41 protein-coding genes and 1 pseudogene (2 of these 42 cut by a window edge) are annotated in these 57,671 nt (G+C 62.9%); 23 read left to right on the top strand and 19 right to left on the bottom strand.

The genetic code is table 11. From position 1 onward, the window contains the following. The 3 genes in view from exbD to O3298_RS02875 are tightly spaced (at most 38 nt apart) and all read left to right on the top strand, a layout consistent with a single transcriptional unit that may run on beyond the window. A protein-coding gene (gene exbD, locus O3298_RS02885; protein ID WP_305058478.1) for a TonB system transport protein ExbD crosses the window boundary here: on the top strand, positions 1–306 show its 3' portion. 120 nt of this gene lie to the left of the window's left edge; the window shows 306 of its 426 coding nt (coding positions 121–426); the start codon falls outside the window, past its left edge; the stop codon is at positions 304–306. Then, complete coding sequence (locus tag O3298_RS02880; protein WP_305058477.1) at positions 303–1,082, top strand: energy transducer TonB; 780 nt, start codon at positions 303–305, stop codon at positions 1,080–1,082. The genes exbD and O3298_RS02880 overlap by 4 nt, the downstream gene beginning before the upstream one ends. Positions 1,083–1,120: 38 nt before the next feature. Next, positions 1,121–3,379 (top strand): TonB-dependent receptor domain-containing protein, encoded by a 2,259-nt coding sequence (locus O3298_RS02875; protein WP_305058476.1) that lies wholly within the window; start codon positions 1,121–1,123, stop codon positions 3,377–3,379. Between the two features lie 30 nt (positions 3,380–3,409). On the opposite strand, the gene O3298_RS02870 is transcribed toward O3298_RS02875, so the two are convergent. Next, entirely contained in the window at positions 3,410–3,817 is a 408-nt protein-coding gene (locus tag O3298_RS02870) for a PRC-barrel domain-containing protein (protein WP_251350379.1), read from the bottom strand. 247 nt (positions 3,818–4,064) lie between these two features. Here O3298_RS02870 and O3298_RS02865 point away from each other — a divergent pair, with 247 nt between their 5' ends. The 3 genes from O3298_RS02865 to ftsB all read left to right on the top strand — a co-directional run bounded on the left by O3298_RS02865 (position 4,065) and on the right by ftsB (position 7,528). Beyond that, entirely contained in the window at positions 4,065–5,717 is a 1,653-nt protein-coding gene (locus tag O3298_RS02865) for a CTP synthase (protein WP_099666940.1), read from the top strand. Between the two features lie 141 nt (positions 5,718–5,858). Next, the gene (gene eno / locus O3298_RS02860; protein ID WP_034750709.1) at positions 5,859–7,142 is read left to right on the top strand and encodes a phosphopyruvate hydratase; all 1,284 of its coding nucleotides are present in this window, start codon (positions 5,859–5,861) and stop codon (positions 7,140–7,142) included. A gap of 62 nt (positions 7,143–7,204) precedes the next feature. After that, on the top strand, positions 7,205–7,528 hold the full coding sequence (gene ftsB / locus O3298_RS02855; protein ID WP_035821182.1) for a cell division protein FtsB: 324 nt from the start codon (positions 7,205–7,207) through the stop codon (positions 7,526–7,528). A 331-nt stretch (positions 7,529–7,859) separates the two neighbouring features. Here the strand turns inward: ftsB and O3298_RS02850 are convergent, their stop codons facing one another. The 5 genes from O3298_RS02850 to O3298_RS02830 all read right to left on the bottom strand — a co-directional run bounded on the left by O3298_RS02850 (position 7,860) and on the right by O3298_RS02830 (position 13,479). Then, positions 7,860–8,138 carry a hypothetical protein gene (locus O3298_RS02850; RefSeq protein WP_099666941.1) on the bottom strand — a complete coding sequence of 93 codons (279 nt, stop codon included), beginning with the start codon at positions 8,136–8,138 and terminating at the stop codon, positions 7,860–7,862. Between the two features lie 152 nt (positions 8,139–8,290). Further along, complete coding sequence (locus tag O3298_RS02845) at positions 8,291–9,421, bottom strand: glycerophosphodiester phosphodiesterase (RefSeq protein WP_305058475.1); 1,131 nt, start codon at positions 9,419–9,421, stop codon at positions 8,291–8,293. Further along, positions 9,421–11,829 carry a TonB-dependent receptor gene (locus O3298_RS02840; protein WP_305058474.1) on the bottom strand — a complete coding sequence of 803 codons (2,409 nt, stop codon included), beginning with the start codon at positions 11,827–11,829 and terminating at the stop codon, positions 9,421–9,423. Before O3298_RS02840 ends, O3298_RS02845 begins: the two co-directional genes overlap by 1 nt. A gap of 140 nt (positions 11,830–11,969) precedes the next feature. Then, on the bottom strand, positions 11,970–12,950 hold the full coding sequence (hslO, locus tag O3298_RS02835; protein ID WP_099666943.1) for an Hsp33 family molecular chaperone HslO: 981 nt from the start codon (positions 12,948–12,950) through the stop codon (positions 11,970–11,972). A 4-nt stretch (positions 12,951–12,954) separates the two neighbouring features. Further along, positions 12,955–13,479, bottom strand: coding sequence for a gamma carbonic anhydrase family protein (locus tag O3298_RS02830; protein WP_070260363.1), 525 nt, complete (start codon positions 13,477–13,479; stop codon positions 12,955–12,957). A gap of 206 nt (positions 13,480–13,685) precedes the next feature. Between O3298_RS02830 and O3298_RS02825 the strand changes: the two genes are divergently transcribed. The 8 genes from O3298_RS02825 (at position 13,686) to bamC (ending at position 20,869) form a co-directional block, all read left to right on the top strand. After that, entirely contained in the window at positions 13,686–14,561 is an 876-nt protein-coding gene (locus tag O3298_RS02825) for an alpha/beta fold hydrolase (RefSeq protein ID WP_251350382.1), read from the top strand. A 90-nt stretch (positions 14,562–14,651) separates the two neighbouring features. Then, positions 14,652–15,485 (top strand): 3',5'-nucleoside bisphosphate phosphatase, encoded by an 834-nt coding sequence (locus tag O3298_RS02820; RefSeq protein ID WP_305058473.1) that lies wholly within the window; start codon positions 14,652–14,654, stop codon positions 15,483–15,485. Positions 15,486–15,698: 213 nt separating this feature from the next. Next, complete coding sequence (htpX, locus tag O3298_RS02815) at positions 15,699–16,583, top strand: protease HtpX (protein ID WP_099666947.1); 885 nt, start codon at positions 15,699–15,701, stop codon at positions 16,581–16,583. A 38-nt stretch (positions 16,584–16,621) separates the two neighbouring features. Continuing rightward, positions 16,622–17,245: an L-threonylcarbamoyladenylate synthase gene (locus O3298_RS02810; protein WP_077407642.1), complete on the top strand. Its 624-nt coding sequence runs from the start codon at positions 16,622–16,624 to the stop codon at positions 17,243–17,245. A gap of 94 nt (positions 17,246–17,339) precedes the next feature. Continuing rightward, positions 17,340–18,017: a site-2 protease family protein gene (locus O3298_RS02805; RefSeq protein WP_289911080.1), complete on the top strand. Its 678-nt coding sequence runs from the start codon at positions 17,340–17,342 to the stop codon at positions 18,015–18,017. Positions 18,018–18,059: 42 nt separating this feature from the next. After that, entirely contained in the window at positions 18,060–18,632 is a 573-nt protein-coding gene (locus O3298_RS02800) for a bifunctional 2-polyprenyl-6-hydroxyphenol methylase/3-demethylubiquinol 3-O-methyltransferase UbiG (protein ID WP_099666949.1), read from the top strand. Between the two features lie 84 nt (positions 18,633–18,716). After that, positions 18,717–19,595: a 4-hydroxy-tetrahydrodipicolinate synthase gene (gene dapA / locus O3298_RS02795; RefSeq protein WP_099666950.1), complete on the top strand. Its 879-nt coding sequence runs from the start codon at positions 18,717–18,719 to the stop codon at positions 19,593–19,595. 80 nt (positions 19,596–19,675) lie between these two features. After that, positions 19,676–20,869 (top strand): outer membrane protein assembly factor BamC, encoded by a 1,194-nt coding sequence (bamC, locus tag O3298_RS02790; RefSeq protein ID WP_305058472.1) that lies wholly within the window; start codon positions 19,676–19,678, stop codon positions 20,867–20,869. A gap of 171 nt (positions 20,870–21,040) precedes the next feature. Here the strand turns inward: bamC and O3298_RS02785 are convergent, their stop codons facing one another. Together O3298_RS02785 and O3298_RS02780 are read right to left on the bottom strand one after the other, a co-directional pair. Continuing rightward, positions 21,041–21,295, bottom strand: a complete 255-nt coding sequence (locus O3298_RS02785) for a hypothetical protein (protein WP_034783358.1) — start codon at positions 21,293–21,295, stop codon at positions 21,041–21,043. A gap of 353 nt (positions 21,296–21,648) precedes the next feature. Next, the gene (locus O3298_RS02780) at positions 21,649–22,770 is read right to left on the bottom strand and encodes a cupin domain-containing protein (protein WP_251350385.1); all 1,122 of its coding nucleotides are present in this window, start codon (positions 22,768–22,770) and stop codon (positions 21,649–21,651) included. Positions 22,771–22,863: 93 nt separating this feature from the next. Between O3298_RS02780 and O3298_RS02775 the strand changes: the two genes are divergently transcribed. Beyond that, a complete protein-coding gene (locus O3298_RS02775) occupies positions 22,864–23,421 on the top strand; it encodes a peptidylprolyl isomerase (RefSeq protein ID WP_305058471.1) in 558 nt (185 codons plus the stop codon). 53 nt (positions 23,422–23,474) lie between these two features. Here O3298_RS02775 and O3298_RS02770 read toward each other — a convergent pair whose 3' ends face one another. The 4 genes from O3298_RS02770 to O3298_RS02755 all read right to left on the bottom strand — a co-directional run bounded on the left by O3298_RS02770 (position 23,475) and on the right by O3298_RS02755 (position 30,370). Next, a complete protein-coding gene (locus tag O3298_RS02770) occupies positions 23,475–24,512 on the bottom strand; it encodes a hypothetical protein (RefSeq protein WP_305058470.1) in 1,038 nt (345 codons plus the stop codon). Beyond that, positions 24,509–27,202, bottom strand: a complete 2,694-nt coding sequence (gene mutS / locus O3298_RS02765; RefSeq protein WP_305058469.1) for a DNA mismatch repair protein MutS — start codon at positions 27,200–27,202, stop codon at positions 24,509–24,511. The genes O3298_RS02770 and mutS overlap by 4 nt, the downstream gene beginning before the upstream one ends. A 403-nt stretch (positions 27,203–27,605) precedes the next feature. Beyond that, the gene (locus O3298_RS02760; RefSeq protein ID WP_289916723.1) at positions 27,606–28,163 is read right to left on the bottom strand and encodes a hypothetical protein; all 558 of its coding nucleotides are present in this window, start codon (positions 28,161–28,163) and stop codon (positions 27,606–27,608) included. Beyond that, a complete protein-coding gene (locus O3298_RS02755) occupies positions 28,160–30,370 on the bottom strand; it encodes a serine/threonine-protein kinase (RefSeq protein ID WP_305058468.1) in 2,211 nt (736 codons plus the stop codon). The genes O3298_RS02760 and O3298_RS02755 overlap by 4 nt, the downstream gene beginning before the upstream one ends. Positions 30,371–30,565: 195 nt before the next feature. Here O3298_RS02755 and tssF point away from each other — a divergent pair. The 7 genes and pseudogenes from tssF (at position 30,566) to O3298_RS02720 (ending at position 41,422) form a co-directional block, all read left to right on the top strand. Next, positions 30,566–32,408 (top strand): annotated as a pseudogene (gene tssF / locus O3298_RS02750) (type VI secretion system baseplate subunit TssF). Beyond that, on the top strand, positions 32,369–33,397 hold the full coding sequence (gene tssG, locus O3298_RS02745) for a type VI secretion system baseplate subunit TssG (protein ID WP_251350391.1): 1,029 nt from the start codon (positions 32,369–32,371) through the stop codon (positions 33,395–33,397). Before tssF ends, tssG begins: the two are co-directional and overlap by 40 nt. Before the next feature lie 48 nt (positions 33,398–33,445). Continuing rightward, positions 33,446–36,190, top strand: coding sequence for a type VI secretion system Vgr family protein (locus tag O3298_RS02740; RefSeq protein ID WP_305058467.1), 2,745 nt, complete (start codon positions 33,446–33,448; stop codon positions 36,188–36,190). Positions 36,191–36,212: 22 nt separating this feature from the next. Next, a complete protein-coding gene (locus tag O3298_RS02735) occupies positions 36,213–38,459 on the top strand; it encodes a hypothetical protein (protein ID WP_305058466.1) in 2,247 nt (748 codons plus the stop codon). Positions 38,460–38,491: 32 nt separating this feature from the next. Further along, entirely contained in the window at positions 38,492–39,835 is a 1,344-nt protein-coding gene (locus O3298_RS02730; RefSeq protein WP_305058465.1) for a hypothetical protein, read from the top strand. Continuing rightward, positions 39,832–41,130, top strand: coding sequence for a hypothetical protein (locus O3298_RS02725; RefSeq protein WP_305058464.1), 1,299 nt, complete (start codon positions 39,832–39,834; stop codon positions 41,128–41,130). The genes O3298_RS02730 and O3298_RS02725 overlap by 4 nt, the downstream gene beginning before the upstream one ends. Before the next feature lie 28 nt (positions 41,131–41,158). Continuing rightward, positions 41,159–41,422, top strand: a complete 264-nt coding sequence (locus O3298_RS02720) for a PAAR domain-containing protein (RefSeq protein WP_289904035.1) — start codon at positions 41,159–41,161, stop codon at positions 41,420–41,422. Here O3298_RS02720 and O3298_RS02715 read toward each other — a convergent pair. The 7 genes from O3298_RS02715 to cphA (O3298_RS02685) all read right to left on the bottom strand — a co-directional run bounded on the left by O3298_RS02715 (position 41,419) and on the right by cphA (O3298_RS02685) (position 55,273). Beyond that, entirely contained in the window at positions 41,419–42,741 is a 1,323-nt protein-coding gene (locus O3298_RS02715) for an aspartate aminotransferase family protein (protein ID WP_305058463.1), read from the bottom strand. The two genes, O3298_RS02720 and O3298_RS02715, sit on opposite strands and share 4 nt — an antisense overlap. A gap of 83 nt (positions 42,742–42,824) precedes the next feature. Continuing rightward, the gene (locus tag O3298_RS02710; protein WP_305058462.1) at positions 42,825–43,721 is read right to left on the bottom strand and encodes a MurR/RpiR family transcriptional regulator; all 897 of its coding nucleotides are present in this window, start codon (positions 43,719–43,721) and stop codon (positions 42,825–42,827) included. Positions 43,722–43,765: 44 nt separating this feature from the next. Beyond that, positions 43,766–44,050 carry a hypothetical protein gene (locus tag O3298_RS02705; protein ID WP_077407612.1) on the bottom strand — a complete coding sequence of 95 codons (285 nt, stop codon included), beginning with the start codon at positions 44,048–44,050 and terminating at the stop codon, positions 43,766–43,768. A gap of 170 nt (positions 44,051–44,220) precedes the next feature. Further along, the gene (locus O3298_RS02700; RefSeq protein ID WP_305058461.1) at positions 44,221–46,881 is read right to left on the bottom strand and encodes a TonB-dependent receptor; all 2,661 of its coding nucleotides are present in this window, start codon (positions 46,879–46,881) and stop codon (positions 44,221–44,223) included. A 227-nt stretch (positions 46,882–47,108) separates the two neighbouring features. Next, positions 47,109–50,255 carry an EAL domain-containing protein gene (locus O3298_RS02695; RefSeq protein WP_305058460.1) on the bottom strand — a complete coding sequence of 1,049 codons (3,147 nt, stop codon included), beginning with the start codon at positions 50,253–50,255 and terminating at the stop codon, positions 47,109–47,111. Positions 50,256–50,447: 192 nt separating this feature from the next. After that, positions 50,448–53,018 carry a cyanophycin synthetase gene (cphA, locus tag O3298_RS02690; RefSeq protein WP_099666962.1) on the bottom strand — a complete coding sequence of 857 codons (2,571 nt, stop codon included), beginning with the start codon at positions 53,016–53,018 and terminating at the stop codon, positions 50,448–50,450. Positions 53,019–53,095: 77 nt separating this feature from the next. Further along, positions 53,096–55,273 (bottom strand): cyanophycin synthetase, encoded by a 2,178-nt coding sequence (gene cphA / locus O3298_RS02685; RefSeq protein ID WP_305058459.1) that lies wholly within the window; start codon positions 55,271–55,273, stop codon positions 53,096–53,098. Positions 55,274–55,785: 512 nt separating this feature from the next. Between cphA (O3298_RS02685) and O3298_RS02680 the strand changes: the two genes are divergently transcribed. Continuing rightward, positions 55,786–57,671, top strand: partial view of an ABC transporter ATP-binding protein gene (locus O3298_RS02680; protein ID WP_305058458.1) — the 5' portion only. 385 nt of this gene lie beyond the right edge of the window; only the first 1,886 of its 2,271 coding nucleotides appear in the window; its start codon is at positions 55,786–55,788; its stop codon lies off the right edge, out of view.

Here is a 57,671-nt window from a genome sequence, read left to right as displayed (position 1 = left end):
TCGCCGCTGGCCACCGTCGACTTGAAAATCGACTTGCCGGCCGCCACGGCCAAGCCCGAACCCCGTCCCGAGAAACCGTTGTTCGTGTCGCTGAAGGCGGACCGCAGCCTGTACCTGGGCGAGTCTCCCGTGGCGCGCGAGCAGCTGGGCAGCCTGCTCGACGCGCAAACGGGCGGCGACCGCCAGCGCCCCCTGTTTTTCCAGGCCGACAAGCAAGCCGCGTATGAAGACGTGCTGGGCGTGATGGATGCCCTGCGCCAGGCCGGCTACCTGAAAGTGGGCCTGGTCGGCCGGGAGGGCGGGTGAGTCCGCAGTCCGGGCCGGCGCCGCGCCCCCTATTGAGCTGGGGCATTGCCACGTCGCTGGTGGTGGCCGCAGCGCTGGCGCTGCTGCTGTGGGCCGGCTGGCAGCCCGTCGCCGTGGCGCCCGCCAATCCGGCGGCCAGCGTGATGGTGGTGTTTGCCGCGCAAGCGATGTCGCCGGAGACGCAGGTGGCGCACGCCCTGGGCGCGCGCCAGTCGGCCGCGTCCAGCGCCGCCCGGCCGCCAAAGAGTGCAATCAAGCAAGAGGCGCTGCCGGTGCTGGCGCGCGCCGCTGCGCCGGAGATCGTCGCGGCGGAAAAAGAGGAAAAGGCGGCGGCGAATCCGTCGGCGGAGCCGGGCAAGGATGCCGCGAAGGAAGCGTCCGTGCCCGCGCAGGCCAGCAGCAGCGCCACGCCGGCGCCGGCCGCCGTGCGCGGTCCGCAGGCGGCGCCGTTCAACAGCGACACGCCGTCAAGCAGCGCGGCGCCGGCCAGCTGGCAAAGCCAGGTGCTTGGCCACCTGGCGCACTTCAAGCGCTATCCGGGCGATGCGCGCCAGCGCAAGCGGGCTGGCGCCGCCTGGGTGCGCTTCCAAGTGGACCGCGACGGCAAATTGCTGGCCAGCGAGCTGGTCACCTCGTCGGGCACGGTGCTGCTCGACCGCGAAGCCTTGCAAGTGCTGCAGCGCGCGCAGCCGCTGCCGGCGCCGCCCGATAACGTATTGCGCCAGGGCACGGTGACGGTGACCTTGCCCGTGTCGTTCAAGCTCGACGCCAGCTGAATTTCAAATTTTTCAATAACATAACAAATCGAGGGTGTATGCATATCAAGACAATGACGCAGGCCGTGGGCATCTGCATGGCCTTGCTCGCGCAGCAGGCGTGGGCGCAACAGGCGCAAGACAGCGGCAAGGTGGAATTTTCGCCGCTGAACGTATCGGGTGAAACGGTGCCCGCGGAACGGCAGGCGCTGGAAAAACCGGGCGCCGTCAGCGCGCGCGGGGCCGATACGCGCTTGCAGCCCGTGGACCAGATCGTGCGCAGCATGCCGGGCACGTTTACCCAGATCGATCCGGCGCAGGGCGCCGTCAGCGTCAACATCCGCGGCTTGTCGGGCCTGGGGCGCGTCAACATGATGGTCGATGGCGTGAGCCAGAATTACTATGGCAGCGCGCCGTCGTCCGTGTCGCACGGCGGTGTGCCCAGCAGCCAGTTCGGCGCGCTGATCGACCCGAATTTCATCATCGGCGTGGATGTGTCGCGTGGCAATGTCGTCGGCGGCGACGGCGTCAATGCGCTGGCCGGCAGCGCCAATTTCCGCACCATCGGCGTCGATGACGTCGTCTTCGCCGGGGAAAAGACGGGGGCGCGCACGAAGATGTGGACCGGCAATAACGGCGTGGGACGCAGCGCCATGCTGGCCGTGGCCATGAAAAACCCCGCCTTCGATGGCGGCAGCGTGGGCTTCATGGCCGCCACCAGCGCGAGCGTGATCGGCAACAACTACAAGAATGCGAAGGGCGTCAACAGCGAGGAATTCGGTTTCGGCTACAACCGCTATTACAAGCAAAAGCCCAAGTCGCAATTGCTCAAGCTGGACCTCAAATTGAGCGACTTCCATGCGCTGGAACTGTCGGCGCGCGATTACCGCAGCACGTTTACGCGCCGCGACATCCACAGCGATGACTACTACGTAAAATATCACTACACGCCATTTTCCGAGTTGATCGACCTCAATGTGGTGGCCAGCAGCAGCCGCGGCAACCAGAAATACATGCCCGAGGCGCTGACCAATTTCATCAATACGAATGCGGCCAACCGCGCCGACGCGGTCGACATCAACAACACCAGCAGCTTCAGGCTGGCGGGCGGCGATGCGCTGGTGACCATCGGCGGCAAGCTGATGCGCAATAAATACAGCAAGCACGTGGAAAGCCTGGTCGACGATCCGGACAACCCGGATGCGAACCAGCAATCGATCGAAAACAATACGTTCGGCCCAGAGGGCGTGCAAAAGATCAACAGCCTGTATGCGGGCCTGCAATACAACCGCGGCATTGTTCAAGTCAATGCGGGCCTCAACTACACGCACTTTGATTTGACGGGTCACAAGCCCGCCTGCGACTTGCGCGTGCAGTGCTTCCCGCAAGGGGCAAGCAATATTGCGTTGAAGGAGCATGGCATCAATCCCTCGCTGCTCGTTTCCGCGCAAGTGATGCCGTGGTTCCAGCCGTTTGCCAGCGCCGAGCGCACCATGCGCGGGCCGAATCCGCAGGAAGTGTTTTTCTCGAATGACGGCGGGGCCTCGATGAACCCCTTCCTGAAGGGCGAGCGGGCCAGCACCTATCAGCTGGGTTTCAATTCCAGCCTGCATGGCTTGCTGAGTGCTAACGATGCGCTGAATTTCAAGGCCCTGTATTTCAAGAGCAAGATCGACGGCTATATCACCAGCCAGTCCTTCCTCGTGTGCGACAGCGGGCGCAAGTGCAATATCGCGGAAGTGATCGCCAAGGACTGGCAGAATGTGGATGAATACGTGACCAATATGTATATCTACATCAACTCGGCCACGCCCGTGTATACACGCGGCTGGGAACTGGAAGCGCAATATCACCTGGGGCCGGCGTATGCGCGCCTGTCGTACACGCGCGAAACGACGCGCCAGCCCACGTCGATCGCCAGCGCCTGGTTTGGCGCGGCCGACATCAGCGAACTGCCCAGCGTGTACTACAACCTCGACGTGGGCACGCGCCTGCTGGACAACAAGCTGGAAGTGGGCGCCATCCTCAAGCACACGGGCTCGAACCGCCGCCTGTCGCCGGACAATGACGCCGATGAAGCGACGGGGGAAGTGCTCAAGGCCGACAATCCGAAGATCCCGGCCGTGATCGACCTGTATGCGAGCTACCAGGTCAGCAAGAACCTGTTCCTGCGCCTGTCCGTGCAAAACGCCATGAACAAGGATTTCTCGGAAGCGCTGAACCGCCTGAACTCGATGCCGTCGCAGTCGCAGGAGAATACGCCGCTGAGTACGGCGCGGGGCAGGACGTATGTGGCAGGGCTGGAGTACCGCTTTTAAAGCAGGCCCAAGCCCCGCGCCTTGGCTTAATTAATACTCGCGCGGCGTCGTTCCATAATAGCTATGGATCGACGTCGCCCAAGCGCTGTCCGCCATGTTCGGCCAGTTATCCGTGTCGAAGCCGGGGGCGTTTTCGATGCGTTCCTTGTCGACGTTGAGGGTGAAGCGCTTGTTGACGGTGTCGAGCAGCAGCGCCTCCCACGGCACGGCGAACAGCTTTTCGCCGATGGTGAAGACGCCGCCGTGCGACATGACGGCGTAGGCGATCTTGCCGCTGCGCATGTCGAGCATGATTTCCTTGATTTCGCCCAGGTGTTCATCCTTGGCATTGTGCACATGGTCGCCGATCAGGGTGTCGGCGCCCATCAGTTCAGGGCCGGGGCCTTTGTGGCCGCGGTTGACATACATGCCGTAGGCGTCGCGTTCTTCGTAGCTCATGATGGACCTCCTGTTGAAAAATCCCAGTCTGCCGCCGGGGCGCGGCAGGGTCTGTTCGCTCGCCCACACAACATATGGAATTGGAAATATTTCAATTATTGTTATTGGGTAATTTTGTTGCGCGTAGACAGCAGGAGGGGGAGGGATAGTCGGTATTTGGCGCAAATTTCCGTGCGCGGGGAGCGACGCAGGCGGGCTTTAGTGTATAATTTCAATTTCCCGCACGTGCCGTTCGGCACCATCTGCAATGACCAAATTTGTCTTCGTCACTGGTGGCGTTGTGTCTTCCCTTGGAAAAGGGATTGCCGCCGCCTCCCTCGCCGCGATCCTCGAATCGCGCGGCCTTAAAGTCACCATGCTCAAGCTCGACCCGTATATCAACGTCGATCCTGGCACGATGAGCCCTATGCAACACGGTGAAGTATTCGTCACCGATGACGGGGCCGAAACCGACCTCGACCTCGGTCACTACGAGCGCTTCATTTCCACCCGCATGAAAAAGGTGAATAACTTCACCACTGGCCAGATCTATGAATCGGTGATCCGCAAGGAACGCCGGGGCGAATATCTGGGCAAGACCGTGCAGGTGATTCCGCATATCACCAATGAAATCCAGGATTACATCCGCCGTGGCGCCGAAGGCTACGACGTGGCCCTGTGCGAAATCGGCGGCACCGTCGGCGATATCGAATCCTTGCCATTCCTGGAAGCGGCACGCCAGCTGAGCCTGCGCGCCGGCCGCAAGAACACGGCGTTCGTCCACCTGACCCTGGTGCCTTACATCGCCTCGGCCGGTGAACTGAAAACCAAGCCGACCCAGCACTCGGTGCAAAAGCTGCGCGAAATCGGCATCTTGCCGAATGCGCTGCTTTGCCGCGCCGACCGCGCCATCCCGGAAGACGAGCGCGCGAAAATCTCGCTGTTCTCGAACATCGAGGAAGACGCCGTCATTTCCGTGTGGGACGTCGACACCATTTACAAAGTGCCGCAAATGCTGCACGACCAGGGCCTCGACAAGATCATCTGCGACGCGCTGGACCTCGATCCTGCACCGGCCGACCTGTCGATCTGGAGCAAGTTGATCTACACGATGGAGCACCCGAAGGCGGAAGTGACCGTCGGCATGGTCGGCAAGTATGTCGAGCTGACCGAGTCGTACAAGTCGCTGATCGAAGCGCTGCGCCACGCCGGCATCCACACGGAAAGCCGCGTCAACATCGAGTACATCGATTCGGAAGAAATCGAAACGACCGGTTGCGACAACCTGGCCAAGTACGATGCCATCCTGGTACCGGGCGGCTTCGGCAAGCGCGGCGTGGAAGGCAAGATCAAGGCGGCCCAGTTTGCCCGTGAAAACAAGATCCCTTACCTGGGCATCTGCCTGGGCATGCAAGTGGCCCTGATCGAATACGCACGCAACAAGGCTGGCATGCCGAACGCGAATTCGACCGAGTTCGACCTTGATACGGATCAACCTGTTGTTGCACTGATCAATGAGTGGCAAAACCACGATGGTAAAGTCGAGTTGCGCGATGAAAACTCGGACCTGGGCGGTACCATGCGCCTGGGCGCGCAGACCTGCGCCGTCAATCCGGGCACCCTCGCCGCCGAGATCTACGGCAGCGTGGTGACCGAGCGTCACCGTCATCGCTACGAAGCCAATAATCACTACCTGGCCCGTGTCGAATCGGCTGGCCTGATCGTGTCGGCCCGCACGCCGAGCGAAGATTTGTGCGAAATCATGGAATTGCCGCGCACGGGTGAAAATTCCCACCCTTGGTATATGGGCGTGCAATACCATCCCGAGTTCAAGTCGACGCCACGCACCGGCCATCCGTTGTTTACGTCGTTCATCAAGGCAGCGCTGGCGCACAAAGAAGCCAACGCCGCTGCGGAATAACGCGGTCGATCGCGACAGTATTACCCGTAAGACAGCTCCCGGCCAGATCGTTCCCGCCGGGAGTTTCTTTGCCCCCTTTGTGCAATTGCGCATCAGAACGCAGTGTGCAGCCCCCTGTTAAGCTTAACTTTGGAGAATGACATGAGTGCTATTGTTGATATTATCGGCCGCGAAATCCTGGACTCGCGCGGTAACCCGACCGTCGAATGCGATGTGTTGCTGGAATCGGGCGTGATGGGCCGTGCAGCCGTACCGTCGGGTGCCTCGACCGGTTCGCGCGAAGCCGTGGAATTGCGCGATGGCGACGCCAAGCGCTACTTCGGCAAGGGCGTGCTGCAAGCATGCGAGAACATCAACACCGAAATCTCCGAAGCCATCATGGGCCTGGACGCCAATGAACAGGCTTTCCTGGACCGTACCCTGATCGACCTGGACGGCACGGAAAACAAATCGCGCCTGGGCGCCAACGCCATCCTGGCCGTCTCGATGGCTGTCGCCAAGGCCGCCGCCGAAGAAGCCGGCTTGCCGCTGTACCGCTATTTCGGCGGTTCGGGCGCCATGCAGATGCCAGTGCCGATGATGAACGTCATCAACGGCGGCGCACACGCCGACAACAACCTGGACATCCAGGAATTCATGATCATTCCCGTGGGCGCCCCGTCGTTCAAGGAAGCCGTCCGCTACGGCGCGGAAGTGTTCCACACGCTGAAAAAGATCCTGCACAAGAAGGGCCTGAACACCAACGTGGGCGACGAAGGCGGTTTCGCGCCATCGCTGGCCAACCATGAAGAAGCCATCAAGCTGATCATCCAGGCCATCGAAGAAGCGGGCTACGAGCCAGGCACGCAGATCGCCATCGGCCTCGATTGCGCCGCGTCCGAGTTCTACAAGAACGGCAAGTACGAAATGGAAGGCGAAGGCCTGAGCCTGACCGCCACCGAGTTCACCAACCTGCTGGCGACCTGGTGCGACAAGTACCCGATCATCTCGATCGAAGACGCGATGCATGAAGGCGACTGGGACGGCTGGGCGATCCTGACGGCAGAACTGGGCAAGAAAGTGCAACTGGTTGGCGACGACCTGTATGTCACCAACACCAAGATCCTGAAAGAAGGCATCTCGAAAGGCATCGCCAACTCGATCCTGATCAAGATCAACCAGATCGGTACCCTGACGGAAACCTTCGCCGCCATCGAAATGGCCAAGCGCGCCGGCTACACGGCCGTCATTTCGCACCGCTCGGGCGAAACGGAAGACTCGACCATCGCCGATATCGCCGTTGCCACGAACGCCCTGCAGATCAAGACGGGCTCGATGTCGCGTTCGGACCGCATGGCCAAGTACAACCAGTTGCTGCGTATCGAGGAAGACCTGGGCGACATCGCCAGCTACCCTGGCCGCGATGCGTTCTATAATCTGAAGTAAGCTGATGTAAAACCCACTGGCCGGCCGGAGATGTTCCGGCCGGTTTTTTAACTGAATGCCCCATGCGCCTCATTACGCTCGCCCTGGCAGCCCTGCTGCTGTTGATACAATTTCCCCTCTGGCTGGGTAAAGGCGGCTGGCTGCGTGTTGCCGACATGGAAGCCCAAGTGGCGGTGGCCAACAAGAAGAACATGGAATTGAAGGCGCGCAACGCCAAGCTCGAATCCGAAGTGCGCGACCTGAAAGATGGCACGGGCGCCGTCGAAGAGCGTGCCCGCTATGAGCTGGGCATGGTCAAACAGAATGAGATTTTCGTGCAGATCGTGCGCAAGGGACAAACCCCGCCACTGCTGGAAACACCGGTGGACGCTGCTGCGCCACATTAAGACAGTACTACTTCCCGCTTGCCAGCCTGGACCGATTGCCAGGCTGACATATCACTTTACTTCCTTGTACTTATTACCTTGTACTGCTGCACACGATTGGCCGCATGGCGCGGCGTGCTGCTGTCTTGCTGCTTGCTGATCAGAAACGGGCCTTGCCGGTCGTGATCAGGTAAAAATGGATGCCGGTGACCACGACGGCCACACTTACCAGTACGGTTTCGAGAAACATCATAAAATTTCCTTGTTAATATTTAGTTAGGTAAAAACGTCCAGGGCCAGGCGCCCAGCCGAACGTACGGCAAGGCGCAGGCAACGTCGCCATGAACGTTTTTTAACCGCGCGACGCCAGGAAGCGCAGTTCTGCGGCCAGATTCGGCATCAGCTTTTCGTAGCGGTTCGCTTCCGAGTTCAGCAGGGCGAAATCGCGCTTGCTTGGACGCACATAGCGCTGTTCTTCGTCGCTGACGCTGCTGGCGATGACTTCCTTCTGCGCCAGTTCGCTGTACGGCTTGGAAGCGAGCAGGGCGCCCAGGAAGGCGCGCGTGGCGCGGCCCAGGTTGCTGAAGTAATTGTCGTTGTCGTTGCTGTAGGTGTTGGTAAAAGTGGACATATGCCCTCCATGAATGGTCTGTTGTTGCATTGCACAATAATGGAGTTTGCGATATGCGTCCAATTTCAAATTCCAATTTCAGAAATTCAAGAAACGCATAATAAGGGCGTAGCCATCGGCCACGCCCTGAAAATGAATTTGTTACGAAATGTTTATCCTGCGGCGATGCGCCCCAAACCCGGATCGTCGCTGAAAAAACCGTCGAGTCCCGTCTCGATATAGCGCCGCATTTCCGCCACGGATCCCGCTTCGTTGCGCGCATTCTCGCCATTGCCGTCGCGGAAGTCGGCCGCCAGGAAGCGGTTTTCCGGACGGAAGGTCCACGTGTGCAGCAGCAAGCCCGCCTGGTGCGCATCGTCGACGATGGAAGAGGGCTTGGCCAGGCGCTGGTCGGCGCCCAGCGGGATGATTCCCCGTGTTGGCGGCGCCACCACGTCCGCGTAGGCGGCGATGTCGCGCAGGCCGGCCGGCGTCGTCATCTGCCCGAACGTCAGCTTGCCGCCCGCCTTGGCCACGTCCATCGGGCGGATATCGCCGCCCACCACCAGCTGCATCAGGCGCACGTTGGCGCGCCGTCCCAGCTTCTCGCGCAAGTATTTCAAATTGGCCACTTCGAAGGACTGGATTTCGATGGGCGCGCGGCGTGTGTACTCGTGCGCCAGCAGGGTCGACAGGAAACGGTCTTCCAGCGCCAAGCCCGCATCGCGGAAATACGTGGAGCTTTTCAGCTCCGGCACGAGGCCGATGATGCGTCCGCTGGCGGCAGATTGCGCTGCAACAAAATCGATGATTTCTTCCCAGGTCGGAATCTGGAATTGTCCATCGTACAAGGTGTTGCCGGTGCGTACTTTCGGCAGCCGTTCGATGGCGCGCAGGGTTTTCAATTCCGCCAGCGTGAAGTCGTCGACGAACCAGCCTTCGTGCCATTCGCCGTCGACCATCTTCTTGCCGCGCCGGCTCGCAAACTCGGGTCGGCGGGCCACGTCGGTGGTGTCGATCAGGTTGCTTTCGTGGCGGGCCACGAGAATGCCGTCGCGCGTGGCGACCAGGTCCGGCTCGACGTAGTCGGCGCCGTCGAGGATGGCCTTGGCGTAGGACGCCAAGGTATGCTCGGGACGCAGGGCGCTGGCGCCCCGGTGGGCGAAGACGAGCGGACGGCTTGGCTTTGTTTCCAGCAGGCCCGCGGCAAAGCCGGGCGCGGCGGCCAGCGCCAGGCCGCCGACGGCCGCCTGGACGAAGCTGCGGCGCGAAAAGTGCCGTTGCGGAAGGATAGGCGCGCGCATCAGAAATCCGCCGTCAAGGTCAGGAAGCCCTGGCGCGGGGCGATGGGGAAGGTGTTGTACGTCTTGTCGGCGGCGCCCACCACCACGTTCAGCGCGCCTTCGCGGTTGGCCAGGTTGCTCACATTCACGCGCCAGCGCGGGTTTTTCAGCCAGCCGGCCATGGCCGGCAGCTTGCCCGACACGCCCAGGCCCATCAGGAAATAGCTGGGCACGGACAAATCGTTGGTGTATGTCGCGTAGCGCTTGCCCACATAGTCTCCGGTCAGTTGCACTTCGATGTCGCCAACCGTGGCGGACGCGACGAACTTGTTCAGCCATTCAGGCGAGCCCGGCACGTTCTTGCCCGCCGTCAAGACCAGCGCGGCGCCATTGTTGTAATTGTCCGCGTACTGCGAGCGGTTGTACGACAGGGCATTGTAGAACGAGAAATTGTTGCCGAAGTGTACGGTGCCCGCGATATCGATGCCGTCCGTGCGCACGCTGCCCACGTTGGCCAGCACGGGGTTGCCGCCAATGATGGAGGAAATCACGGGCGTCGGGCTGATCTGCAGCAAACGGTTGCTGAAATCGACGTGGTAGACGTTGACCTGGCCATCGATGGCCGTGATGGCGCCCAGGCTCAATGGGTGGCTGCCGCGCACGCCCACTTCATAGGTGAGGGCCGTTTCCGGCTTGGCGTCGCGCTTGAACAAATCAAACGCGGCCTGGCTCGACAAGCTCCAGGGCGAGGCGCCGCCGCCGCCGTAGGTGACGAACTGGCGCATGTTTTTCTGGATATTGAAGTACAGCTGGTCTTGCGGCGTGAAATCCCAGCGCGCGCCCACTTGCGGCAAGAACCATTTTTTCGTGTTGATGGTGCCGACCGGCAATGCCGTCGAGCCGCCGGCGATGGCGCCCTTGGCCGGCTGCACGGGGAATTGGCCATCGGCAAATTGCAGGCTGGACTTGAAGCCGGCTTGCAGGGCGATATCGGGACGGATGCGCCATTCATCCTGCAAGTGCAGCTGCACCACCTTGTTGTCGATCTCGCTGCCGTACTGCGTGATCAAAGGATTGCTGGGACGGTCGTACGGCGACGTCGGGTTGTTGACGTCCAGCGCATACCAGCGGCGGTAGGCGGACGAGCGGTTCTGTTCCAGCCACAGGCCCGCTTCCAGCTGGTGATTGCCGATTTCCTTGCGCAGGGTGGAAAGGAAGCCGCCCCGCTTGATGTCGTATTCCGTCGTGCGCACGGCGTAGCCCGAGTTGCCGAACACCTGTTTCAGGTTCTGTTTCGGGTAGTACACGCTGAACAAGCCCGGCAAGCCGGCCACGCCGATGGGGCCGGCCACCACGCCCGCGCCGTCATCCTTGTGGTAATACACCTGGTTCGACCACGTCATGCCTTCGGACAAGTTGGCGTCGAACTTGGCGTAGGCCAGGTAATCGGTGCGCTGCGCATCGCTGTAGTAGTTGCGGTAATTGTTGCCGTCCGCGGCAGGCGTGGCGCCCGTGGGCGACAGGTAATTCAGGGCCGTCTTGAAGTCCGGATACAGGAAGGGGCGCGTGTATGGCGCGCTCGTCTCGCCCGCCACGTGCACGGTGCTGTCTTCGTTCGGCTCGATCTTGTCCGAGTAATTGAAGAACAGGGTCAGCTTGCCCGCCTCGCTGCGGTTGACGTATTTTGCGTTGAACTGGTCGCCGCCCTGGCGCGCATCGAAGTCCCAGGCGCGCGCTTCATGGTGCAGGATGGAAAAATAGGCGCTGCTGCCATCGCCGAAGGCGCCCGTGTCATAGCGGGCAAACGTGCGCGATGTGCGGTGACTGCCCACTGTTTGCTGCACGCTGGCGCCCTGCGTGGCCAGCGGGTCGCTGGAATAGGTTTCGATGGTGCCGCCCAGGTTGCTGGTCGACGCCGTGGCCAGGTCGCCCGCGCCCGACGACAGTACGACGCTGCGCACGTTTTCGCTGATCACGGCGCGCTGCGGCGACAGGCCGTTGTAGTTGCCGTATTGCTGGTCGCCCAGCGGCACGCCGTCCATGGTGTAGCCCAGTTGCTGGCCGGAAAAACCATGCACGAACAGCGACAGGTTTTGCTCGTTGTTGCCCCATGGGTCGGCCGTCTGGAAGCTGACGCCAGGCAAGGTTTGCAGGGCCTTTAACGGATTCGTGCCGGGCAGGATTTTCTGGATTTCATTCTTGCTCAGGGCGACGGAAGAACGCGTCTTACGCGAGGAAATCTCCACGGTGGTCATCGGAGCATTGTCATCGGCAGCGGGGACGGCGGCCATGTCGGTGGCGGCGGACGCCACGGCGGCGGCGACGGCCGTTTGCGCCAGGGCCGGCAAGGAGAAGCCAGCGGCGCAAGCGCCCAGCAACACATGGAAGGAATGGCGGCGCAGGGCCAGCGTCAAGTGGGTATTCATCATCAGCCTGTGGAAAGTATTGGAAGTAATACAAGCTGCGCAGCGTAACGGCGGCGCGTGACGGGCTGATGACGAACTGATGACGGGAAGATGACAGCAGAAACAATTGCGCCGCCTGAGGGGCGGCGCGGGGATTATTACAATTAGTTAATACTTGCCGCGGGGGGGATCAAGACTTCGGCCGGCGCATCCGTGATGAACAGCTGCGCGCAATCGACCTTGTCGAATTCATAGTGCTGGCCGCAGAAATCGCAGTTCACGCCCACCTGGCCCACTTCTTCCAGGGTGCTGTTGACTTCTTCCTCGCCCAGCATCTTGAGCATATTGCCCACTTTTTCGCGCGTGCAAGTGCAATGGAAGCTCGGGTGCAGCGGGTCGAAGACGCGGATCGTTTCTTCCCAGAACAGGCGCTGCATCAGGGTATCGATATCCGTCGACAGGATTTCCGCCTCTTTCAGGGTCGACGCCAGCATCACTGCGCGGTTCCACGTGTCCAGCGCGTCTTCTTCCGAGACGGGCGTCGCTTCGGCCTTGCCGCCATGGTGGGGCAGCTTTTGCAGCAGCAGGCCGCGCGAGACGCTGTCGTCCGTGGCCAGCCACAAGCGGGTGTCCAGCTGTTCCGAGCGCAACATGTAGTTTTCGATCACGGTGGCCATGTCATCGCCGTCCAGCGGCACGATGCCCTGGTACGGTTGCTGGCCCGGCACCTTGTCGGCCGGATCCAGGGTGATGATGAAGCGGCCCTTGCCCGTGGCGTTGAGCAATTGCGGCACGGTCGCCACGTCGGGAATCGTGGCGTCCGGGTCCAGCTTGGCCGTGGCGCGCAGGCGCAGGTCGGAGTCGCACTCGACCACCATCAGGCGCACGGGGCCGTCGCCATGGATTTGCATGATGATGGAACCGTTGAATTTCAGGTTGGCCGACAGCAGGGCGGCGGCGGCCACCATTTCGCCCAGCACTTTTTTCACGGCCGTCGGGTAGGCGTGGCGCGACACCACTTCCTGCCACGTGGTCGAAACGTCGATGAACTGACCGCGCACGGCGGCGTTGTCGAAAATAAATTTTTGCAGGGTATCCTGGCCGCTAACGGCTGCGCTGATTGCGCCCGTGGTTTCAGTCGTCATTCTCTTATCCAATCTTCTTGAGTTGCGTATTAAATAGCTGGCCGCGTTGCACATAGTTCACGGCGTTGCCTTGTAGCCTGGTGATATCGTCTGCCGTCAGGGCCCGCACGGCTTTCGCCGGTGAGCCGATGATCAGCATATTGTCGGGAAATTCCTTGCCTTCCGTGACCAGCGCGCCCGCGCCGACCAGGCAGTTCTTGCCGATCTTCGCGCCATTCAGGATCACGGCCTGGATGCCGACCAGGGCGCCATCGCCGATCGTGCAGCCATGCAGCATCGCCTGGTGGCCGATGGTCACGTTCCGGCCGATGTCCAGCGGGTAGCCCGGGTCCGTGTGCAGCACGGCGCCTTCCTGCACATTGCTGTTGGCGCCCACGGTGATGCGTTCGTTGTCGCCGCGGATCGTGGCGCCGAACCATACGGACGTATTCGCTTCCAGGGTCACCTTGCCGATCACGTTGGCCGTGTCGGCAACAAAAGCGGAAGCATCAATCAGCGGCGCATCGGCGCCCAATTGGTAGAGTGTCATCGTTAGCCTGTGGCGGTGGTGGAAGCGCCGGGCACGGCCGGACGCGGAAGTTTTGCGCTATTTTACGCTGTTGCAGGGCAAGTCCGAGCGCCGGCCGCTAATCCGGTATAATTATCGAACGGTCGTACTTTTATGTGCGCCCTATCTACAGACACAGCATGTGGCGCCATCTGCGCCACTTTCAAGGCAGGCATCCGATGAAACCCATGAAACTTTCCCGTTCCGAATTCATCAACATCCGCGGCGCCCGTACGCATGTGCGCCATTGGGGCCGCGAAGGCGCGCCCATCCTGTTCATGGTGCACGGCTGGATGGACGTGGCCGCCTCGTTCCAGTTCGTCGTCGACGAGTTGCAGGGCGACTGGCACGTGATCGCGCCCGACTGGCGCGGCTTTGGCCTCAGCGACTACACGCAATCGGACACCTACTGGTTCCCCGACTACCTGGCCGACCTGGACGCCATGCTGCTGCATTATTCGCCGGACGCGCCCGTCAACCTGCTGGGCCACAGCATGGGTGCCAACGTGGCCGGCCTGTACGCGGGCGTGCGCCCGGAGCGCATCAGCCGCTTCATCAACCTGGAAGGCTTCGGCATGATGGCAACGCAGCCGGAGCAGGCGCCGGGCCGCTACGCCAAGTGGCTGGACGAATTGCGCGAGCCGCCCGCCATGCGCAGCTATCCTTCGCAGCGCGCCGTGGCTGAGCGCCTGCAAAAGACCAATCCGCGCCTGCCGGACGAGCGCGCCGCTTTCCTGGCCGAACACTGGTCGGCGCGCAACGAGGCGGGCGAGTGGGACATCCTGGGCGACCCGCAGCACAAGCGGGTCAATCCCATCCTGTACCAGGTGGAAGAAGTGATGGCGTGCTGGCGCCGCATCACGGCGCCCGTGCTGTGGGTGGAGGCCGATGACACGAATATGTGGCAATGGATGGGGCCAAAGGAACAGGCGCGCATCGAAATCGACCGGCGTTTGGCCTGCATCAAGGATGTGCGCTGCGAGATGATGGCGGATGCGGGCCACATGCTGCATCATGATCAGCCGCAGGCACTGGCGCGGCTGGTGGAAGCCTTTTTGGCCTGATGTGTGTCGGGAACGCTGCAGCGCGATTGGCCAAGCAGCGTACAATGAAAACTTCTTCCATGCTGAGCCCGTGCAGGGTATTGTTTTCACATGCTTAAAGTCGACCTGCATTGTCATTCGAATATCTCCGACGGCGTGCTGTCACCGGCCGCCGTGGCCGCTTACGCGCGCAAGGCGGGCGTGGACGTGTGGGCGCTGACGGACCACGATGAAGTGTCCGGCGTCGCCGCCGCGCGCACGGCCGCGCTGGACCTGGGCATGCGCTTCGTGGCCGGCGTGGAAATTTCCATCACGTGGGCCGGCGAAACCGTGCACATCGTCGGCTTGCAAGTCGATGAAAACAATCCGGGTCTCGTGCAGGGCTTGCACCGCACGCGTTCGGGGCGCGATGCGCGCGGCCGCGAAATCGCCCGCCAGCTGGATTTGGCCGGCATCCCCGACGCCTATGAAGGGGCCTTGAAATTCGTCGGCAACCCGGACCTGATGTCGCGCACGCACTTTGCCCGTTACATCGTGGAAACGGGCAAATGCGCGAACATCCCCGACGTGTTCAAGAAATACCTGTCAGAAGGCAAGCCGGGCTACGTCGAGCACCGCTGGGCCACCCTGGACGAAGCGGTCGGCTGGATCCGCGGCGCGGGCGGCGTGGCCGTCATCGCCCATCCGGGCCGCTACCGCTTCAGCGACATGGCGCAAGGCGTGCTGTTCGATGAATTCAAGCAACTCGGCGGCGTGGCCATCGAAGTCGTCACGGGCAGCCACAGTCCGGACCAGTATCCGGAATACGCGCAGCTGGCCAACGCCTACGGTTTCCTCGCCTCGCGCGGCACGGATTTCCATGCGCCGGGCGAGTCGCGCGTGGATTTTGCCATGTTGCCGCCTTTACCATCGAATGTCACGCCAATCTGGCACGACTGGTTTTAGCTGACAGCCAGGCAAATCTGCTGCGCGGCGCGCTTTGCGGCCGGCGATGCTCACCGTACTCCAGTACGGTTGCGCTTCTCGGCCACAAATCACTGCCGCTCGCGACGATTTTCCTGGCTGCCGATGCGCCGTCGTGTCGCTGCTTGAAATCTGCGTTAGCGTGCATATCTTTTTGTTATTCTTGTTATACATAGTCATCCGGAGCCATCGCCCATGAAACGTATCGTCCTGTTTATTGCAACCAACCTGGCCGTGATGCTGGTGCTGTCGCTCGTGCTCAGTTTGCTGGGCGTGGGCAATCCGGCGCGCGGCAGCACCCTGAACCTGGGCAGCCTGCTGGTGTTTTCGCTGGTGGTGGGCTTCACGGGCTCGATCTTTTCGCTGTTGATCAGCAAACCCATGGCCAAGTGGAGCACGGGCGCGCGCGTGATCGACAATCCGACGTCGTCGACGGAGTTGTGGCTGGTCAATACCGTGCGCGCGCTGTCCGAGCGGGCCGGCATCGGCATGCCGGAAGTGGCCGTGTACGAAGGCGACGCGAATGCGTTTGCCACGGGCGCCTTCAAGAATTCGGCGCTGGTGGCCGTCTCCACGGGCTTGCTGCAAAGCATGAACCGCGATGAAGTGGAAGCCGTGCTGGGCCACGAGATCGCCCACGTGGCGAATGGCGACATGGTCACCTTGACCCTGATCCAGGGCGTGGTGAATACCTTCGTCGTCTTCATGGCCCGCGTGGTGGGTTTCTTTGTCGACAATGTCCTGTTGAAAAATAACAACCGCGAAGGCGGCGGACGCGGCATCGGTTACTTTGTGACCGTGATGGTGTGCGAAGTGATCTTCGGCTTGCTCGCTTCCATCATCGTGGCCTGGTTCTCGCGCCAGCGCGAATTCCGCGCCGACGCCGGTTCCGCCAAGCTGCTGGGCAGCCCCACGCCGATGATGCATGCGCTGGCCCGCTTGGGCGGCGTGCCGCCGGGCGAGCTGCCGCAATCGATGCAGGCGCTGGGCATCAGCGGCGGCAATGGCGGCTGGGGCGCGCTGTTCGCCACCCATCCGCCGCTGGAACAACGCATCGCCGCGCTGCGCAGCGTACAATAATGCCAACTTAACAAGCTGGTTCGCCAGAACGCTTACACATGAGTCAATTTTTTCATATTCACCCCGACAATCCGCAATTGCGCCTGATCAAGCAGGCGGCGCAGATCATCCAGTCCGGCGGCGTGGTGGCCTTGCCCACCGACTCCTGCTACGCGCTGGTGTGCCAGCTCGACGACAAGGGCGCCGTCGAGCGCCTGCGCCGCATCCGTGGCGTGGATGAAAAGCACCATTTAACCTTGCTGTGCCGCGACTTGAGCGAGCTGGGCGTGTATGCCCGCGTGGACAACCGCCAATTCCGCCTGCTCAAGGCGGCCACGCCCGGCGCCTACACGTTTATCCTGGAAGCGACCAAGGAAGTGCCGCGCCGCCTCAGCCATCCTTCGCGCAAGACCATCGGCCTGCGCGTGCCGCAGCACCGCATCGTGCAATGCCTGCTGGAAGAGCTGGGCCAGCCCCTGCTGGGCGCGACATTGACCTTGCCGGGCGACGAAGACAGCCTGACGGATGCCGACACGATCCGCGAACGGCTGGAAAAACTGGTCGACCTGATCGTCGACGGCGGCGTCTGCGCGCATGGTCCCAGCACCGTGATCGACCTGACGGGGCCGGAGCCTGAAGTGGTGCGCGTGGGACGCGGTGACCCGGCTGTGCTGGGTTTGTAGAGGGGCACGGCGCGCCCGTTGCGGCGCCGGTCTTCACCTGTTCTTAATGACAACGTAAGAAAGAGCCTAGTTCGCCTCTGGTAGAATCGCGGTCATGAGCGATTTCAATACGATAGTCCAGACCGTTGCGGTCTACCTGGTGCCGGTGCTGTTTGCCATTTCCCTGCATGAGGCGGCGCACGGCTACGCGGCCCGCTATTTCGGCGACCCCACGGCCTCGAACGAGGGCAGGCTGAGCCTCAATCCCATGCGGCATATCGACCCTTTCGGCACGATCTTGCTGCCCTTGATGCTGTATTTCACGATCCAGGTGCCGTTCGGCTATGCCAAGCCGGTGCCCGTCGATTTCAGCCGCCTGCGCAATCCGAAGAAGCAGATGGCCTGGGTGGCGTTTGCCGGGCCTGGCGCCAATTTCGTCATGGGCCTGGGCTGGATGATCGCCTTTGTCGTGCTCAGCGTCTTGCCGCCGACGGAAATGGGCATGTTTTTCCGCAAGATGGCGGGCGCCGGCGTCAGCGTGAATGCGGCCATGTTCGTCTTTAACCTGATTCCCGTGCCGCCCCTCGATGGCGGGCGCATCATGACGGGCTTGCTGCCGATGCAGCTGGCGCGCCCTTACGCCAGCATCGAGCGCTACAGCCTGTATGTCTTCGGCGCCCTGGTGCTGCTGATGTACACGGGCATCTTGAACCGCGCCTTGCTGGCGGCGATCGAATTTGTCATCGGCATTTTTGTCACCCTGGTCACGCCCCTGACGGCGATATTGACTTGATGCCCGCAACTGGATGTACGCACATAATTGATGGAAGTACCGATGCAAGTAACTGAACCAATATTAGAAACCGAAGCGATTTCCGGCTGGCTGCGCCGCTGGGCGCCCCTGATCCCGGGCGGCGAGGTGCTGGACCTGGCCTGCGGCGCAGGCCGCCACGCGCGCCACCTGGTAAGCCTGGGCCACCCCGTGATCGCGCTCGACCATGATCCGGAAATGCTGGAAAAGGCGGCTGGCACGGGCATCACCACCTCGCTGGTGGACCTGGAAGCGCCGGGCGCCGTGTGGCCTTTCGCTCCCGGCCGCTTTGCCGGCATCGTCGTCACCAATTATCTGCACCGGCCGCTGCTGGAAGCCATGGTGGCCAGCCTGGCGCCCGATGGCGTGCTGCTGTATGAAACGTTTGCCGAGGGCAATGAGCAGTTCGGCAAGCCGTCGAATCCGAAATTCCTGCTGAAGGAAGGCGAAATGCTGACCTGGGCGGTGCAGCACGGCTTGCGTGTGGTAGCGTATGAGGATGGGCGCGTGGAACAGCCAAAAGCTGCTCTGGTGCAACGAATTTGCGCCGTCCGGCCGGATTTTCCACGGTTGGCAGCCCTGCTGCCGACGTTTTGAGCGGCCATACTATGTCAGAATGCACCACAGGCGCGGGCTATCCGCTACAATCGTTGTTTTATTTATCGGCGCTATAAACTTACTATGATCAAGGGCAGCATTGTAGCAATCGTCACCCCGATGCACGCAGACGGCAGTCTGGACTTTCCAGGTCTGCGCAAGCTGATCGACTGGCATATCGCCGAGGGTACGGACGGCATCGTCATCGTTGGCACGACGGGCGAATCGGCAACAGTCAGCGTGGAAGAACACTGCGAACTGATCCAGTTGACCGTCGAACATGCCAAGGGACGCATTCCTATCATCGCCGGCGCCGGAGGCAACTCCACGGCCGAGGCCATCAAACTGACGCGCTACGCGAAAGAAGCGGGCGCCGATGCTGTCTTGCAAGTGGTGCCGTACTACAACCGTCCTACCCAGGAAGGCATGTACCAGCACTTCAAGGCCATCGCCGAAGCCGTCGACATTCCCGTCATCCTGTACAACGTGCCTGGCCGCACGGTTGCCGACATGAGCAACGAGACCATCGTGCGCCTGTCCGCCATCCCGAATATCGTCGGCGTGAAAGATGCGACCGGCAATATCGGCCGCGGCATCGACCTGCTGCGCCTGGTTCCAGCGGACTTCGCCGTGTACTCGGGCGACGATCCGACGGCCATGGCGCTGATGTTCTGCGGCGGCCACGGCAACATTTCCGTGACGGCCAACGTTGCGCCACGCGCCATGCACGAACTGTGCGTGGCAGCCATGGCGGGCGAGCGCGCCACGGCGATTGCCATCAATAACAAAGTGTTCCCTTTGCACCAGAAATTGTTTGTCGAGCCCAACCCGGTGCCCGTCAAATGGGCGCTGGCCGAAATGGGCCTGATGCCAGCCGGCATACGCTTGCCACTGGTACCGCTGGCTGAAAATTGCCATGCCACCGTGCGCGATGCCTTGCGCGACGCTGGCATCCTGTCTTAAGCCGAACTTCAAGCCCGGGCTTGACCAGTCCGGACCTTTCCTGATTCCAGCTGCTACTTAGCTTCTTATCCAGTTACGACATGACTAATTGCAAGAAAACCAAACCGGCGCCTGCCACCATCGCCGTCCGCGGCATCGTCATCGGCGCCGTCGCAGCCAGCCTCGCGGGCTGCGGCATGATCAGTTCGGTAGTCGGCGGCGACAAGGTCGACTACAAGTCGGTCAAGAAAGCCAGCACCCTGGACGTGCCGCCTGACCTGACGCAATTGCAGCAGGACAACCGTTATTCCTTGCCGGATTCGAAAAACGGCGTGGCCACGGCTTCCGGCTACAACGCGCAGCGCAACGCCACGGCCGGCACGCCCGTCATCGTGGGCGCCGACGGCGTGGTGGGTGTCGTGCCCGTCACGGCCGGTGGCGTGAAGGTCGAGCGCGCGGGCAACCAGCGCTGGCTGGTCGTCAAGCAGTCGCCTGAAGTGCTGTGGCCGCAACTCAAGCAATTCTGGGAAGATTCGGGCTTTACCGTTGCCATCGACCAGCCTACGGCTGGCATCATGGAAACCGAATGGAACGAGAACCGCGCCAAGCTGCCGCAAGACTTTATCCGCAACACCATCGGCAAGGCCTTCGATTCGATGTATTCGACTGGTGAAAAAGACAAGTTCCGCACCCGCGTGGAGCGCCTGGCCGATGGTTCGACCGAGATCTACATCAGCCACCGTGGCGTGGAAGAGGTCGTCACGGGCCGCGACAAGGAAACCACCACCTGGACCGCGCGTCCCAACGATCCGGGCCTGGAAGCGCAATTCCTGGCCAAGCTGATGACGCGCCTGGGCGCGGCCAGTGACGAAGCACAGGCGAAGACAGCCGTTGATGGCGCCATCGTGCAGCCGCTGCACGCCAAGCTGGTGGGCGATGCCGCCACGCCGGCGCGCGCCATCGAAGTCGATGAAGGTTTCGACCGCGCCTGGCGCCGTGTCGGCCTGGCGCTGGACCGCGTCGGCTTCACCGTGGAAGACCGCGACCGCACGCAAGGCACGTATTTCGTGCGTTACGTCGATCCGGACGCGGTCAAGAAGGATGGTTTCTTTTCGAAACTGTTCAGCTGGGGGGCGTCGTCCGACAAGGACAAGGAAGCGCAGCGCTACCGCGTCCTGGTCAAGGCCGGCAATGGCTCGACCAGCCTGGTCAGCATTCTCAGCAACGAAGGCCAGCCCGATGTCTCGCCAGTGGCCGAGAAGATCCTGGGCTTGCTGAACGAGCAGCTGAAGTAAACGGTGCATTCGCGGCGGGTATCGCAACCTGCCGCGCAATAAAAAAGGCTGATCCGGGAAACCGGCGCAGCCTTTTTTATTGCCTGCGTCCGGCCTTATATCCTGCGGATAAAACGCCGGACGCAAAAAAGCCGACCCGAAGGTCGGCTTTCTTTAGTGCAGGGTGCTAAATTACTTAGCAGCCGATGCAGCAGCCGAAGCAGCCGAAGCAGCGTCGGTAGCGGCCGAAGCGGCAGCCGAAGCAGCAGCAGCAGCGTCGGTAGCGGCCGAAGCAGCAGCGTCAGCAGCAGCAGCTGGAGCAGCTTCAACTGCTGGTGCTGGTGCTGGGGTTTCAACTACTGGTGCTGGTGCAGGAGCTTCTTCTTTTTTGCTGCAAGCAGCCAGAGCAACAACCATCAGGGAGGCGATCAGCAGGGATTTTTTCATTTGTTTTCCTTAATTATTTCAAAAAATAAATCAATATTGTTGCGATGAATAATTACCGGTAATTATCGCTCGTTAGGTCGTCTTCGAAGGCTTTTCGTACCAGGTGGTGCCTGCCAGACAACGGAAACTTCCTAACCGAATATTATAGCGATTTTTGGTGCGTCGCAATAGGAGCAAGAGGCAAATTCGCAACTATTTTGTGATATCGCAATATTTGCCGAAGCAAATTGCAAGCAAGTGTAAGCGATTTGCGAAAGCGCGACAAAACGATATAAAAATAATATGTTTTATTGCGCTAACGCAGATGCTGTTATTTTACCTACTGTAATACCACTTTGCTACGCCGCCCCCATTCAAGCCAGTTCGAGCCAGCCATCCTGATACCACGTATATAACGCATCCATCACGTCATCGGAAGCCTGGGCCACGGCGGCGCCATCGAGGGCGCGTTCGTTGGCCAGGGTTTCCAGGGCCGCTTTATCGGCCTTGCCAATGGCAAACGATTCGCCATTGATGAAGACATTCTTGCCACGATACAGCATCAGGGTCTTGCGCGACAACACGACACCCTTTTTCTGTGCGGCGTCCGCGAAGCGGCCTACCGTCAGCGGCTTGGACAGCGGCGTGAAAAATACATTGTGCTTCGGTTCCGACAGGTGTTCGCCCAAGAAAATGGTCACGTCTTCTTCCGTGAAGCGCACCTTGTTCATTTCTTCCGCGATGGTGCTGAGCATTTCACGGGGGATTTCCGCCGGTTTGCCCGACGCTTTCAAGTCCGGATCGCTGTAAATGCCTGGCAAGTCGATCGAGTCGGCCATGAATTGCAGGAATGCCTCGCCCAGCTCCTGGAACGTGGGCGAGCGGAAGCCGATCGAATACGTCTGGCAATCGCCGATGGCCACGCCGTCGTGCGCGTAGTGGGGCGGCAGATACAGCATGTCGCCCGGTTCCAGCGTGAATTCTTCATCGGGCGTGAAGTTGCTGAGGATCTTCAGCGGCAAGCCGTCGATCAGGCTCAGGTCTTTCTGCGCGCCGATGCGCCAGTGGCGCTTGCCCTGGCCTTGCAGCAGGAATACGTCATAGGAATCGAAATGCGGGCCCACGCCGCCGCCATCGGTGGCAAAGCTGACCATCAGGTCGTCCAGGCGCGCGTCCGGCAGGAAGCGGAACTGGCGCAGCAGGGCGTCAGCCTTGGCGCTGTGCAGGTTGGCGCCCTGCACCAGCAGGGTCCATTCCTTCTGTTTCAGCGAAGGCAGGCTGGTCAAAGGGCCTTGCTGCATGTTCCAGTGGCCATCCGCATGGCTGACCAGGCGCGATTCGACGTGATCGAGGGTAGCCAGCTCGGCCAGGGCCTTGAAATCGAACAGCGCCTTGAAGCCAGGCACGGCTTGACGGATCAACAAGGGTTTTTTATGCCAGTAGTCGCGCAGGAATTGCGCCGGCGTGATATCGCCGAGGAGAGTTAATGTTTTCATGCGCCCATTATAACAACCGGAAATGCAGGAATGCGCCTGCCGTTGGCGGCGTGAAGGTATAATTTGCCAGCTTATACAATGAAAGGAAGCATAATGAAGATTGCCAAAAATACGGTCGTGACTGTCAACTACAAACTGTCAGACGCGCAAGACAATCTGATCGAAGACGGCCGTCAGCCGATGGTCTACCTGCACGGTGATTATGAAAACACCCTGCCGAAGATCGAAGAAGAGCTCGACGGCAAGGAAGTTGGCTATTCCAACACGATCCAGATCGAACCGGATGATGCTTTCGGTGAATACGATCCAGCCCTGGTGAAGGTCGAGCCGCGCAATCGCTTGCCTGAGCCGCTGGAAGTGGGCATGCAGTTCGAAGGCATGCCGGAAAGCGATTCACCGGATGAAGAAGCGATGATCTTCACGGTCACCGATATCGCCGACGACAAGGTCGTGCTGGACGGCAACCATCCACTGGCCGGCATCGCGCTGCGCTTCTCGCTGACCGTCGCCGACGTGCGCGAAGCCACCGAAGAAGAAATCGCCCATGGCCACGTGCATGGCGCACACGGCCATGACCATGGCGATGAAGATGATGAAGGCGAAGGCGAAGGCGAAGAGGGCGACCACTTCCGTACGCATCCGATTCATTAATACTGCTTGTTCCAGGCCGGCTCTATGCCGGCCTGTTCGTTTGTGCGCTGTTATTAACGGCGCACAGTCGACGCCTTGGTTCGCGCCTGCGCCGATGGGCGGGTAGCGCGTTGACGGACCTCAAAGAAGGGCGTCTTGCCGGGCCTGACGGCGATGGCGGACCAGTCGTTGTCGATGCTGACGTGGCCCAGGTTGCCTTTCCAGCTGATTTTCGGCCCGCCTGCCCTGGCTGCGGCCTTTTTACTTTTTCCCTCCTTGCCATCCGCGTCGCCATCGCGCTGCGTATCGACCAATAACACCTTGCCGCTGAACTTCTTGGCCAAAGTGCGGATCTGCTTGCGCGGTCCGGCAAAGCCATCCTGTTTCGAGCTGAAGCTGGGCAGCAGCGAATTGTCGTCTTCATCGAGCACGCCCACGTCGCCATCGGAAAACAGCACGATGCCGTCGAGCTGCTTGCGCTGCGCCATGGCGAACAGGCGTTGTAGCCAGGAACGGTTGGCGACCAGGCGGTCTTCGAACTCGCTGTTGCGTCCCGCTTCCGGCAGGAAATGGTTGTTATTCGCCGGCAGATTCACGGTGGCAAACAATACGCCGCCGTATTCCCAGTGGGCATTTTCCGCATAGCTGCGGAACTTCGCCGTCGATGACAGCCGCGACAGGGTCAGCTTGTGCTGGCCCAGGCTCTGGTCATCTGCGAAATACACGTCGCGCAAGCGGTTCAGGCGTTCGATGGCGTTGACCCTGCCGCGCGAATTGCGGCAGTTGGCCCAGTCGCTGGCCGACAGCGAGACGATCAGCGGCGGGCCGCTGGCGTCGAGCAAGTCCTTGCGCTGGCCATACAGCTTGTCGCTGCACGATTCGCTGGCGGCCTTGATGCCGGTGGCCACGACGAACGACGCATTGAAGGCGCTGGTGTCGGCGATGGCTTTTTTCAGGGGGCCATCGTCCGGCCCCGCGTTGAAGGAATGGCCCAGTACGGCAAACTCGAAGCCGGCCTGGTCGGCGGGGGCCGCCACCGCCGCTTGCCATGGCAGGCTGGCAGCGAGCAAGCCGGCGGCCAGCAGGCGTATCGAGCTGCGCCGGCAGGTCATGCGGCGGCCAGCCGTTTCAATTGATACAGCTGTTCCAGCGCGTCGCGCGGCGTGAGCGCATCGGGATCGAGGTCGGCGATGGCGTCGAGCAAGGCTTGCTGCGCCGCGTTCAGCGCGGCCAGCGGCGCCGCGGCTTCCTCTTCTTCCTCTTGCGCATACGGATCGGCGGAGGGCAGCGCGAACAGGTCGCGTTGCGGCGTGGCGTCGAGCGCCTGCGCTTCCAGGCGCGCCAGGTGCTTGCGCGCTGCCTTGATCACGGGCTGCGGCACGCCGGCCAGTTGCGCCACCTGCAAGCCATAGCTTTGCGAGGCGGGACCGGCTTGCACGGCGTGCAGGAAGACGATGCTGTCCTTGTGCTCGACGGCGGACAAATGCACGTTGGCGGCGCTCGGGTGACTGTCCGGCAATTGCGTCAGCTCAAAGTAATGTGTGGCAAACAGGGTGAAACTACGGCTGGTGTCGATCAAATGGCGCGCGATGGCCCACGCCAGGGCCAGGCCGTCGAAGGTGGAGGTGCCGCGGCCCACTTCATCCATCAGTACCAAGGAATGCTCGGTGGCGCCGTTCAGGATGGCGGCCGATTCCGTCATTTCCACCATGAAGGTCGAGCGTCCGCCCGCCAGGTCGTCGGTGGCGCCGATGCGCGTGAAGATGCGGTCGATGGGGCCGATGGTGGCGGACGCGGCCGGCACGTAGCTGCCCACGTAGGCCAGCAGGGTGATCAAGGCCACCTGGCGCATGAAGGTCGATTTACCGCCCATGTTCGGGCCGGTGATCAAGAGCAGCCGGCGCTCGTTGACGAAGCGGCAATCGTTGGCGATGAAGCGTTCGATCTGCTTTTCCACCACGGGGTGGCGGCCTTCGACGATGTTGATGCACGGCTCGTCGACCAGTTGCGGCGCGGCCCAGTTGTGCTGTTGCGCATGTTCCGTCAGCGCATTCAGGGTGTCGAGCTGGGCCAGACCCTGCGCAATCGTCTGCAGGGTGCCGATGTGCGGCGCCAGCTCGGCCAGCAGCAGGTCATACAGCATCTTTTCGCGCACCAGCGCCTTGTCTTGCGCCGACAGGGCCTTGTCTTCGAACACTTTGAGTTCGGGCGTGATGTAGCGCTCGGCGTTTTTCAGGGTCTGGCGGCGACGGTAATCGTCCGGCACCTTGTCCGTCTGGCCGTGCGTGACTTCGATGTAGAAGCCATGCACCTTGTTGTATTCGACGCGCAGGTTGGCGATGCCCGTGCGCGCGCGTTCGCGCGTTTCCAGGTCGAGCAGGAACTGGCCCGCGTTTTCCGACAGCGCGCGCAATTCATCGAGTTCCGCGTCGAAACCGGTGGCGAAGACGCCGCCGTCGCGCACCATGGCGGCCGGTTCCTGCGCCACGGCGCGCACCAGCAAATCCAGGCAGGCCGTCGGTGTGGCCAGCGCCGCGTGGATGGCGGCCAGCAAGCCGCTTTCGCCGCCCTGGCCGGGACCATAACAACGGACCACGTCGCCGCGCAGGGCCGGCAGTTGCAGCAAGCCGTCGCGCAGGGCGGCCAGGTCGCGCGGACGGGCCGACAGCAGTGCGATGCGCGTGGTGATGCGTTCGATGTCGGGCACTTGCGCCAGGGTGGCGGCCAATGGCCCCGCCGCTTCGCTTTGCGCCAGCGCGGCGATCGCTTCATGGCGCGCGCGGGCCACGTTCTGGTCGCGCCGCGCATGGTGCAGCCAGTGGCGCAGCATGCGCGAACCCATGGCCGTGCGGCAATGATCCAGCAGGGAAAACAGCGTCGGCGATTCCTGCCCGCGGATGGTTTCCGTCAATTCCAGGTTGCGCCGCGTGGCCGCATCCAGGCCGATGAATTCGCTTTCCGTTTCCGTGATCAACGAGCGCACATGCTGCAAGCCGCGACCCTGCGTCGATTGCGCATAGCGCAGCAGCGCGCCGGCCGCGCCGAACGCGGCGCCGAGGCCGTCGGCGCCAAATCCCGTCAGGGTCGCCACGCCCAATTGGTCGAGCAGGGCCTTGTGGCCGCCGACCACGTCGAAATGCCAGTCCGGCACGCGGTTGATGTGCGTGCCCGCGTAATCGTCGAACAGGTTGCCGTTGTCGCCGCTCAAGATTTCGGCCGGCACGATGCGTTCCAATTCCTGCTGCAGGCGTACGGCCACGGTGGCGCTGTCGCCGGAAAACTCCATCAGTTTCAGCGCGCCGCTGGCCAGCGACAGCCAGGCCAGGCCCGTGGTGACCGTCTTGCGCTGCGTGATGCTGCACATGGCCAGCAGCGGGCGCTCGGCCTTTTCGGGCAGCAAGTCCGCATCCGTCAGGGTGCCGGGCGTGACAACGCGCATGACCTTGCGCTCGACGGGGCCCTTGCTGGTGGCCGGGTCACCGATCTGTTCGCAAATGGCCACCGACTCGCCCATCTTGACCAGCTTGGCCAGGTAACCGTCGAGCGAATGAAACGGCACGCCGCACATTTTAATCGGGTTGCCGCTGGCCACGCCGCGCGCCGTCAGGGTAATGCCCAGCAGGCGCGAGGCTTTTTCCGCATCTTCGAAAAACAGCTCGTAGAAATCGCCCATGCGGTAGAAGACCAGCATCGTCGGGTGGTTTTCTTTAATACCAAGATATTGTTGCATCATTGGCGTAAGCTTTTCAGCGGAATTCTTCTTTGCCGCGGCGGCGTTGATTTCTTTTGGGACGGTGGTCATGTGTTCTTTGTCGTTGGTCCGGCGGCCGGAAAATGCGTGCCTGCCGGGCTGTGGGTGGTGCTGTGTGCGTGCCAGGCCGCGCCAGTGGGCGCAGCTTGGGTTAAGGCCGTCATTTTACCGCTTTCGGCGGGTGGGGCGGCGTATTGCGTGCGGGTGTGAAAAAGCCGCATCGACCGGAGGTACGCTGCTTCCTATCTAGAGTGCTAGTGTTGGCGCAAGCGATAGGGCAGTGGGTGAGGGCTTGGAGCAATATCTGCCATGGATACAGCCGCTCATGATCAACAAAGGGACTGTGGCGCGGGCATTGTGCAGGGACGGTAGAGTACCTTCCATTGCCTGTATCAGGAAGCATGCAGCGGCAATGGAAGGAGGAAGTGCGCTACGGATTTGCGCACCAATGTTCTTACATGCCAGAAGAGCCGCCGACCGAGCTTTCCGGATCGAAGGAGAAGACGCGTAGTTCCGGTTGGACGTCCTCGCCGCGCATGATGCGTACCGTCATGACGAACGACAATTCCCAACGGCCTGCTGCATAGCCTACGTCCAAATTGTGTTTCCACTCCTGGCGGATGCGGTGCAGAGGTGTCTGATCGGGTTCGCCCAACAACTGCTGGATCTCGAAGTCCAGCGGCAAATGATAAGTAGCGCCTACAGCTTGCAAAAATGGCGATGGCGGCGAATAAATGGTTGGTACTTTCGGGCCGATCTGCGTCAGTTGCGGTACGGTGATAATGCAGCAGTCGACAATTTGGAATGAGGTGAAGCCGCTCTCGCTGGAGCCGCAGCAAGTGACATCCAGGTACACATGCTGGCCTTTCTGGAAGTGCACGCCGCCCATGTAGGGGCCGTGGCGTGGGTCTGCTGTGCCGTCACAGGAGGTGAAGCTGTAGTCGAGCTGATTGGTGATCTGGTCTGCATCAAAATGCACGGATAACTTCATCCAAGGGCTTACAGGCGTCATTTTTTACTATCTCTTTCAGTTAGGAAGTTGAAGTACTGAGGATCTCGTCGCAGGTTTAAAAGTTCCGGTTCTGATTCAATCAGATTGAGTGGATAGCCTCGCTTGTCGGCAAGACGTAGCGCAGCTAAGGCTTGTTCACGGTTTCCAAGGAGTTCGTGTGTCATGGCAGCACGAAACTGCACATCGGCTGTATCAGGTGCCAAGGCGATCGCCTTTCGCATGATCGCCAGTGCTTGTTCACGTGCTCCGGTATACGCGCTGTATAGCGCCATGCGCGAGTTATAGGTGATTTCATCCGGGGCTGCCTCTAATAGAGGTGCCAGCAAATCAATTGCACGTTGGTAGGAGCGCCGCGATTTTTCCTTTTGGGCTGGAATCCACCTTTGTGCATCTGCCAAGTTAGCCCAGAGCAGATAATTTCCAGGGCTGCCTTTGCTGCTGGAAACGGCATCTTCAAATGCATTGGCGGCACCGATATAGTCTCCACGGGCAAACAGCGAAGTGCCCAAGTTGGTGTAAAGCTCCCAGTGCGGTTGGATCTGCAAACCCTGCTGCAATACACGCAGCGCCTCATCGCCGCGATCCTGGCGGAGCAGGGCCGCATTTAGGTAGGCATACGAGTTTGCCGCCTGCGGATCCAGTTGAATGCTGTATCGGAACGACTGTTCAGCTTTTTTGTAGTTACCCTGCTGGAACTGCATGATGCCTCGCTGCAAACTGAATAATCTCTCCCGCGGATAAATACTAGTAGCGTTTTCGAGCAGTGGAAGTGCTTGTTCGAACTGCTTCATATAAATTAGATTGCGTATCTTGCCGTACAGTCCCAGCAAGTTTTGCGGATCCAGATTCAATGCCGTCGTCGCGGCCTGTAATGCCGTCACGCGTTTGCCTTGGAATTCCAAGACCCATGCCTGGGCCACATGCGCCAAGGCTAGTTGGCCATCCACAGCTAAGGCTTGCTGTGCACTCGCGTCGGCGCGTTGCAACCAAGTCGGATCCCGGCCATCACCGACATAACGTAGGCTATATGCCAACGATAGTCCGGCCGCCGCCGCTGCATTGCGTGGATTGTGTTCCAGCACTTTGTTGAACAAGTCAATCGCCTGTTGTTGACTGGCCTGGTGATCGAATAGACGGAGTTTTTCCATGCCATTCTGCATGGCCTGGATTTCTGAATATGCGGCATCCCGAGGTTCCGTGGACAGCGACCTGGGTAGTTGCCATGCCGCAAGTGCCAGCAGCATAGCCCCGGCGGCCAGTTTTAATGTGCGTTTTCTAGGCAAGGGCAGGCGGATGGAGACGCTGGCGGGTGGTTCTTCCTTCGCGGGTATCTCGTCGGCAAGGGGCGTGGCCAGGGTGAGCGGCTCCCCGCGCTGCGCCCCGATAGCCTCGCGTACGTCGCGCATGGTGCGTGGCCGTTCGGCCGGGTCGTGCGCCGTCATCGCGCGCACGAGGGCGTTGATGGCGGGCGGGACGGAATCGGGCAGGTCGGGCCACGGTTCCGTCGCCTGCATGTGGGCGGCGGCCAGGGCCAGGCCGTTCAGGTGGGCGAAGTGGCGCTGGCCGGCCAGCATTTCGTACAGCATGGCGCCCAAGGCATACACGTCGCCGCGCGTGTCGGGCAGGCGGCCCATCAGGCGTTCGGGCGCCATGTAGGCGATGGTGCCCTGCAAGTCGCACAGGGTGGTCGTTTGAGTCGCTTGCGGGTCGATGTGGCGCGCCAGGCCGAAGTCGAGGATGCGCACCTTGCTGTCCGCCTCCAGCATCAGGTTCGACGGTTTCAGGTCGCCGTGGACGAGGTCCATGGCGTGCGCCTCGTCCATGGCGTCGGCGATCTGGTAGGCGATGTCGAGCGCCCCCTGCAAGTCGGCCTTGCCGCTGTGCATGAACTGCCCCAAGGTCTGGCCTTCGACCAGTTCCATGACGATGGATTGGCTCGTGCCCTGGCCCTCGATGGCGAAGATGCGCACGAAGGCCGCATGCCTGAGCGAGGCGGCCAGGCGTGCTTCATTGATGAGTTTTTCCGGATGCAGCACGTCGGCTTGCGGTTTCAGGCGCTTGAGCGCCACGCTACGGCACAGCTTGGCATCCCAGGCTTCGAACACATGGCCGAAACCGCCTTCGCCCAGCAAGCGGCGCACTTCATAGTGCCCGCTGATCGTGTCGTCTTGCGGCGGGGTCTGACGCAGGGAGTCGAGCAGTTCCATATACCTTGGCTTCAGAGTGCATCAACGTGGACATCCAGCATTGAAAAGGGTCAATGCGATGTTGGAATGCTCAAGATGATTGATTTTGAGTAACTTCCTGATTTAAAACGATTGTTTCGAATAAGTCAATTAATATTGACAAGGAGTGAACAAAAGCTGCTTTACCTGCGCCAGGAAGGCACTCCTTGCTGACGCATGCACGCAATCTTGTTCAAACTCAATTTTCCTCCCTCCCGCTTCATCAATAATGCAGACGGGGCTATACCGGCATGTGCCGATCAGGCGATGGGGGAGGGCATGGACGAGTTGCTGCAATACTACGAGCGCGAACTGGGCACCTTGCATGCGCACAATCAGGCGTTTGCCCGACGCTATCCGGCCATCGCCGGCGCACTGGGCATCCTGGGCGGCGACATGGGCGACCCGCACCTGGCGCGCATGCTGCAGGCGTTTGCCATGTTCAACGCGCGCACGGCCAAGCGCCTGGCCGACGGCTTCGGCGCCTTCAGCGAAACCTTGCTGGAAGTGAACTTCCCCCATTATTTGCGCCCGTTTCCCGCCTGCGCCATTGCGCGCATCGATAACGATTCGGCGACGGTGACCGAGCTGGCCACCATTCCGCGCGGCACGGTCATGCATGCTGCCGAGCATCAGGGCGTCACCTGCAAGTTCACCACCACCTACGATGTCGCCGTGGCGCCGCTGCGCCTGTCCGACGTGCGCTTCCAATCCATCGTGGCGGCGCCGCCCGCGGTGCGCCTGACGCCGGATCTCGGGGCGGCGATCAGCATCACGCTCGAAGCGGCGGGCGCCACGTCCACGCTGGACGGGCTGGCGCTGCCGACGCTGCGCCTGTTCCTCGACGGCGAACCTGCGTTCTGCGCCACCCTGCGCGACAGCCTGTTCCTGCGCGCCCGCCGCGCCTATGTGGAAGTCGATGGCGCGTGGCAGGCGCTGGACGCGGTGCCCGTGCATCCGGTCGGCTTTGCCGCCGAGGACGCATTGATACTGGCCAGGGCCGCCTCGCATCCCGCTTACCTTCTGCTGGGCGAATGGTTTGCCTTTCCGGATAAATTCAATTTCGTCGACCTCGACCTGGCCGCGCTGCGCCCATTGTTGCCGCCGGCCTGCCGGCGTTGCACCGTGCACTTGCTGCTGGCCGACGTGCAGGCCGACGCGGATATCGCGCGCATCTTGCGGCCCCTGTCCGCAAGGCATCTGGTGCCGGGGTGCACGCCTGTCGTCAACCTGTTCCGCCAGGCCGCCAATCCCATCCGCCTGACGCACGCGAGCGCCGATTATGTGCTGCTGCCCTCGGTCAGGCAGGCGCATTGCTACGACATCCACAGCGTCGACAGTGTGCAGGTTCTCGGTGAAACGGCGCAACGAGGATATGGCGTTGAGCCATCCCGGCTATGACATGCGCATCTCCTTCGTCGACGGCGCCATGCAGCCGCTGCACGACGCGACGCAAACGGTGTCCATCATGCTCACCTGCAGCAACCGCGACTTGCCCAGCCGCCTGGTGTTCGGCAATGCCGCGGGCGACTTGCACCATGACGGCGCGGCCAGCGCCTTGCCGGTGCGCCTGCTGCGCAAGCCCGGCGCGCCCTGCCGCTTCCCTGCGGGTGCGGCGTCGCACTGGCGACTGATCGCGCAATTGTCCCTGAATCATCAGTCGCTGAGCGAGCAGGGCTTGCCGCTCTTCAAGCAGATACTCGAGTTGTACAACTTGCCCAGTTCGGCCAGTGCCGCGCGCCAGATCGCGGGCATGACCGGACTGCGCCAGCGCGCCGCCAGCACCTGGCTGCACGACGAGGCGGGCGGCAGCCTGGTCTTCGGCATCGACGTCCTGCTGTCCGTCGACGAGGAAGCCTTTGTCGGCAGCGGCTTGCATGCGTTTGCCCAGGTCATCGAACGCTTTCTCGGGCTGTACGTGCACCTGGGTTCGTTTACCCGCCTGATCGTCTTGTCGCAGAAGAATGGAAAGGAGTTGCTGTGCTGCCTGCCACGCAATGGAAACCAGACGCTGGTGTAGTCGCGCGCCTGCTGGCCGATCCGTCCGGCACCGGTTTCTTTCAGGCCGTGCGTTTGTTGTGTGCCTGGATGATGCAGCAAGGCATTTCACAGGAGCAAGTGTTTCGCGATTGCCTGCGCCTGCATGGCAGTGCCTCGCTGTCGTTTGCTCCAGGGGAAATCGAACAACTGTGGCTGGAGCCGCAGGCGGACGGCGAGACGCAGGTGCATGTGCAGGCGGCCATGCTGGGTTTTTTGGGCGTGCATGGCAGCTTGCCGCTGCATTACACGGAAACGCTGGTCCGCCATGAGCGGCAGACGGGCGACGGTGCTCCCCGCGACTGGCTCGATGCGCTGTCGCACCGGGCGCTGACCCTGTTTTACCAGGCCTGGGCCCGCTATCGCATCGAATGCCAGCAGGACGCCGACGGCGGCGAATTCCTTCCCCTGCAACTGGCGTTGGCGGGCGCCTGGCCTGCCGAGGTGGCCAGGCAGGAAGATGGCTTGCCTGCGCACGTGCTGGCCCATTACGCGGCCTTGCTGCGCCACCGGCCCGTGTCGGCCGACGCGATGCAGGCGGTGCTGGCCGAGTATTTCGGCGTGCCCGTGCGCTTGCAGCGTTTTGTCGGCGCCTGGTTCCGGCGCGCAGCGCAGGAGCGCACCTTGCTGGCCGCCGCCCATGCCCGGCTGGGGCAGGGGGCCATGCTGGGCGAACGCTGCCGGCGCGCCGACTTGCGCGTGCGCCTGGTGCTGGGGCCGTTAAGTCGCCGCGCCTACGAGGATTTCTTGCCCGGCCGGCCAGGCGCGCTGGCCCTGCGCCAGATGCTGGCGCTGTTCGGCTTGCCTGGCGTGAGCTTCGAGATCCGCCTGGTCTTGCGGCGCGAAGACGTGCGTGGCTGCGTCCTGGGCAGGGGCGCCTGCCTGGCGGAGGATGCCTTTCTGGCCGGCAAGTTGTCGGCCCGTGACCGTGATGACATGCATTACGACCTGCGATTCGATGGCTCCGCCTGAGACCGCCGTGAATGATGGACCCCGCTGCCTGTTGGAAGGAAGAAAACCATGGAAGACTTCGCGCAATGGCTGGCCGTGGACAAGGTCTTGACTGCAGGCAATCGCGCCTTGCGGCTGCGCCTCGCCTACCCGCAGGGCGTCAATGACGATGTCTTGCTGCCGCAGCGCATCAGCGGCAGCGAGGCCATCTGCGGCGGTCTGGAATACCGCATTCTGTGCGTGGCCACGGAGGCACAGCTGCCGCTGAAGCAGTTCATCGCCGTGCCGGCCGAGCTACAGATCGTGAACGACCAGGGACAGCTGCGCAAGGTGTGCGGCATCGTCGCCGAGGCGTGCGCGGGGCAGAGCGATGGCGGTCTGGCCACCTATCAGCTGGTGCTGCGTGACGGCCTGGCCTTGATGGAGAAACGCATCAATACGCGCGTGTTCCGCAACAAGCATGAATTGCAGATCGTGCAGCTTCTGTTTGATGAGTGGCGGCAGGGCAATAGCTTGCTCGCGGCCAGCCTGGATCTCGCCATCGACGGGGCGCTGGCGGCGCGCAGCTTGCCCGCGCGCGAATTCACGATGCAGCACAATGAATCCGATGCCGCCTTTATCCGCCGCCTGCTCCGGCGACGCGGCATCGCCTGGTGCTTCCAGGCGGGAGCGCCGGCCAGTTCGAACGCCGCCACTACGCCCGTGCATACCCTGTTGCTGTTCGACGACGCCAGCCGCCTGGCGCACAACGCGGCCGGCACGGTGCGCTATCACCGCGATGACGCCACCGAGGAAAGGGATGCCGTGACGGCCTGGAGCGCCGTGCGCCGCTTGCAGCCGGGAAAGTCCGAGCGCTACAGCTGGGACGATGGTCACCCGCACAGCCCGCAGTTCATGGCAACGCAGTCGCAGGGCGGCGTGGATCAGGGCAGCAATGGCAATCGCCTCGCAGCCAGTCTCGATGACTATATCGTGGAGCCGCCGCTGGCCGCCGCCGGCAATGACGACTTGCGGCAACTGGGCCAGCTGGCGATGGCGCGTCACGATTTGGACAGCAAGTGTTTCCAGGGAGAGGGCTGCGTGCGCGACTTTTGCGCGGGCCAGTGGTTCAGCCTGGAAGGGCATGCGGACATCGACAGCCACCCGGTGGCCGAGCGCAGTTTCGTCATCACGGCCTTGAGCGTGGCGGCCAGCAATAACTTGCCGACAGGCCTGGATGCCCGGGTCGAACGCCTGTTTGCGCAGAGCGGCTGGCAGTGTGACGCTGGCCGGCCGCAAGGGGCGGGTGCCGATGGCCGGGCGGTCTTGCGTTACCGCAACCGTTTTACTTGCGTGCGGCGCGGCATTGCCATCGTCCCTGCCTTTGACCCGCGCAGCGATTTTCCCGTCGTGCGCCTGCAAAGCGCGCTGGTCGTGGGGCCTGCCGGCGAAGAGGTGCATTGCGATGCGCTGGGGCGCGTCAAGGTGCGTTTTGGCTCCACGCGCGCGCCGGACCACGCGCATGCCAACGGCAGCGGCGCGTCCGATACGGAGCGCGATTCGGCCTGGGTGCGCGTGGCATCGAGCTGGACGGGCAATGGACCGGGCAACGGCAGGCAATGCGGCACGCTGACCTTGCCGCGCATCGGCGCGGAAGTGCTGATCGATTTTCTCGGCGGCGACCCGGACCGGCCCATCATCGTCGGCCAGCTGTACAACGCCGTGGGCGCGCCGCCGGGCTTGAGTGCGCGCGGCGCCTTGCCCGGCAACCGCTACCTGTCCGGCATGCGCAGCCGCGAAGTGCGGGGCGGGCGCGGCAATCAGCTGTGCTTTGACGACACGCCGTCGCAGATCAGCGCACAGCTGGCCAGCGACCAGGCAGCCTCGCAACTGAACCTCGGCTACCTGACCGAGCCGCGCAGCGACGGGGCAGGGCGGCAGCGCGGCGACGGCTTTGAATTGCGCAGCGACGCCAGCGGCAGCGTGCGCACGGCCCGCTCGCTGCTGATTTCTGCCTGGAAACAGCTGGGCGCCAGCGGCAAGCAGCTCGACAGCAGCGAGCATGCCGCCGTGATGAAGGAATGTCTGGCATTGTTCACGTCCCTGGGCGAGTTTGCCGCCCAGCACCAGGCGCTGGCGCTGGACGCGGCCGGCAGCAAGGCGCTGGGGGCCGCCATTGCCGCCGACCAGCCCGCCGTCAGCATCGCAGCGCCCGAGGGCGTGGCGCTGAGCACGCCCAGGACCATCGCCGGCAATGCGGGCGCGAATATCGACCTGGTGGCGCAGCAGCATCTGCAGCTGAGCGCGGCCCAGCGCTGCAACGTCAACGCGGGCAAGGGCATTTCCCTGTTCGCGCACCAGGATGGCATCGTGCAGGTGGCCCACTTCGGCAAGTTCTTGCTGCAAAGCCAGCACGACTTGCTGCAGGCGGACGCCGCCAAGGACATCCGCCTGACGGCGGGCACGCGTTTGGTCGGCGTGGCGCAGGATGAGATCACCTTCATGACGGCGGGTGGCGCCTACCTGAAACTGTCCGGCGGCGCCGTGGAGCTGGGCGGGCCGGGCGCGCTGACGGTGAAGACCGACGGCCACCACTGGAGCGGTCCGGCCAGCATGAAAGGCGAACTGCCCACCTTCGGCGAAGGCGACTTGGGCCGCGTGCCGCGCTTGCTGCGTCCCACCGACGGCTTGCCCGTCGAAGGCGTGGAAGTGCACATCGAGCGCGAAGGCGACAGCCCGTTGACGGGCGTCAGCGATGCCGATGGGCGCGGGCCGAAGGTGGCGACCGACCACCTGCAGCGGCTGAAGGGATTCTTCTTCCGCCGCCGTTCCTGAACCCCGACATAGGAGACACGCCATGCAGTTCGATCCCCGCCCGCCGCTGTGCGACGATCCCAAAATCGATATCCTCGGCCAGTTTTCCTGCAACGCCAATTTCCAGAGCAGCGACCGGGACACGCTGCAACAGTTGCCGCTGCCCGGCATCATCATCTTCGTGCACGGCGTCAATTCCGACGGCGAGTGGTACGCGGCCGCGGAAGAAGGCCTGTGCAACGGCCTCAACGAGCGCCTCAAGCGTTCCTGTCATCACCTGCAGCACCGTGGCGTGGAAGGCGGCGAACTGAAGGCGGTCAATTATGGCGCCGAGATCACGGCGGAAGGCTTTCTCCATCCGGAGATGTCGGCCGATACCCTGATCCGCGATGCCGGCACGTTTTCTCCCGTGCTCCGCTTTCGCTGGGGCTACAAGGCTTCCGGCGAAGAACTGCAGAAATACGGCAAGGGCATCTACCTGAACGAACAGGATTACTGGGGCGGCGGCCCGTTTGCCAATGGCTGCAGCGCGCTGGCCGACCTGTGGAAGGAGGGGCTGAGCGAGGATTTGTTTTTGTGGAACAAGATCCAGCACATGAATCCCTTTTCGGAGCGGCAAGTGTACAGTTGCCCGCCGCGCCCGTATTTCGTGCTGGCCGCCTATCGCCTGGCCAGGCTGGTCGAAGCCGTCCGCCAGCAGCAGGCCGACGTGCCGGTCACCATCGTGTGCCACAGCCAGGGCACGATGGTGGCGATGGCGGCCGCCTTTCTCGGCGCCCGCCTGCCCAAGGTGGATGGCGTTCCTTGCGTGGCCGATAACTATGTCATCTGCAATTCTCCGTACAGTTTGGCGAAACGCAATAGCGCCGAGAACTGGGTAGCCGGCAATCTGCGCGCGGCGGACGGCAGCACGGGCAGGGTGACGGTGCAGGCGCGCCTGGATACCTTGAAAAACTTCTTTGCCATCATCCGCCAGCGCGCCACCCTGGGCGAACTGCAGACAGACGAGGAAATCGACCGCTGCATGGCCAACCTGCAGCACGGTTTTTCCGCCGCCAAAGATCGTGAACGATACGGGATTGCCGGCGCCGCGCGCGGCGGCAAGAAGTCATCATATGGCCGGGTGACCATCTATTGCAATCCGCACGACGTGGTGGTGTCGTCCGTGGCCATCGAGGGCATCGGCTGGCGCGGCCTGTCGGGCTCGCTGGCCAGGGACAGCAAGGACGGCGGCGAGCTGGCCGCCACCGACGCGGCAGGCGTGTGCGTGCAGCGCGTGTTTGCCCAGGGTTTCGAGGTGGGCAAGCAAGGCAGCTATCACTACTGGACCGATCACTGGCGCAAGCCTGCGCCGGGCGGCAACGATTTCTGGTTTCCGGCACAGAAATATGCGTCGTATTCCGTCAAGCAGGGCGTCGAGGCCAGCGAAGGCGCCTTTTCCACCATCCTGACGGTGGGATTGGCGCCCCTGTTCATCGTGATGACGGGCCTGGCTCGCAGCCCCTGCAATGCCTCTCCCCACAAGGATTGGAAAATCGAACTGAACGCGCCCGACCTGCTGCCGCCCTTCAAGCCGCAGTCCTTGCGCTTTGGCCAGACCAGCGAGGAATTCGACGAAGGCTACGATCCGCCCGGCGAATCGCGTCAGGCCGGAAAACAGCGTACTGCCGGCGACGATTACCTTGCCGATCATGCCATCCCGCCCGGCGGCCTGCAGGGGCAGGCGGGAAAAGACGAGGCCAAACGCGTGGACAGCGCGAAGGGCACGGCCGACGACGAGGCGCGTTTGCGGTTCGAGCAGCGCGCGGTGATACGCGCCCAGGCTGTACGGGAAGGGAAAAGTCCTGCGGGCAAAAAAGTGCAGCAGGAAATGCCCAACGCCACGCCAGACGCCGACTACCAGCAATGGCGCAGCACGCTCATCGGCGAAATGATGTCCAGCCAGGCGGGCGCCTACGCCACCGACCATTCCTCCATCCTGACCAACGCCATGCACGCGGAGCGGGCGCTTGCGTATGACGTGGCGGTGGGCGTGTGCCGCATCAAGGCTGAGCAGTTGCGCAAGTTGCGGGTGGCGGCGGATTGGAGGTTGTTGGAGTGGGTGGACGAGCCCGATTTTGCAAAGACTTTTGAGCAATATTTCGCAAGTGCCACCATTGATGAATTAAAGATAACCGTTTGGGCAGGTAGCGAAGGCGGACCGGCCAGTATGCCTAGTTTGATAGTCGATAAGCGTGAAAATCCACCACCTGCCGTCAAGCCAACGTCAGGAGAGTGCGCCCATGGGTGACATTGCAGTGTCTTAAAAATGGAGAATTCAATATGACGAAATCCTTTTTTATTTATGCTTTGATGGTTTTTCTGGCGTTGATTTCCCTGACGGCCTGTGTACGTCTTCGTTCATCGCCGCCTGCGTCGGAAAATGCCGTTACCGAGGTACCTGACACTGACAAACGCCGCTATATGGCACAGGTCGTCGCTGTGCAATGGTTGAATCCGCTGCAGCCTCGGGATTACCCCACGCAATGGCAACTACTGTGGACTATGGGACTGGTGCAGCCGAATCCAGGCGACGATATGGTCAAAGAAAATCCGAAAAAGTATTCCAGCTTGCAGGCTATTTCACCAGTCGCAGGGGGAAGTGACGGTGCGGAAACGTTTGATGGATATCATCGTAAGTACATTCGGAAAGTATTTAATTTGTTCCATGATATTTATTATTCCGACCCCGAGTATTTTTACAACGTCCATTCTGCTGAAGACAGATCACGCTGGCGTGAGCTGGCCGGCATCCATATCGAATATGCTATCCCTGAAGGAAAACTCGACCCGGTAGATGCTGGTGCTTTCGTGCAAGACTATGTGCGCCGCACCTTTACCATCGGCAACCCAAACTTCCCTACACTGTGGACCCGCTCCATCCTGCCCGAAGTTCGCGTCACCATGGGCGGCCCTAACGCCGGTTTTACCTCCTTGGCCGCCGCGCTCGACTACCTGCAGAGCCATCCCAAGGAAACCGTCTGGGCCATGAACTGGGATGCGCCCAGCCGGCCTCTGGACCGACAGATCAACGAGAATCTAGTGCTGCTGGTGCTGGCCGGTCCGGACTACAAGACGGAGCGGGCGCCGCTGGCGTGGCTTGGCTATCCAAGCACGAAACAGGCGGCGGATTTTGAAGCTAAAAAGGGCGAACCGCCGCGGCTGGTGCAGGCGTGGACGGCAGCCATCGAGGAGGCGGCGGCGAAGGCCAACAGGCAAGATACCGACATCGGCTATCTGATTCACGATGCGGGCAATACGCACAAGGACTCTTCAGCACGGCTGGGTGCGCTGGCGCAGACGCTTACCCTGCAATTGCCGGAATTCGATTTCCTCAAGCAAAGCTTCAATCTGACTGCCGTGCTGGGCGAAACGGGCGCGGGCACGGCCCTGACAAACGTGGCGCTGGGCATCGCCTATGCGCATCACTTTGGCAAGCCCGTGCTGGTGGCCGGCACCAGCGACCTGTCGGCGCCCGTGGCGCTGGTGGTGGCGCCGCCCGCCGTCGCGCGGCCGATCCGGCCCGACAAGCCATGGTTCCGCGCGCGCAGCGGCAACCATGCCTATTTGCCGTGGTGGGGCTTGCGCCACGATGCGCCCGAGTATTACCAGGGGTTTTCGCAATGAGGGCGCTGATCGCTGTTCTCATGTCGCTTTTGCTTGGCGCGTGCGCGACGCCACCCTTGCAGGAGGCGACGGTGGCACGCAGCGGCCCGTTGATGGCGCAGGTGGTGGGGCTGCAATGGCTGAATCCCCTGCAGCGTCGGGATTACCCCACGCAATGGCAACTATTGTGGACTATGGGGCTGATACAGCCGAACCCAGGCGATGATATGGTCAAGGAAAATCCTATTAAGTATTCCAGTTTACAGGCTGTTTCACCTGTCGTTGCTGGAAATGAAGGTCAGGAAACGTTTCGTGGTTATCATCGAAAATATATTCGTGAAGTCATGAATCTATTCCACGATATTTACTATTCCGACCCCGAGTATTTTTACAATGTCCATTCTGCTGAAGACAGATCACGCTGGCGTGAGCTGGCCGGCATCCATATCGAATACGCTATCCCTGAAGGAAAACTCGACCCGGTAGATGCTGGTGCTTTCGTGCAAGACTATGTGCGCCGCACCTTTACCATCGGCAACCCAAACTTCCCTACACTGTGGACCCGCTCCATCCTGCCCGAAGTTCGCGTCACCATGGGCGGCCCTAACGCCGGTTTTACCTCCTTGGCCGCCGCGCTCGACTACCTGCAGAGCCATCCCAAGGAAACCGTCTGGGCCATGAACTGGGATGCGCCCAGCCGGCCTCTGGACCGACAGATCAACGAGAATCTAGTGCTGCTGGTGCTGGCCGGTCCGGACTACAAGACGGAGCGGGCGCCGCTGGCGTGGCTTGGCTATCCAAGCACGAAACAGGCGGCGGATTTTGAAGCTAAAAAGGGCGAACCGCCGCGGCTGGTGCAGGCGTGGACGGCGGCCATCGAGGAGGCGGCGGCGAAGGCCAACAGGCAGGATACTGAGATTGGCTATCTCATCCACGATGCGGGCAATACACACCAGGATTCTTCAGCACGGCTGGGCGCGCTGGCGCAGACGCTTACCCTGCAATTGCCGGAATTCGACCTTCTCAAGCAAAGCTTCAATTTGACTGCCGTGCTGGGCGAAACGGGCGCGGGCACGGCCTTGACAAACGTGGCGCTGGGCATCGCCTATGCGCATCACTTTGGCAAGCCCGTGCTGGTGGCCGGCACCAGCGACCTGTCGGCGCCCGTGGCGCTGGTGGTGGCGCCGCCCGCCGTCGCGCGGCCGATCCGACCCGACAAGCCGTGGTTCCGCGCGCGCGGCGGCAACCATGCGTACTTGCCGTGGTGGGGCTTGCGCCATGATGCACCCGAGTATTACCAGGGGTTTTCGCAATGAGACGCTTGATACATCCGGGGAGAAGAGCATGCGTGGCGTGATCCGCTTGAACGACCCCACCAGCCATGGCGGCAAGGTGGTGGGCGCGGCGCCGAAGAGTACCGTGCTGGGCGTGGCCGTGGCGCGCAAGGGCGATCCTTGCGTCTGCCCGATCAAGGGCCACGTGCGCTGCGTGATCGCCGAGGGCGATCCGCAGGTGCTGATCGACGGCGTGCCCGTGGCGTTCGACGGTCACAAGACCAGCTGCGGCGCCAGCCTGATGTCTACCGTGGGCAACAGCGGGCGCGCTTAGCCCACGCAGGCGTCGATGGCCGTGCCCAGCTTGTCGACGATCTCGTCGACATGGCTGGCGTCGATGATGTAGGGCGGCGCCAGCAGGATGTGGTCGCCGTGCAGGCCGTCGATGGTGCCGCCCATGGGGTAGCACATCAGTCCGTTCTGCATGGCGTGCGCCTTGATGCGCGCGTGCAGGCGGCGAGCGGGGTCGAACGGCTGCTTGGTATTGCGGTCCTGCACCAGTTCCAGACCCAGGAACAGGCCGCGGCCGCGGATGTCGCCTACGTGCGCATGGCTGCCGAAGCGCTGGTGCAGCCGCTCTTGCAGCAAGGCGCCCATGGCGCGCACATTGGCCAGCAGATCGCGTTCCTCGATCTGCCGCTGCACGGCCAGCGCGGCGGCGCAGGCCGTGGCGTGGCCGATGTAGGTGTGGCCATGCTGGAAGAAACCCGTGCCGGTGCGGATGGTGTCGCGGATGTCCTGCGACACCATCACGGCGCCGATCGGCTGGTAGCCGGCGCCCAGGCCCTTGGCGATGCAGATCAGGTCGGCCGTGACGCCTTCCTGCTCGCAGGCGAACAGGCTGCCCGTGCGCCCCATGCCGCACATGACTTCGTCGAGGATCAGGAGGATGCCGTGGCGCTGGCAAATGGCACGCATGCGCTGGAAGTAGCCGGAGACGGCGGGCAGGGCGCCGGCCGTGGCGCCGACGACGGGTTCGGCGATGAAGGCCATGACCTTGTCCGCGCCCAGCGCGGCGATATGGTCTTCCAGCTCCTGGCCCAGGCGCGCGACGTAGTCGCTGTCCGTTTCATGGGCTGCCTGGTCGCGCCAGGCGTAGCAGGGCGACACGTGCGTCACGTCGATCAGCAGCGGCTCGAACTGCTGGCGGCGCCAGGCATTGCCACCCGTGGCCAGCGCGCCCAGGGTGTTGCCGTGGTAGCTCTGGCGGCGCGCAATGACGTGGCGGCGCTGCGGCTGGCCCCGTTCGACGAAATACTGGCGCGCCATTTTCAGCGCGCTTTCCACCGCTTCCGAACCGCCCGAGACGAAATACACGCTGTCGATGCCGGCTGGAGCGCGGGCGACGAGGAAATCGGCCAGCTGCTCCATCGGCTCGGTGGTAAAGAAGGAGCTGTGCGCATACGCCATGCTGGCAACCTGCTGCTGCACGGCGGCGATCACGGCCGCATCCGAATGGCCGAGGCAGGAGACGGCCGCGCCGCCGCAGGCGTCCAGGTAGCGCTTGCCATCCGCATCGATCAGGTAAGGGCCGTCGCCGCCCGTGGCGATGGGATAGCTGGCGGTCAAGCTGCGGTGGAAGACATGGCTCATGGCATCGCTTTCTTATCGGCAAAGGGGAGATTGCCGATTATAGGATGCGTTGCGCTGCATTACAACGTTTGATGTATTTATTTTTAATCTGCATCATTTGATGTTTTTGCGTAGGCGCCCAGCGCCCGCAATTGCTGTTCCGCCGCGCCGATGGCCGTGACGGCATCCGGCCCCGCGCGCGCCACCAGCAGTTCCACCAGGCTTTCGACGGCCGCGACGCCGGCCACGATGGAGGGGAAGAACGAGGGGCTGTCGACGGCGATGACGATGCTGGCGTCGGCCTGCAGGGCCAGCGGCGACATGGCGCTGTCGCTGATGGCGACGACCCGGCAGCCGGCCTGGCGCGCCGCCTGCGCCACCAGCAGCGCTTCGCTCGAATACGGCGCGAAGCTGACGACGACGACGGCTTCGCCCGCCTGCAGGGCGCGCAAGTCCATTTCCAGGGTGCCGCCCTGGCCGCTCAGCAGCTGTACGCTGGGGCGCAGCAGCCGGTACAGGTAGTGCAGGGTGTAGGCGATCGGGTGGGCGGCGCGAAAGCCGGCCACGTGCACGCGGGGCGCCGCCTGCAGCAGATTGGCGGCAGCATCCAGGGCCGCGTGGTTGGCGCTTTCCGTGGCGGCCAGGTTTTGCTGCTGCACCGTGAACACTTCGGTGACCAGGTCGCGCTCTTTCCCCTCTTTGCCGGCCAGCGCGCCCGCCTTGGCCGCGTAGCCGCTTGGCCCCGCGCGCAGGCGTTCGACGAAGATGGCCTTGAGTTCCGGCCAGCCGGCAAAGCCCAGCTGCTGCGCCAGGCGCACGAGGGCGGCCGACTGCACCTGGGCGCGCGCGGCGATGCTGCGCATCGACGAGACGGCCACCTCGTCCGGATGGTCGGCCAGGTAGCGGGCGCCGGCCTGGAATTGCGGGCTCAGCTGCGCATGGCGCGCCTTGATCAGGTCCATCAGTGCCGCATAGGAATCGTGGGGTGTCGCTGCCTGCATCGCCGTGCCTCAGTTGATAGGTTGCGGCGATGGTACAGGATTCGTCAGCGCGCCGGTAGCGGCGCGCCTTGCACCCGGGCGGCCGTGCGTGGACGCAGGCGGGCAAACAGGTGCGGCCCGGCCGGTTTGCGGCGCGGTCCCGTCGTCAGTACGCGCAGGGCGGTGGGCAGCGGCACGTCGTGGCAGTGCAGAAACAGGGCGGCGGCGCCCGTGCCGGCCATTTCCTGCAAGGCCAGCGCATGCTCGACCAGCGCCGCCGTGCGCATGTCGAGCCGTACCGGGATGTCGGGTTGGAATAACTGTGTGTCGATGGGCCGTGCATTGCGCATGCTGTCCCCCGCCGGGTTCGCTAGTCAAGCTGCCAGCATAAAAGCGCCCCGGCGCCACCACTTTGCGCCAGATCAATTCCACTGTCGGATAGATTCCACAAGGCAAAAAAACGCCAACCGTTGCCGGCTGGCGCTGAAAACCCTCGAAGGAAGAAAGGGTGGGGGACGGGCTAGTAGCTCCAGCGGACTGAGATACCTACAACCTTGTCATAGCGCCGCACATCGCGCACATAGTCCGGCGTGTCGTGATAGTCGCGGTAGGTCGAGTCGAGCAGGTTGTTCGCGTCCAGCGTCACCGTGGTATTCGGGTTGAGCTTGTACGAGACCGACGCGTCCAGGGTCTTGGTGGGCGCCACGGTCAGGTGGATGCCCTTGCCGCGGTAGTTGTAGTCGTCGACGTACTTGTCGCGCCAGCTGTAGGCCAGGCGCGCCGACCACGGTCCCTGTTCGTACAGGCCGACGATATTGGCCGACCATTTCGACATGCCAGTGAACGGATGCGCGCTGCCATTCAATTCTTCCAGCTCGCCCGTCATGTAGGTGGCGTTCGCCTGCAGGCCCAGGCCGCTCATCCAGCCGGGCAGCTTGTCGTAGAACTGCTGGTAAGCCATTTCCACGCCTTGCAGATGGCCCTTCGAGGTGTTGCGCGGACGCGTGATGTCGTACTCGATGCCGTCATACGTTTCCTTGGCCGAACCGGACAGGATGTAATTCTTGAAATTGTGGCGGAATACGGTGGCCGTGACGGAACCCGTCTGCGCGAAATACCATTCCAGCGCCGCATCGAGGTTCTTGCCTTCCACGGGTTTGAGGTCGGGATTGCCGCCGCTGCCCGTCGGACGCACCATTTCCAGGCTCTTGCCCAGGGTCACGCCGGGGTTGAAGTCGGCGAAGTTCGGGCGCTGCACCGCCTTGCCAGCCGTCAGGCGGGCGACCAGGTCCTGGCGCAGCATGGCTTTCAGGGTCAGGCTGGGCAGCACGTCCGTATCGGACGTTTTCACGCGCACGGGCGTGACGATGCCGTCTTGCGAGGAATTGCCTTGCAAGTCCTGCTTGGTCTGCACCACGCGCACGCCCACGGTGCCATCGACCGGCACTTGCGCCAGATCAAAGCCGATGCGCGCCTTGCCGTAGACGGCATTGGTTTTTTCCACATCCTTGAAGTGGGTCATCGGATCGTCCGGGCTGCGCTCGCTGCTGCCCGTAAACAGCTGGCGCAAGGTGTCCGTGTTGTTGAGCATGTAGTCGCGGCACGGCGTGAGCCAGCTTTGCAGGCCGAAGTTGCCCGTGTTCTTGTGCGAGGTGCAGGCCAGGCCGGGCAGGGAGTCCGCAGTCATGATCGACGTCAGCCCGCCTTGCACGTTCTTTTCGCGGATCGATTCGGCCTTGCGCTTGGCCAGGCGCACGCCGCCCGAGAATTCACGGAAGAAGCCCATGCTGTCCATGTCGTAGGTAAGGTCGCCGCGCCAGTCGGTCGAGCTGCCTTCGTCGTGGCTGTGGTTATCGTAGAAGCCGAGCAGCGTGTAGTTCTTCGGGTCCAGCATGTTGTAGCCGGGGTAGCTGATTTGCGCGCCGCCGTTGACGTTGGTGCTGCCGATCACGCTGGTCGGATGGGCGAGGAAGTCGAGGATGGGAAATTCGCGTTCGAAGTTGCTGACCGTGCGCGCCAGTTCCGTCGTGGCGCGCAGCTGCGGCGTGATGTCCCAGCGTGCGCCGATGGCGCCTTGCGAGCCGATCGAGCGGTCGCGCCGCGCCTGGGTCGAACCGAGCGTGAACGGCGACCAGGGGCCGTCGATCTTGCCCACCGTGGCCGCCTGATTGGTGCCGGGGATCAGGGTGATGTCCGGGTTCTGGCCCCAGGGCAGCGAACCGACGAAGAACTGGCTGTCGAACGCGTGCTTGATCAGGGTCGACATGCCTTCCGCATACACTTCCACCTGCGAGTTCGGGCGCCACTGGAAGGCGGCATTCGCCGCGTAGCGCTTGCGGTCGCCCACGGTGGGGATCATGCCGACGGAATCGGGACCCGTGATGTTGCCCGCGTCGGGGCGCTTGACGGGTTCGGCGTTCCAGATCGTCTCGTCATAGTATTTGCTGCGCTGGTAGGACAGGCCGAGCAGGGCGCCGAATTCGCCGTATGGGGTCTTCCAGCGGTTCGAGACCATGCCGCTGACGTTCGGGTCCGTCGAGCCGGACTTGTCGCGGTGCTCGGCGCGCACGTTGCCCGATGCCGTGAAGCCCTTGAAATCGAACGGGCGGTTGGTGCGCACGTCGACCACGCCGGCCGTGCCGCCTTCGACCATGTCCGCGCCCTGCGATTTGTACACGTCCACGCGCTGCAGCATGGCCGTCGGGATGTCGGCCAGGTACAGGCTGCGGCCCACGGAGGTGAACATTTCACGGCCGTTGAGCAGGGTCACCACGCCGGGCAGGCCGCGGATGATGACGGAACCCGCTTCACCGCCTTCGCGGCGGATCTGCACGCCCGTCACGCGGCCGAGGATTTCGGCCACGTTCTTGTCGGGGAATTTGCCGATTTCATCGGCGACGATGGAGTCGACCACCTGGTCGTTATTCTTCTTGATCGTTTGCGCGCTCTGTGCCGCCCTGCGCACGCCCGTGACGGCGACGACGGCGATGCCGGCATTGTCGGCTGGCGCCGGTGCTGCCGTTTCCACCGTTGCTACCGCTTCCACGGCGGGCGCCTGTTGCGCCCAGACGGACGCGCTGCTCAGCAGGCCGGCGCCGGCCAGGGCGGCCACCGTGGCCTTCAAGGTCAGCCGTGTGTTTTGCTTGGGCGTGCGGGTGCCCGTTGCCATCGATTGTTTCATCTTGTCTCCACCTGTATTTTAGTTATGTTGAGAACGCCGCGGCAGTCGCCGCCAGAGCTGGAACTTGCTCAGAAACATGGTAGGTGGGAATGACTTTGCCCCACAAATGACTTCTTTTGCGATGTCAATACCAATTCCGGTATCCCTGCTGCATTCATGCGCCCTGGCGGCGCGCCGCGCGTTGTCGACCCTGGCGCGGGCGCGTTGCGGACGCTCCACAGCAGGTGTCAGGCGGCGCAGGGCGCGGCGCTGTGCGCTAGCCAGGCCATGAAGTGCGCTTGCGGCATGGGGCGGGCAAAGTAGTAGCCCTGCAATTCATCGCAGCCGGCGTGGCGCAGCACGTCCGCATCGGCCGCGCTTTCCACGCCCTCGGCGGTCACCGTCAAGCCCAGGGTATGGCCAAGGCCGATGATGGTTTTCGTCACCGCCAGGTTTTGCGGCGAGCCGTGGATGTCCTGCACGAAGCTCATGTCGATTTTCAGCTTGTCGAGCGGGAAGCGGCACAGGTAGTTCAGACTCGAATAGCCGGTGCCGAAATCGTCGATCGACAGCGCGAAACCCAGCGCCTTGATGGCGTGCAGGGTGGCGATGGTGTCGTCCACGTTGTCCATCAGGATCGATTCCGTCAGTTCGAATTCGATCTGCCCCGGCGTGACGGGAAACTCGCGCAGCACCTCGCGCAAGGTGGCCACCAGGCCGCCGCTTTTCAGCTGGATGGCCGACAGGTTGATCGACACGGCGATGTCGCCCGCGCCCGCCTCGCGCCAGGCCACCTGCTGGCGGCACGCCTCGCGGATGACCCACGCGCCGATGGCGACGATCAGGCCCGATTCCTCGGCGGCGGGAATGAAGCTGTCGGGCGCGATCAGGCCGTGCTGCGGGTGCAGCCAGCGGATCAGGCTTTCCACGCCATTCAGGCGGCTGCTTTTCGCATCGATGCGCGGCTGGTAGTACAGCACCAGTTCCTGTCGCTCGATGGCGTGGCGCAGATCGCTTTCCAGGTGCAGCTGCTGCAGCTGCTGTTCCTGCATCTGCGGCGTGAACATGCGCGCGTGATCGCGCCCGCCGCTCTTGGCCTGGTACATGGCCGCATCGGCGTGGCGCATCAGGGTATCCATGTCGCCGCCGTGGTCCGGGTAGATGGCCACGCCCACGCTGCACGAGACATACAGCTCGTTGCCTTCCACCTGGTGCGGCTCGCGCATGGCGGGGATCAGCCGAGTGTCGAGCAGGGCGGCGATGGATGCGGCATCGCCGACGCCGTTGAGGATGACGACGAATTCATCGCCGCCCAGGCGGCTGACGGTATCGCCTTCGCGCACCAGCTGCAGCAGGCGCTTTGAGACCGATTGCAGCAGCGCGTCGCCCACGTGGTGGCCCAGCGCGTCGTTGACGTGCTTGAAGCGGTCCAGGTCGACGAACAGCACGCCCACCTTTTCGCCGCTGCGGCGCGCCTGCGCGATGGCGGCCGCCAGGCGCACTTTCGACACGTGGCGGTTCGCCAGTCCCGTCAGCGCATCGTGGTGGGCCATGTGCTCGATCTGCCGCTCGCTGGCCTTGCGTTCGCTGATGTCGAGCGAGCTGGCGATGAAGTGCGTGGTGACGCCGTCGAGGTCGCGCACGGCGTTCATCACCAGCCAGGCGGGATAGCTTTCCAGCGACTTGCGCTGCACCCGGATCTCGCCCTGCCAGTAACCGCGCCGCGCCAGGGTCTGGCGCAGGCTGTCGAGCTGCTCGGGCGGGTTCTCGGGCGCGAGCAGGAAGGCCGGGCGCTTGCCGATCAGCTCCACCATGTCGTACAGCGAATGGCGGCGGAAGGCATGGTTGACGGTGATGATGCGCATGCCGGCGTCCATCACGATCAGGCTTTCGGCCGATGCCTCGAATACCTTGGCCCACAGTTCCAGGCGCGACTCCATCAGCTTCATCTTGTTGATCGGCGTGAAGGTCGACAGCACGGCGCGCTGGCCCTGGTAGTCGATCAGGCGCGCGGAAATCAAGGCCCAGGTGGGCGTGCCGCCGCCGCTCCAGCACACCTCGAATTCATCGACGGCGCCCAAGTCGCTCAAGCGCTGGAAGAAGCGCGAACGGGCTTGCGGATGCATGCCGCCCACCCACGGGTCCAGTTCCAGGCCGCCCTGCCACGCGTGCGCGGCCTGGTTCGCGTGCAGCACCTGGTGATGCGGAATCGAAGTGACCATCAGCGGGATGGGAATGGCGTCGACCAGCTGGCGCTGCGCATCGGCCGCGCTGGCGCGCGCCACCAGCTCCTGCTGCGCCATGCGCTGGAAGTCGAGCTGCTGCAGCATGGTATTGAAGGCGCGGACCAGGCGGCCCGTTTCATCCTCGCTGTCCCAGACGGCGCGCAGGCTATGGTCGCCCGTTTCGCGCACTTCCTGCGCCACGCGCGCCAGGCGGCGGATGGGCAGGGCGATCTGGCGCGCGACGAAAAACACCAGGCCCAGTATCATCACCAGCAGCAGCACGGCCGTGCCCAGGTGCAGCCACATGCGCGTGAAGAAGCCGTCCACGCGCAGCTGGATCAGACGGTGCAATTGGCCTTCCGCCGCGCGCCAGGCACGCTGCAGGGCCGCTGCGGCCACCGCATCGCGGCGCAGCAGTTCCTGCGTGCCTGCGGGGTTGGCTTGCGCGCCGGCCAGCGCCTGGGTACTGGCGCGTAACTGCGCCACGGCTTGCCGCAGGGCCGCGCGCGAGCCATCCAGGTGCTGGCGCAGCAGCGGCGTGCTGGCCGCGAACGCCTCCGTGTAGTCGCTGCCGATGCCGGCCATGGTGGCGTCCATGCGTCCCTCCAGTATCAGGAACTGGGTCTGCAGGCGCTGGCGCTGCGCGCCTTCGGCCGTCGCCAGTTGCAGGGCCAGGGCGCGCGTGCTGTTGATCACTTCCAGCAGTTCGGGGAAGCGCAGGATCACCAGCGACATCGTGTAGTAGCTGTCCAGGTCCGGGTCGAGGATCAGGTTCGATTGGTTGCCCACGCGCGTGAGCAGTGCGCGCCCGGCCACGAAGGCGGGCGAGGGCGCGATGCTGTCGTCCGGCGCAGCGGAAATGCTGCCGGCCTGGCGCAGCAGGGCGGCAAATTGCGCATTCAGTTCGGCGCTGCGCATGCCGGCGCCGAAGCGGCTTTCGGCCTGCTCCACGGCTGCTGCCTGCGCGCCCGGCTGCGCCGTGCTGCGCGCCAGGGGCAGCAGCGCATCGCGGATCGCGGCGATATAGTCATTGCCCGCCATCTCCTTGCGCGAGAAATCGATGGCGATGTATTTTTCGTTGATGAGGATGCCGGAAATGAAGATCACGGCGGACAGGTCGAGCAAATAGATCAGCGCCAGTTTGCGCCCCACCGTCAATTTCCCGATCATGCGCGAGATTCTGCCCACCATGCGTGCCCCACCTTCTCGTCAGCCCATTTATGTTTTCTTATGAGCAATTTTCATGCCTGAATTTACAAGCTTGCAAGGGGGCTTTTGCACCATGCAGGTGCGCGGCGGGAGACGGCGGACGATAAAAAAAGGGCGGCCCGCAGGCCGCCCTTGTGTGCACTGTTACGGCGCTCAGGCTTCGGCGACGCGCTTGGCGATGTGCGCCAGCGCTTCTTCCACCTGGTCGATCAGGATCAGGCACAGGTCACCTTCGCCGAGGCGTGCCAGGGCCTTGTCGATGGCGACGAATTCGCCGTTGATTTCATCGATATGGCTGGTGCGCTTGGCGCCGTCCAGGCCCTGGCGCAGCAATGCCACCACTTCGCCGTCGGCGCGGCCGCGCTGGCACTGGTCCTGGTACAGCAGCACGTCGTCAAACGCGGCGCCGAGGATTTCCGTCTGCTGGCGGATGTCTTCGTCGCGGCGGTCGCCGGCGCCGCTGATGACCACCGAGCGGCGCTTGGCCGGCATGCTTTCCACGGCCTGCACCAGCGCCAGGATGGCGTCCGGATTGTGGCCGTAGTCGGCGATCAGGGTGGCTCCACGATAATCGAAGACGTTGAAGCGGCCCGGCGCGTTGTCGGCTTCATTGGCGAAGGTTTTCAGGCCCAGCGCGATGGTTTTCCAGTCCAGGCCCACGGCCCAGGCGGCGGCCAGCGACGCCATGACGTTGTCGACCTGGAAGCCGATGGCGCCGTTGCGCGTGATCGGCACTTGCGACAGGGCGATTTCGTGGCGCTCGTTGCCTTGCGCCGCGACCAGCTTGCCGTCTTCCACGTACACCACGCGGTTACCTTGCGCGCGGTGCGTGGCCATCACGGGATGCGTCTTGTCGGCGGCGAAGAAGGTCACCGTGCCGCTGCAATTCTTGGCCATGCGCGCCACAGCAGGGTCGGTGGCGTTCAGCACGGCCACGCCGCTGTCGGCCACGTTCTGCACGATCACGCGTTTCAGGACCGCCAGGTCTTCCACGGTGGTGATGTAGTTCAGGCCCAGGTGGTCGCCCGCGCCGATATTCGTCACTACGGCGACCTGGCAGCGGTCGAAGGCCAGGCCTTCGCGCAGCATGCCGCCGCGCGCCGTCTCGAACACGGCCGCGTCCACGTCAGGGTGCAGCAGCACGTTGCGCGCGCTGCGCGGGCCGCTGCAGTCGCCGCTGTCGATCTGGCGCCCTTCGATGTACACGCCATCCGTGTTCGTCATGCCCGTGCGCAGGCCGGAAGCCGTCAGCAGGTGGGCGATCAGGCGTACGGTGGTGGTCTTGCCGTTGGTGCCGGTGACGGCAACGACGGGGATGCGGCCATCGTCGCCTTCGGCGAACATGGCGGCGATGATGGCTTCGCCCACTGGGCGCGGCTTGCCGAACGACGGCGCCAGGTGCATGCGCAAGCCCGGCGCGGCGTTCACTTCCACGATGCCGGCGTTCTGCTCTTCCAGCGGTTTCAAAATGCTTTCGGAGACGACGTCCACGCCGCAGATGTCCAGGCCCACCATGTGCGCGGCGGCGACGGCGCGCGCCGCCACTTCCGGGTGCACGTCGACGGTGACGTCGGTGGCCGAGCCGCCCGTCGACAGGTTGGCGTTATTGCGCAAGATCACGCGCTGGCCCACGGGCGGCACGGATTCGGCCACGTAGCCCTGCTTGGCCAGGCTGGCCAGGGCGATGTCGTCGAAGCGGATTTTCGTCAGCGAGGTGGCGTGGCCGCTGCCGCGGCGCGGGTCCAGGTTGACCTGGTCGACCAGTTCGCGCACCGTGTGCTGGCCATCGCCCACCACTTGCGGCGGGTCGCGGCGGGCCGCCGCCACCATCTTGTTGCCGATGACGAGCAAGCGGAAATCGTGGCCCGGCAGGTAGCGCTCGACGAGGATATCGTCGCGGAATTCCTGCGCCGCGAGGAAGCCGGCCGTCAGCTGTTCGCGCGTGGTGACGTTGACGGTCACGCCCTTGCCCTGGTTGCCATCCTTCGGCTTGACGACGACGGGCAGGCCGATCTCGCAGGCGGCGGCCCAGGCGTCGTCCGCGTCGATGGCGACACGGCCGTGCGGCACCGGCACGCCGGCAGAATCGAGCAGTTTTTTCGTCAGTTCCTTGTCTTGCGCGATGGCTTCCGCGATGGCGCTGGTGCCGTCCATTTCGGCGGCCTGGATCTTGCGCTGCTTGCTGCCCCAGCCGAACGTCACCAGGCTGCCTTCGGTCAGGCGGCGGAACGGGATGTTGCGGGCCACGGCGGCGTTGACGATGGCGCCCGTCGAGGGGCCCAGGCGCACGTCTTCATCGAGTTCCTGCAACTGGTGCAGGGCGCCGGCCAGGTCGAACGGAGCATCGGCCAGGGCGGCCTGGCACAGCTGCTGCGCCAGTTCCAGGGCCAGGCGGCCAACGGCTTCTTCCGAGTATTCGACGACGACCTGGAAGATGCCCGTTTCCAGGGTCGGCGTGGTGCGGCTGAAGGTGACGGGGCAGCCGGCTTGCGCCTGCAGGCCCAGCGCCGCCAGTTCCAGCACCTGCGCCATCGGCGCGGCGTTGTAGTTGCCCAGCGGTTGCAGCGGGCTCAGTTGCGGGAAGAGCGCGCGCAGGCGGGCTTCGAAGCCGGGCAGCTGGGCGATGTCGAGTTCCTGCGTGGTGCAGGAAACAATGGCTTCCACGGCGGTGTCGTGGCTCCAGAGGTTGGGGCCCCGCAAGGCCCGTACGCGAGATACTTCCATAATTAAACCGTAATCCTGTTGTGTTCTTGTGGGCCCGGCCGTGCTGGCCGGGCTTGAGTGCTACTTTGCCTGTGCTGTCAGTTCCCGATGCAGCCGGGGGCCGCGTCGAAGGTGCGCAGGCCCGCGCAAATGAGGTCGACGGGCAGGTTCAGGGCCCAGGCAGCGGCCGCTACGGCCAGCACGCTGTCGACATTGCCGGCCGTGGCCGGTTTCAGCAGGTCCAGGCACAGCAAGACCGTTTCGATGCCGCCTTCGGCCAGCACGATGTGGTTGCCGCGCACGAATACGGCGCGCTGGCCGGCGGCCAGTTGCGCCGCGATGGCGGCCAGGCCGCCGTCCTGCGCATACAGGATCACGCTGCCGTCGCACAGCTCGGCCAGTTCCAGCACGTGCGCGTTGGCGGCGTTCAGCACGGCCACGCCCGTCGGTACCACCACGTCGACCTGGCTGCGCACGGCCTTGTACAGGCCCGCTTCGTCCAGCACGTCGAAATCCTTGACGCTATCGAGGCTGCCCATGTCCGTGACGACGCCGATCTGGCACTTGTCGTAGGCCAGGCCTTCGGCCAGGATCATGCGCGGATTGCTCTCGAACAGGGCTGTCTGCACGGTGCGGTTGAGCAGCAGGCGCTGGCCCGCGTCCCAGTTCACGCAATCGCTGCTGACGACACGGCGCTGGTCCAGGTACATGCCTTCGCTGCAGACGGCGCCCGTGTGCAGGCCCGACAGGTTGAGCAGCTTGCACAGCATGCGCACGATCAGGCTGGCGCCGCGCGTGCCCGTCACGCCGATCAGCGGAATGCGGCCCGTTTCCTCGGCGGCGAACAGGTGGTCGACGATGGCCGCGCCGACAGGGCGGGGCTGGCCCACGCCCGGCTTGATGTGCGCCAGCAGGCCGGGGCTGGCATTGACTTCGATGATGGCGCCGCGCTGTTCTTCCAGCGGACGCGTGATGTCCGTGGTGACCAGGTCGATGCCGGCGATATCCAGGCCTACCACGCGCGCGGCCAGCAGGGCCGCATGCACGACGGAGGGATGCACGTCGTCCGTGACGTCGATGGCTACGTTGCCGTTCGGCTGGATCAGCACTTTCTGGCCCGCCTGCGGCACGGACAGGGCGGTCATGCCCTGGCGCTGCAGTTCCAGCACGATTTCGCCCGATTCATGCGGCTTGACGGTACCCAATGGGAAATCTTCGCCTTCGCCGCGGCGCGGGTCGGTATTGATCTGCGTGTTCACCAGTTCCAGCACTGTGGAGATGCCGTCGCCGTCGACCCACAGCGATTCGCCCTTGGCGGCCGCGATCAGCTTGTTGCCGACGACGAGCAGACGGTGTTCGTCGCCCGTGATGAAGCTTTCCACCAGCACGGCCGAGCTGTCGCCCTTGCGCGCGGCCAGGTCGTAGGCAGCCTTCACGTCCGCTTCCGTCATCAGGTTCAACGACACGCCGCGGCCATGGTTGCCGTCATACGGCTTGACGACGACGGGCACGCCGATGTCCTGCGCTTCCTCCCAGGCCGCCTCGGCGCTGCGCACCAGGCTGCCCTCGGGCACGCGCACGCCGCACGATTTGAGCAGGAATTTGGTGAGATCCTTGTCGCTGGCGATGCCTTCGGCAATCGCGCTGGTGCGGTCCGTTTCGGCCGTCCAGATGCGGCGCTGTGCGGCGCCGTGGCCCAGCTGCACCAGGTTGCCGTCGTTCAGGCGCAAGGAAGGGATGCGGCGCTCGGTGGCGGCATCGACGATGCTGGCCGTGCTCGGGCCCAGGCAACGCGAATCGACCATGTCGCGCAGGGGCGCCAGGGCCGCTTCCAGGTCGTAGGCTTCATCGTTGATGGCGGCCATCAGCAGTTCGCGCGCGGCGGCCAGGGCGGCGCGGCCCACGTGCTCTTCGCGCGTGCGGAAGGCCATCTTGTAGACGCCGCGCTGGCTGGTCGAGCGCGTCTGGCCGAAGCCCGTGCGCATGCCTGCCAGGTTTTGGAGTTCCAGCACCACGTGCTCGAGGATGTGGGCCGACCACGTGCCTTCGCGCAGGCGCTCGAAAAAGCCGCCCCGTTCGCCCACGCCGCAGCGGTGCTCGATCATGCCGGGCAGCCACGCCACCAGGCGTTCGTACAGGCCGGGCAGGGTATTGGATGGATAGTCTTCCAGTTCGCCGATGTCGACCCAGGCTTCAATCACCGGGCGGTAAGTCCAGATGTTGGGGCCGCGCAAGTGGGTGACGCGGGCAAATTCGATGTTCTTCTTCTTGATCATGTAAGTGGTTTCTTGATAACAAGCCAGGCGTCTGGGCGCCAGATACTTTATGTTGGCTCTACAGAGTCTTTTCAGGCTCGTGCTTGGTTCTTTATCCCGGGTATGCGCAGTGTGCCACTTTTAGAGGCCTCTTGTCGCGTTTGCTTCTCGTATTCTGCTGGTGTTGTCATTCTAATTGTTACTAATTGTTGCCATACTTGTTATAAAGATACCGACTCTGGGCTAAGCTGGAGCATTTGCGCAACAGCGGGCTGTTGTATACTTGCTCCGTATCGCGGCCGCGTTGCAAAAGCGCCGCGCCTGCCTGGCACTTCCTGCGACAGCCGCGCATTTTTTTTGCGCCGTTTTGCCATCATTCCTTACCGGCAGGCATCCATTCGATACAATACAGGAAATTGCCACTGGTGCATCCACCTCGCCATCGCGCAGTACACAAACATTGATCGGGCGTCTGCCCCATCCCCCAAATCCCGCCCTGAAGGGCTTGGCCTCGAGCCGGAGTATGCTTTACGATGACAACTGAACTGAGTGTTCCTGCAACAACTATTCCCCTCACCTCGCTGCCGGAACACTGGCTGGCGGAAGTCGAGAGCAACCTTTCTCCAGGGGAGAACGTTTTAAGTAGCGTTGAGGTTGACCTCGATGCGCGATTACGTTTCACAAAAGGCATAATTGTTGTCACCGAGAAGCGTTTACTGGCCCGTTCGCCAGGCGATACGGCCTGGAAGAGCTGGTCTTTCCGCCCTGGATTGCGCCTGACGCACCATGACCACGCCGGTGTCGGCCACCTGGAACTGTTCGACGATCACGGCCGCCTGGCTTCGTGGCGCTTCACTTTGGGCCAGAACCTGCACGCCATCCGCGTGCTGGAACAGTTCGTCGAGTGCCTCGACAGCCACCTGACGGGCCAGCCCGTGCTGGAAGCGGAGCAGGAAGTGTGTCCTAGCTGCAAGGCCCCGCTGGAGCCGGAGCAGGAAGAATGCCCGATCTGCGCCAAGGTGCTGTACACGCCGCCATCGACCTGGACCCTGTTCCGCCTGTGGCGCTTCGCCCATCCCTACCGCGGCCAGCTGGCCCTGGGCTTCCTGTTGATGCTGCTGAGTACGGCCGCGCACATGATTCCTCCCTACCTGACGGCGCCGCTGATGGACAATGTGCTGATCCCGTATCAGAACGGCAAGCATATCGACCCGTGGCTGGTGGTGTACTACATGAGCGGCTTGCTCGGTTCGGCCCTGCTGGCCTGGCTGCTGGGCTGGGGCAAGACGTATGTGCTGGCCCTGGTGTCCGAACGCATGGGCGCCGATTTGCGCTCGGCGACCTATGAACACCTGATGAAGCTGTCGCTGGAATTCTTTGGCGGCAAGCGCACGGGCGACCTGATGGCGCGCATCGGCAGCGGCAGCGACCGCATCTGCGTCTTCCTGTCGCTGCATTTGCTCGATTTCGCGTCCGACGTGTTGATGATTATCATGACCGGTGTCATTTTGTGGTCGATGAACCCGTGGCTGGCCATCATGACCCTGGCGCCATTGCCCTTCATCGCCTGGATGATCCACCTGGTGCGCGACCGCCTGCGCACGGGCTTTGAAAAGATCGACCGCGTGTGGAGCGAAGTGACCAACGTGCTGGCCGATACGATTCCCGGCATCCGCGTGGTCAAGGCGTTTGCGCAGGAAAAACGCGAAGCGGCCCGCTTCCGCGACGCCAATGCGCATAACCTGGCCGTCAACGACAAGTTGAACAAGGTCTGGTCGCTGTTCTCGCCCACCGTCTCCTTCCTGACGGAGATGGGCTTGCTGGTCATCTGGTGCTTCGGCATCTGGCAGCTGTCGCGCGGTGAAATCACCGTCGGCGTGCTGACCGCCTTCATCGCCTACAGCACGCGCTTCTATGGCCGCCTCGATTCCATGAGCCGCATCGTCTCCGTGACGCAGAAATCGGCGTCCGCCGCCAAGCGCATCTTCGACATCCTCGACCACGTGTCGAGCGTGCCGGAGCCGGCGCAACCGGTGAAACTGGACAAAATCGAAGGACGCATCGATTTGCGCGAAGTCGGTTTCCGCTATGGCAACCGCGCCGTCAACCGCGGCATCACCCTGAACATCAAGGCGGGCGAAATGATCGGCCTGGTGGGTCACAGCGGTTCGGGCAAGAGCACCCTGGTCAACCTGATCTGCCGTTTCTACGACGTCTCGGAAGGGGCGATCTTGCTCGACGGCGTGGATATCCGCTCGTTCGCCGTGTCCGACTACCGCCGCAACATCGGCCTGGTGCTGCAGGAGCCGTTCCTGTTCTTCGGCACCATCGCGGAAAATATCGCCTATGGCAAGCCGCACGCGACGCGCCAGGAAATCATCGCCGCCGCGCGCGCCGCGCATGCGCACGAATTCATCCT

Source organism: Janthinobacterium sp. SUN137, assembly GCF_030587265.1.
Taxonomy (GTDB): Bacteria; Pseudomonadota; Gammaproteobacteria; order Burkholderiales; family Burkholderiaceae_D; genus Janthinobacterium; species Janthinobacterium kumbetense.
The sequence above is the reverse complement of the archived record's forward strand: the minus strand, read 5'-3'. Positions and strand labels throughout refer to the sequence as shown.

Bases quoted from the DNA above. Each gene is read 5' to 3' on its own strand.
- O3298_RS02875 (WP_305058476.1), top strand. From the start codon at position 1,121: ATGCATATCAAGACAATGACGCAGGCCGTGGGCATCTGCATGGCCTTG.
- O3298_RS02870 (WP_251350379.1), bottom strand. From the start codon at position 3,817: ATGAGCTACGAAGAACGCGACGCCTACGGCATGTATGTCAACCGCGGC.
- O3298_RS02865 (WP_099666940.1), top strand. From the start codon at position 4,065: ATGACCAAATTTGTCTTCGTCACTGGTGGCGTTGTGTCTTCCCTTGGA.
- eno (WP_034750709.1), top strand. From the start codon at position 5,859: ATGAGTGCTATTGTTGATATTATCGGCCGCGAAATCCTGGACTCGCGC.
- ftsB (WP_035821182.1), top strand. From the start codon at position 7,205: ATGCGCCTCATTACGCTCGCCCTGGCAGCCCTGCTGCTGTTGATACAA.
- O3298_RS02850 (WP_099666941.1), bottom strand. From the start codon at position 8,138: ATGTCCACTTTTACCAACACCTACAGCAACGACAACGACAATTACTTC.
- O3298_RS02845 (WP_305058475.1), bottom strand. From the start codon at position 9,421: ATGCGCGCGCCTATCCTTCCGCAACGGCACTTTTCGCGCCGCAGCTTC.
- O3298_RS02840 (WP_305058474.1), bottom strand. From the start codon at position 11,829: ATGATGAATACCCACTTGACGCTGGCCCTGCGCCGCCATTCCTTCCAT.
- hslO (WP_099666943.1), bottom strand. From the start codon at position 12,950: ATGACGACTGAAACCACGGGCGCAATCAGCGCAGCCGTTAGCGGCCAG.
- O3298_RS02830 (WP_070260363.1), bottom strand. From the start codon at position 13,479: ATGACACTCTACCAATTGGGCGCCGATGCGCCGCTGATTGATGCTTCC.
- O3298_RS02825 (WP_251350382.1), top strand. From the start codon at position 13,686: ATGAAACTTTCCCGTTCCGAATTCATCAACATCCGCGGCGCCCGTACG.
- O3298_RS02820 (WP_305058473.1), top strand. From the start codon at position 14,652: ATGCTTAAAGTCGACCTGCATTGTCATTCGAATATCTCCGACGGCGTG.
- htpX (WP_099666947.1), top strand. From the start codon at position 15,699: ATGAAACGTATCGTCCTGTTTATTGCAACCAACCTGGCCGTGATGCTG.
- O3298_RS02810 (WP_077407642.1), top strand. From the start codon at position 16,622: ATGAGTCAATTTTTTCATATTCACCCCGACAATCCGCAATTGCGCCTG.
- O3298_RS02805 (WP_289911080.1), top strand. From the start codon at position 17,340: ATGAGCGATTTCAATACGATAGTCCAGACCGTTGCGGTCTACCTGGTG.
- O3298_RS02800 (WP_099666949.1), top strand. From the start codon at position 18,060: ATGCAAGTAACTGAACCAATATTAGAAACCGAAGCGATTTCCGGCTGG.
- dapA (WP_099666950.1), top strand. From the start codon at position 18,717: ATGATCAAGGGCAGCATTGTAGCAATCGTCACCCCGATGCACGCAGAC.
- bamC (WP_305058472.1), top strand. From the start codon at position 19,676: ATGACTAATTGCAAGAAAACCAAACCGGCGCCTGCCACCATCGCCGTC.
- O3298_RS02785 (WP_034783358.1), bottom strand. From the start codon at position 21,295: ATGAAAAAATCCCTGCTGATCGCCTCCCTGATGGTTGTTGCTCTGGCT.
- O3298_RS02780 (WP_251350385.1), bottom strand. From the start codon at position 22,770: ATGAAAACATTAACTCTCCTCGGCGATATCACGCCGGCGCAATTCCTG.
- O3298_RS02775 (WP_305058471.1), top strand. From the start codon at position 22,864: ATGAAGATTGCCAAAAATACGGTCGTGACTGTCAACTACAAACTGTCA.
- O3298_RS02770 (WP_305058470.1), bottom strand. From the start codon at position 24,512: ATGACCTGCCGGCGCAGCTCGATACGCCTGCTGGCCGCCGGCTTGCTC.
- mutS (WP_305058469.1), bottom strand. From the start codon at position 27,202: ATGACCACCGTCCCAAAAGAAATCAACGCCGCCGCGGCAAAGAAGAAT.
- O3298_RS02760 (WP_289916723.1), bottom strand. From the start codon at position 28,163: ATGACGCCTGTAAGCCCTTGGATGAAGTTATCCGTGCATTTTGATGCA.
- O3298_RS02755 (WP_305058468.1), bottom strand. From the start codon at position 30,370: ATGGAACTGCTCGACTCCCTGCGTCAGACCCCGCCGCAAGACGACACG.
- O3298_RS02740 (WP_305058467.1), top strand. From the start codon at position 33,446: ATGGAAGACTTCGCGCAATGGCTGGCCGTGGACAAGGTCTTGACTGCA.
- O3298_RS02735 (WP_305058466.1), top strand. From the start codon at position 36,213: ATGCAGTTCGATCCCCGCCCGCCGCTGTGCGACGATCCCAAAATCGAT.
- O3298_RS02730 (WP_305058465.1), top strand. From the start codon at position 38,492: ATGACGAAATCCTTTTTTATTTATGCTTTGATGGTTTTTCTGGCGTTG.
- O3298_RS02725 (WP_305058464.1), top strand. From the start codon at position 39,832: ATGAGGGCGCTGATCGCTGTTCTCATGTCGCTTTTGCTTGGCGCGTGC.
- O3298_RS02720 (WP_289904035.1), top strand. From the start codon at position 41,159: ATGCGTGGCGTGATCCGCTTGAACGACCCCACCAGCCATGGCGGCAAG.
- O3298_RS02715 (WP_305058463.1), bottom strand. From the start codon at position 42,741: ATGAGCCATGTCTTCCACCGCAGCTTGACCGCCAGCTATCCCATCGCC.
- O3298_RS02710 (WP_305058462.1), bottom strand. From the start codon at position 43,721: ATGCAGGCAGCGACACCCCACGATTCCTATGCGGCACTGATGGACCTG.
- O3298_RS02705 (WP_077407612.1), bottom strand. From the start codon at position 44,050: ATGCGCAATGCACGGCCCATCGACACACAGTTATTCCAACCCGACATC.
- O3298_RS02700 (WP_305058461.1), bottom strand. From the start codon at position 46,881: ATGAAACAATCGATGGCAACGGGCACCCGCACGCCCAAGCAAAACACA.
- O3298_RS02695 (WP_305058460.1), bottom strand. From the start codon at position 50,255: ATGATCGGGAAATTGACGGTGGGGCGCAAACTGGCGCTGATCTATTTG.
- cphA (WP_099666962.1), bottom strand. From the start codon at position 53,018: ATGGAAGTATCTCGCGTACGGGCCTTGCGGGGCCCCAACCTCTGGAGC.
- cphA (WP_305058459.1), bottom strand. From the start codon at position 55,273: ATGATCAAGAAGAAGAACATCGAATTTGCCCGCGTCACCCACTTGCGC.